Annotated in this window: 51 protein-coding genes and 1 pseudogene; 29 read left to right on the forward strand and 23 right to left on the reverse strand. The window is 69.7% G+C overall.

Annotated elements, in window-relative coordinates; all coding sequences use genetic code 11:
* Positions 1–206: 206 nt before the first annotated feature.
* Genes AB0J16_RS00270 through AB0J16_RS00285 form a run of 4 tightly spaced genes read right to left on the reverse strand, consistent with a single transcriptional unit; the run spans position 207 to position 4,850 of the window.
* A complete protein-coding gene (locus tag AB0J16_RS00270) occupies positions 207–2,039 on the reverse strand; it encodes a sugar-binding domain-containing protein (protein ID WP_358532645.1) in 1,833 nt (610 codons plus the stop codon).
* Between the two features lie 35 nt (positions 2,040–2,074).
* Positions 2,075–2,914, reverse strand: coding sequence for a carbohydrate ABC transporter permease (locus AB0J16_RS00275; RefSeq protein ID WP_358532648.1), 840 nt, complete (start codon positions 2,912–2,914; stop codon positions 2,075–2,077).
* Positions 2,911–3,840: a sugar ABC transporter permease gene (locus tag AB0J16_RS00280; protein ID WP_358532651.1), complete on the reverse strand. Its 930-nt coding sequence runs from the start codon at positions 3,838–3,840 to the stop codon at positions 2,911–2,913. The genes AB0J16_RS00275 and AB0J16_RS00280 overlap by 4 nt, the downstream gene beginning before the upstream one ends.
* Entirely contained in the window at positions 3,837–4,850 is a 1,014-nt protein-coding gene (locus AB0J16_RS00285) for a LacI family DNA-binding transcriptional regulator (RefSeq protein ID WP_358532653.1), read from the reverse strand. Before AB0J16_RS00285 ends, AB0J16_RS00280 begins: the two co-directional genes overlap by 4 nt.
* Before the next feature lie 118 nt (positions 4,851–4,968).
* Between AB0J16_RS00285 and AB0J16_RS00290 the strand changes: the two genes are divergently transcribed.
* The 5 genes from AB0J16_RS00290 to AB0J16_RS00310 all read left to right on the forward strand — a co-directional run bounded on the left by AB0J16_RS00290 (position 4,969) and on the right by AB0J16_RS00310 (position 10,980).
* Positions 4,969–6,447, forward strand: coding sequence for an extracellular solute-binding protein (locus tag AB0J16_RS00290; protein WP_358532656.1), 1,479 nt, complete (start codon positions 4,969–4,971; stop codon positions 6,445–6,447).
* Positions 6,448–6,465: 18 nt separating this feature from the next.
* Positions 6,466–7,908, forward strand: a complete 1,443-nt coding sequence (locus tag AB0J16_RS00295; RefSeq protein WP_358532658.1) for a sulfatase-like hydrolase/transferase — start codon at positions 6,466–6,468, stop codon at positions 7,906–7,908.
* 288 nt (positions 7,909–8,196) lie between these two features.
* Positions 8,197–9,042, forward strand: a complete 846-nt coding sequence (locus AB0J16_RS00300; protein WP_358532661.1) for a peptidoglycan-binding protein — start codon at positions 8,197–8,199, stop codon at positions 9,040–9,042.
* Positions 9,043–9,109: 67 nt separating this feature from the next.
* Positions 9,110–10,003: a peptidase inhibitor family I36 protein gene (locus AB0J16_RS00305; RefSeq protein WP_358532664.1), complete on the forward strand. Its 894-nt coding sequence runs from the start codon at positions 9,110–9,112 to the stop codon at positions 10,001–10,003.
* Positions 10,004–10,038: 35 nt separating this feature from the next.
* Positions 10,039–10,980, forward strand: a complete 942-nt coding sequence (locus AB0J16_RS00310; RefSeq protein ID WP_358532667.1) for a SpoIID/LytB domain-containing protein — start codon at positions 10,039–10,041, stop codon at positions 10,978–10,980.
* A gap of 47 nt (positions 10,981–11,027) precedes the next feature.
* Here the strand turns inward: AB0J16_RS00310 and AB0J16_RS00315 are convergent, their stop codons facing one another.
* The 5 genes from AB0J16_RS00315 to AB0J16_RS00335 all read right to left on the reverse strand — a co-directional run bounded on the left by AB0J16_RS00315 (position 11,028) and on the right by AB0J16_RS00335 (position 15,737).
* Positions 11,028–11,999, reverse strand: coding sequence for an NBR1-Ig-like domain-containing protein (locus AB0J16_RS00315; RefSeq protein WP_358532671.1), 972 nt, complete (start codon positions 11,997–11,999; stop codon positions 11,028–11,030).
* Positions 12,000–12,585: 586 nt separating this feature from the next.
* A complete protein-coding gene (locus AB0J16_RS00320; protein ID WP_357939496.1) occupies positions 12,586–13,182 on the reverse strand; it encodes a response regulator transcription factor in 597 nt (198 codons plus the stop codon).
* Entirely contained in the window at positions 13,182–14,282 is a 1,101-nt protein-coding gene (locus AB0J16_RS00325; protein ID WP_358532674.1) for a sensor histidine kinase, read from the reverse strand. Before AB0J16_RS00325 ends, AB0J16_RS00320 begins: the two co-directional genes overlap by 1 nt.
* A gap of 20 nt (positions 14,283–14,302) precedes the next feature.
* A complete protein-coding gene (locus AB0J16_RS00330) occupies positions 14,303–14,992 on the reverse strand; it encodes an ABC transporter permease (RefSeq protein WP_358532677.1) in 690 nt (229 codons plus the stop codon).
* A 31-nt stretch (positions 14,993–15,023) separates the two neighbouring features.
* Complete coding sequence (locus AB0J16_RS00335) at positions 15,024–15,737, reverse strand: ABC transporter ATP-binding protein (RefSeq protein ID WP_358532680.1); 714 nt, start codon at positions 15,735–15,737, stop codon at positions 15,024–15,026.
* A 119-nt stretch (positions 15,738–15,856) separates the two neighbouring features.
* Between AB0J16_RS00335 and AB0J16_RS00340 the strand changes: the two genes are divergently transcribed.
* The 4 genes from AB0J16_RS00340 (at position 15,857) to AB0J16_RS00355 (ending at position 18,968) form a co-directional block, all read left to right on the forward strand.
* Positions 15,857–16,666, forward strand: coding sequence for an AraC family transcriptional regulator (locus AB0J16_RS00340; protein ID WP_358532683.1), 810 nt, complete (start codon positions 15,857–15,859; stop codon positions 16,664–16,666).
* A gap of 41 nt (positions 16,667–16,707) precedes the next feature.
* Positions 16,708–18,120: an aminotransferase class V-fold PLP-dependent enzyme gene (locus AB0J16_RS00345; RefSeq protein WP_358532685.1), complete on the forward strand. Its 1,413-nt coding sequence runs from the start codon at positions 16,708–16,710 to the stop codon at positions 18,118–18,120.
* A gap of 66 nt (positions 18,121–18,186) precedes the next feature.
* Positions 18,187–18,594, forward strand: a complete 408-nt coding sequence (locus AB0J16_RS00350; protein ID WP_358532688.1) for a hypothetical protein — start codon at positions 18,187–18,189, stop codon at positions 18,592–18,594.
* On the forward strand, positions 18,591–18,968 hold the full coding sequence (locus tag AB0J16_RS00355) for a helix-turn-helix domain-containing protein (protein ID WP_357939483.1): 378 nt from the start codon (positions 18,591–18,593) through the stop codon (positions 18,966–18,968). Before AB0J16_RS00350 ends, AB0J16_RS00355 begins: the two co-directional genes overlap by 4 nt.
* Before the next feature lie 14 nt (positions 18,969–18,982).
* On the opposite strand, the gene AB0J16_RS00360 is transcribed toward AB0J16_RS00355, so the two are convergent.
* Entirely contained in the window at positions 18,983–19,561 is a 579-nt protein-coding gene (locus AB0J16_RS00360; RefSeq protein WP_358532690.1) for a hypothetical protein, read from the reverse strand.
* Positions 19,562–19,852: 291 nt separating this feature from the next.
* Between AB0J16_RS00360 and AB0J16_RS00365 the strand changes: the two genes are divergently transcribed.
* From AB0J16_RS00365 to AB0J16_RS00395, 7 genes are all read left to right on the forward strand, one after another.
* Positions 19,853–20,863, forward strand: coding sequence for a LacI family DNA-binding transcriptional regulator (locus tag AB0J16_RS00365; protein WP_358532693.1), 1,011 nt, complete (start codon positions 19,853–19,855; stop codon positions 20,861–20,863).
* 93 nt (positions 20,864–20,956) lie between these two features.
* The gene (locus AB0J16_RS00370; protein ID WP_358532696.1) at positions 20,957–22,561 is read left to right on the forward strand and encodes an FAD-dependent oxidoreductase; all 1,605 of its coding nucleotides are present in this window, start codon (positions 20,957–20,959) and stop codon (positions 22,559–22,561) included.
* Between the two features lie 37 nt (positions 22,562–22,598).
* Complete coding sequence (locus AB0J16_RS00375; protein ID WP_358532699.1) at positions 22,599–23,861, forward strand: sugar ABC transporter substrate-binding protein; 1,263 nt, start codon at positions 22,599–22,601, stop codon at positions 23,859–23,861.
* Between the two features lies 1 nt (position 23,862).
* Complete coding sequence (locus AB0J16_RS00380; protein ID WP_358532702.1) at positions 23,863–24,804, forward strand: sugar ABC transporter permease; 942 nt, start codon at positions 23,863–23,865, stop codon at positions 24,802–24,804.
* Complete coding sequence (locus tag AB0J16_RS00385) at positions 24,794–25,624, forward strand: carbohydrate ABC transporter permease (protein WP_358532705.1); 831 nt, start codon at positions 24,794–24,796, stop codon at positions 25,622–25,624. The genes AB0J16_RS00380 and AB0J16_RS00385 overlap by 11 nt, the downstream gene beginning before the upstream one ends.
* Before the next feature lie 2 nt (positions 25,625–25,626).
* Positions 25,627–27,495 (forward strand): hypothetical protein, encoded by a 1,869-nt coding sequence (locus AB0J16_RS00390; RefSeq protein WP_358532708.1) that lies wholly within the window; start codon positions 25,627–25,629, stop codon positions 27,493–27,495.
* A 75-nt stretch (positions 27,496–27,570) separates the two neighbouring features.
* Entirely contained in the window at positions 27,571–28,371 is an 801-nt protein-coding gene (locus tag AB0J16_RS00395; protein WP_358532711.1) for a GNAT family N-acetyltransferase, read from the forward strand.
* A 9-nt stretch (positions 28,372–28,380) separates the two neighbouring features.
* On the opposite strand, the gene AB0J16_RS00400 is transcribed toward AB0J16_RS00395, so the two are convergent.
* Complete coding sequence (locus tag AB0J16_RS00400; RefSeq protein WP_358532713.1) at positions 28,381–29,484, reverse strand: diaminopropionate ammonia-lyase; 1,104 nt, start codon at positions 29,482–29,484, stop codon at positions 28,381–28,383.
* Positions 29,485–29,701: 217 nt separating this feature from the next.
* Between AB0J16_RS00400 and AB0J16_RS00405 the strand changes: the two genes are divergently transcribed.
* Entirely contained in the window at positions 29,702–30,655 is a 954-nt protein-coding gene (locus tag AB0J16_RS00405; RefSeq protein WP_358532716.1) for an EamA family transporter, read from the forward strand.
* A gap of 66 nt (positions 30,656–30,721) precedes the next feature.
* Here AB0J16_RS00405 and AB0J16_RS00410 read toward each other — a convergent pair whose 3' ends face one another.
* A complete protein-coding gene (locus AB0J16_RS00410; RefSeq protein WP_358532719.1) occupies positions 30,722–31,585 on the reverse strand; it encodes a M23 family metallopeptidase in 864 nt (287 codons plus the stop codon).
* A gap of 272 nt (positions 31,586–31,857) precedes the next feature.
* Complete coding sequence (locus AB0J16_RS00415) at positions 31,858–32,823, reverse strand: DMT family transporter (RefSeq protein ID WP_358532722.1); 966 nt, start codon at positions 32,821–32,823, stop codon at positions 31,858–31,860.
* Positions 32,824–32,970: 147 nt separating this feature from the next.
* On the opposite strand from AB0J16_RS00415, the gene AB0J16_RS00420 reads away from it, so the two are divergent.
* The gene (locus tag AB0J16_RS00420) at positions 32,971–33,816 is read left to right on the forward strand and encodes an AraC family transcriptional regulator (RefSeq protein WP_358532725.1); all 846 of its coding nucleotides are present in this window, start codon (positions 32,971–32,973) and stop codon (positions 33,814–33,816) included.
* A 47-nt stretch (positions 33,817–33,863) separates the two neighbouring features.
* Here the strand turns inward: AB0J16_RS00420 and AB0J16_RS00425 are convergent, their stop codons facing one another.
* Positions 33,864–35,438 (reverse strand): thiamine pyrophosphate-binding protein, encoded by a 1,575-nt coding sequence (locus AB0J16_RS00425; protein WP_358532728.1) that lies wholly within the window; start codon positions 35,436–35,438, stop codon positions 33,864–33,866.
* Positions 35,435–36,367 (reverse strand): agmatinase, encoded by a 933-nt coding sequence (gene speB / locus AB0J16_RS00430; protein WP_358532731.1) that lies wholly within the window; start codon positions 36,365–36,367, stop codon positions 35,435–35,437. Before speB ends, AB0J16_RS00425 begins: the two co-directional genes overlap by 4 nt.
* 71 nt (positions 36,368–36,438) lie before the next feature.
* Between speB and argH the strand changes: the two genes are divergently transcribed.
* The 8 genes from argH to AB0J16_RS00470 are packed head-to-tail and all read left to right on the forward strand — an operon-like array spanning position 36,439 to position 43,932.
* Positions 36,439–37,893 (forward strand): argininosuccinate lyase, encoded by a 1,455-nt coding sequence (gene argH / locus AB0J16_RS00435; protein ID WP_358532734.1) that lies wholly within the window; start codon positions 36,439–36,441, stop codon positions 37,891–37,893.
* A complete protein-coding gene (locus AB0J16_RS00440) occupies positions 37,890–38,456 on the forward strand; it encodes an XRE family transcriptional regulator (RefSeq protein ID WP_358532737.1) in 567 nt (188 codons plus the stop codon). The genes argH and AB0J16_RS00440 overlap by 4 nt, the downstream gene beginning before the upstream one ends.
* Positions 38,457–38,466: 10 nt before the next feature.
* The gene (locus AB0J16_RS00445) at positions 38,467–39,288 is read left to right on the forward strand and encodes an amino acid ABC transporter permease (RefSeq protein ID WP_358439145.1); all 822 of its coding nucleotides are present in this window, start codon (positions 38,467–38,469) and stop codon (positions 39,286–39,288) included.
* A complete protein-coding gene (locus tag AB0J16_RS00450; protein WP_358532740.1) occupies positions 39,285–40,037 on the forward strand; it encodes an amino acid ABC transporter ATP-binding protein in 753 nt (250 codons plus the stop codon). The genes AB0J16_RS00445 and AB0J16_RS00450 overlap by 4 nt, the downstream gene beginning before the upstream one ends.
* A gap of 9 nt (positions 40,038–40,046) precedes the next feature.
* Positions 40,047–40,901, forward strand: a complete 855-nt coding sequence (locus AB0J16_RS00455) for an ABC transporter substrate-binding protein (RefSeq protein ID WP_358532742.1) — start codon at positions 40,047–40,049, stop codon at positions 40,899–40,901.
* On the forward strand, positions 40,898–41,719 hold the full coding sequence (locus tag AB0J16_RS00460; RefSeq protein WP_358532745.1) for a polysaccharide deacetylase: 822 nt from the start codon (positions 40,898–40,900) through the stop codon (positions 41,717–41,719). The genes AB0J16_RS00455 and AB0J16_RS00460 overlap by 4 nt, the downstream gene beginning before the upstream one ends.
* Before the next feature lie 37 nt (positions 41,720–41,756).
* Positions 41,757–42,596 carry a polysaccharide deacetylase gene (locus AB0J16_RS00465; RefSeq protein WP_358532748.1) on the forward strand — a complete coding sequence of 280 codons (840 nt, stop codon included), beginning with the start codon at positions 41,757–41,759 and terminating at the stop codon, positions 42,594–42,596.
* A 43-nt stretch (positions 42,597–42,639) separates the two neighbouring features.
* Positions 42,640–43,932 (forward strand): MmgE/PrpD family protein, encoded by a 1,293-nt coding sequence (locus AB0J16_RS00470; RefSeq protein ID WP_358532751.1) that lies wholly within the window; start codon positions 42,640–42,642, stop codon positions 43,930–43,932.
* A 156-nt stretch (positions 43,933–44,088) separates the two neighbouring features.
* On the opposite strand, the gene AB0J16_RS00475 is transcribed toward AB0J16_RS00470, so the two are convergent.
* Positions 44,089–44,844, reverse strand: coding sequence for an SDR family oxidoreductase (locus tag AB0J16_RS00475; RefSeq protein WP_358532754.1), 756 nt, complete (start codon positions 44,842–44,844; stop codon positions 44,089–44,091).
* Between the two features lie 223 nt (positions 44,845–45,067).
* On the opposite strand from AB0J16_RS00475, the gene AB0J16_RS00480 reads away from it, so the two are divergent.
* Positions 45,068–45,994 (forward strand): RNA polymerase sigma-70 factor, encoded by a 927-nt coding sequence (locus AB0J16_RS00480; protein ID WP_358532756.1) that lies wholly within the window; start codon positions 45,068–45,070, stop codon positions 45,992–45,994.
* A 54-nt stretch (positions 45,995–46,048) separates the two neighbouring features.
* Here the strand turns inward: AB0J16_RS00480 and AB0J16_RS00485 are convergent, their stop codons facing one another.
* The 3 genes and pseudogenes from AB0J16_RS00485 to AB0J16_RS00495 form a co-directional block, all read right to left on the reverse strand.
* On the reverse strand, positions 46,049–46,459 hold the full coding sequence (locus tag AB0J16_RS00485) for a hypothetical protein (protein WP_358532758.1): 411 nt from the start codon (positions 46,457–46,459) through the stop codon (positions 46,049–46,051).
* Positions 46,460–46,666: 207 nt separating this feature from the next.
* Positions 46,667–47,284, reverse strand: coding sequence for a MarR family transcriptional regulator (locus tag AB0J16_RS00490; protein WP_358534794.1), 618 nt, complete (start codon positions 47,282–47,284; stop codon positions 46,667–46,669).
* A gap of 84 nt (positions 47,285–47,368) precedes the next feature.
* Positions 47,369–47,590 (reverse strand): annotated as a pseudogene (locus AB0J16_RS00495) (helix-turn-helix domain-containing protein); the annotation flags it as partial.
* Between the two features lie 235 nt (positions 47,591–47,825).
* Between AB0J16_RS00495 and AB0J16_RS00500 the strand changes: the two are divergent.
* Together AB0J16_RS00500 and AB0J16_RS00505 are read left to right on the forward strand one after the other, a co-directional pair.
* Positions 47,826–48,074 carry a hypothetical protein gene (locus tag AB0J16_RS00500; protein ID WP_358532761.1) on the forward strand — a complete coding sequence of 83 codons (249 nt, stop codon included), beginning with the start codon at positions 47,826–47,828 and terminating at the stop codon, positions 48,072–48,074.
* A gap of 6 nt (positions 48,075–48,080) precedes the next feature.
* The gene (locus AB0J16_RS00505; protein ID WP_358532764.1) at positions 48,081–49,466 is read left to right on the forward strand and encodes a serine hydrolase domain-containing protein; all 1,386 of its coding nucleotides are present in this window, start codon (positions 48,081–48,083) and stop codon (positions 49,464–49,466) included.
* 2 nt (positions 49,467–49,468) lie between these two features.
* On the opposite strand, the gene AB0J16_RS00510 is transcribed toward AB0J16_RS00505, so the two are convergent.
* From AB0J16_RS00510 to AB0J16_RS00525, 4 genes are all read right to left on the reverse strand, one after another.
* A complete protein-coding gene (locus AB0J16_RS00510) occupies positions 49,469–49,936 on the reverse strand; it encodes a hypothetical protein (protein WP_358532767.1) in 468 nt (155 codons plus the stop codon).
* Positions 49,937–50,082: 146 nt separating this feature from the next.
* The gene (locus tag AB0J16_RS00515) at positions 50,083–52,773 is read right to left on the reverse strand and encodes an NACHT domain-containing protein (protein ID WP_358532769.1); all 2,691 of its coding nucleotides are present in this window, start codon (positions 52,771–52,773) and stop codon (positions 50,083–50,085) included.
* Positions 52,746–53,396: a hypothetical protein gene (locus tag AB0J16_RS00520; RefSeq protein ID WP_358532772.1), complete on the reverse strand. Its 651-nt coding sequence runs from the start codon at positions 53,394–53,396 to the stop codon at positions 52,746–52,748. Before AB0J16_RS00520 ends, AB0J16_RS00515 begins: the two co-directional genes overlap by 28 nt.
* 44 nt (positions 53,397–53,440) lie before the next feature.
* Positions 53,441–57,016, reverse strand: coding sequence for a WD40 repeat domain-containing protein (locus AB0J16_RS00525; RefSeq protein WP_358532775.1), 3,576 nt, complete (start codon positions 57,014–57,016; stop codon positions 53,441–53,443).
* Between the last annotated feature and the right edge of the window lie 230 nt (positions 57,017–57,246).

Below are 57,246 nucleotides of genomic sequence, written 5' to 3' on the forward strand. Positions count from 1 at the left end.
CGATTCTCCGGGGGGAACCTGTCGGCCGTCGGCCCCGTCGCCAAGCCATTTCACCGACACGGTCTCCCTCGTGTGGTTCTCGAGCTCCACCCATCGGCTGGTGCGTGGCTGGCAGGCGGTGAGGGCGACGGAGCGCTGGTTCGGAAAGCCGTTTGCACGGCTCCGATGCCTTCCGCACTTCGTGCGCGACGGTCATTAACGGCATGTCACGCCTGCTCGATGGCGGCCGGACGTAGCTGAGCCGTGCGGATCCGTGAGACGTCCAGCTTGCTCGTACGGTCGAAGCGATAGATGCCGTTCTGTTCCTGGAAGACGTCGGTCAGCTGGGTGTAGCAGTAGCCGAACATCCGGGGGTCGTCCAGCAGGACGCCGACCAGCCCGGCGAACCGCTGCTGGAGCTCTTCCTCGCTCGCGGGGCGTTCGCCGTATCCCCAGGAGTGCTCCTCGGGACGTACGTCCGGGTTCCACCAGATGCCCCCGAACTCACTGCAGAAGTACGGCTGGCCCTGGTACGGCACCGACCATGCCGTGCCGTCGGGATCGGCGTTGACGTACGGCGTCCCGTCGGCCAGGCCCGCCATCAGCTTGCCGAACGCCTCCGGATCCTGCTCGTAGCAGTGCGAGTCGTAGACGTCGGCGCCCGGGACCCGGTGCGCGTAGCCGGACGCGTCGACCACCGGGCGGGTGCGGTCGGCCGCCTTCGTGGCCAGGTACATCCCCTGGGTGACGTCGTCGAGCACGGTGATCTGGTCGGTCAGCCGCTGCCGGGTCTCGTTGAGCGGGCACCAGCCGACGATGGACGGGTGGGAGTAGTCGCGATCGACGGCCTCCAGCCACTGGGTCACGAACGACGCGGTCGGTCGCTGGTTGTCTCCCGAAGGCCCGCCGGTGTTGGCTCCCCAGTCTCCGAACTCGCCCCAGACCAGGAAGCCCGCCCGGTCCGCGTGGTAGAGATAACGCTCCTCGAACACCTTCTGGTGCAATCGGGCGCCATTGAACCCGGCGGCCATGGCCAGCTCGATGTCGCGGCGCAGCGCCTCGTCCGTCGGCGCGGTCATCAGGCCGTCCGGGTAGTAGCCCTGGTCGAGCACGAGCCGCTGGAAGCGGACCGCACCGTTGAGCAGGACGGCGTGCCCGTCGATGGCGACCGAGCGGAGGCCGGCGTAGCTCGTGGCGGTGTCCACCACGGCGTCGTCGCCGTCGAGCAGGTCGATGCGCAGGTCGTACAGGTGCGGATCCTCGGGAGACCACAGCCGGACCCGATCGTCGGGCAGCGGCAGCCACAGTTCGGGGGCCAGGTCGAGGTCGGCGCGCGCCTGCGCCTGCGCGAGGTCTCCAGTCTGGTCCGACACCGTCACCTGGACCCGGTGCCCGGGGCGGTTGGCCGACACCGGCACGGTGATCCGGAACGCGGACGCGGCGACGTTCGGCGTGATCCGCGGTCGGCCGAGGTGCGCGTCGGGCACGGGCTCGCACCACACCGTCTGCCAGATACCGGTGGTGCGTCCGTAGCACGCGCCGGCGCCCTCGAAAGTGACCGCCTGCTTGCCGCGCGCCTGCGGGCCGGTGCGGGGGTCCCGGGCGCGCACGACCACGGTGTACGTGTGCGCCGGGTCGGCCGCGGTGGTCAAATCACAGCTGAACGGGGTGAACCCGCCCCGGTGCCGGCCGGCTTCGACGCCGTCCACCCACACCGTGGCGTCGTGGTCCACCGCCTGGAAGTGCAGCAGCACCCGCTGCCCGGCCCAACCTTCCGGCACCCGGACGGTACGGCGGTACCAGACGGCCGGATGGAAGTCCGGGTCGCCGATGCCGGACAGCAGTGCCTCCGGGCAGAACGGCACCACGATCTCACCGGCCAGGTCCCGGTCGACCAGGCCACGCTCAAGCCCGGAGTCGCCGGCGTCCCGCTCGAACTGCCAGGCTCCGTTCAGGCACTGCCATTCGGTACGGACGAACTGCGGACGTGGGTATTCAGGGCGCGGGTACTCGGGTCTCGGGTACTCGGGTCTCGGGTACTCAGGGCGTGGAATGCTCACAGTGCTCGCTTTCTCGGTGGAAATATCGGGAAATTTCAGGACTTGACGGCGCCGGCGATGCCCTCGACGAAGTAGCGCTGCAAGGCGATGAACAGCGCGACGACCGGCAGCAGCGAGATGGTCGCCGCCGCGGCCATGCCCGACCAGTCGGTGGTGTTCTCACCGACGAAGGCGAGCATGCCGACGCTGACGGTGCGCAGGTCGGGCCGGGAGAAGGTGAAGACCAGCGGCAGGAAGAACGCGTTCCAGGTGGACAGGAAGGTCAGCACGGTGACCGTGGCCGTCACGGGCTTGGCCAGCGGCAGCATGATGCGGAAGAAGACGGTCGCGAACCCGGCGCCGTCGAGGAGCGCGCTCTCGGTCAGCTCCTTGGGTATGCCGCGGAAGTACCCGACGTAGAGCAGGATCGCCGCCACGTGCGCGGCGCCCGACATCGCGAGGACCATGCCGGTCAGCGAGTTCAGCATGCCGAGCCGCTGGGCGAGGTCGACCAGCGGGATGATGGTGTATCCGGCCGGGACGAACAGGGTGGCGATCAGGACGCCCATCACGATCCGGCGCCCGCGGAAGTCGTGGCGGGCGATGGCGTAGCCGGCCATGGCGCACCTGACGACCACGACCACCACCGTGCACACCGTAACGATCACGGTGTTGAGCAGGTATTTCCCGAAGTCCGCGCTGACCCACGCGCGCTCGTAGTTGTCCCATGCCGGATCGCCGCCGGGCAGCAGGTCGAGCCCCTTGGTGAAGACCTCGGCCGAGGTCTTCAGTGACGCGGAGACCATCCACAGGAACGGGTAGGTCCAGATCAGGCAGCCGATGGCGAGCGCGGCGGCGGCCAGCCACCAGGGCAGTCGGCGCAACGTACGACTCATGCGGCGCTCCTGGTCCGGCGGGTGGCGCGCATGGCGAGCAGCTGGAACAACCCGACAAGGCAGACGAACAGCCCGAACAGCACGGCGGCCGCGGAGGCGTAGCCGAGCCGGGGGATCGTCGCGGCGAAGGCCCAGCGGTAGATGTACACCTCGATCACCTCGGTCGAGTAGAACGGGCCGCCCCCGGTCATGGTCAGGACGAGGTCGAAGACCTGTAACGACGCCTCGATCGACAGCAGGGTGATGATGACCAGGAAGGGCTTGAGCAGGGGCACGGTGATGTGCCGCAAGGTAGCCAGCGCGCCGGCGCCGTCGAGGCGCGCCGCCTCGTACACCTCGTTCGGTACGGTCTGCAACGCCGCCAGCCAGTAGACCAGGGTGATCCCGAACCACTTCCACACGTACACGGCGATCGTCGTGCCCAGCGCCGAGGAGGACTGCCCGAGGAAGTCGATGCCGTCCGGCGCCAGGCCGGCCTCGCGCAACGCGAGGTTCACCGGGCCGCTGGCCGGGTCGAAGACGAACTGCATGACCACGCCGACGATCGCCGTGGTGGTGATCACCGGCAGGAACAGGGCGGTACGGAACAGCTTGCGCAGCGGCATGCGGGGCGAGTTGAGCACGATCGCGAGCAGCAGGGTCGCCAACACCTGGACCGGCACCGCGAAGACCATGAACGTCAGCGTCAGCCGGAACGAACTCCAGAACATCGGGTCGGCCAGGACCTCGCGGTAGTTGGCCACGCCGATGAACGACGGGCTCGCGTCGAACCCGTTCCAGTCGGTGAAGGAGTAGATGTAGCTGCCGGCGATCGGGTAGACGGTGAACGCGCCGTACAGCAGCACGGTCGGCGTCAGGAACAGCCAGATGTACAGGGTGTTGCGGCCGCGGCGCGGGCGCGCCGCGGCAGGGATCGCTACCGTCATCCGCCCGCTCCGGCGACGCCCGTGGTGCTCTGGTCGACCATCAGCCGCCACGGCGCCTCAAGCTGGACGGCCGGGCTCTTGTCACCCTCGATGCGCGCCAGCAGGCGGGTCACGGCGAGGTCGGCGATCCGCTCCTTGTCGGGCGCGACGGTGGTCAGCGGCGGAGTGGCGAACCGGCCCTCGTCGATGGCGTCGAACCCGACGACGGCGACGTCCTCCGGCACCCGTAGCCCTCGGGCCAGCACCGCTCGCATCGCGCCGAGCGCGAGCAGGTCGTTGAAGCAGAACACCGCGTCCGGCGGCTCGGCCAGATCGAGCAGGCGATCCATCGCCTGGCGGCCGTCCTGGCGCTGGTAGCGGCGTACGGGTACCGCCAGCTCGGGCCGCAGGGGCAGCCCTGCCTCCTCCAGCGCCTGCCGATAGCCGGCGGAGCGGTGCGCGGAGGTGTTGCCGTGCGGTTTCTCCACCACGCCGATGGCGGCGATTCTGGTCCGGCCCAGCGAGGCCAGGTGCGCGGTGGCGGCGCGGGCGGCGGCGGTGTCGTCGATGGCGACGTGGTCCACGCCCTCCACGCTCACCTCACCCAGCGTCACCGCCGGGCACTTGCCCGCCCAGTCGCGCAGTTCGTCCTTGGTCAGGCCGAGCGGGCTGAAGATGAACCCGTCGAACAGGGCCGACCGGTCTCGCCGCATGACGATCTGCCGCTCGCGTTCGGCCACGCCTTCGGTGCGGTCGATGAGCACCGTGTAGCCGCGTTCCTCGGCGCGGTCCACCACGTGGGCGGCCAGTTCGGTGAAGTACGGCACGTCCAGCGGCAGGACGAGGGCCAGCAGGTTGGACCGCCCCCGGTTGAGGCTGCGCGCCGCGAGGTTGGGCCGGTAGTCGAGTTCGTCCAGGGCCTGTTGCACCTGGGCGCGGGTCTCCTCGGACACGTAGGCGAAGTTGTTCACGACGTTGGAGACGGTCCGAACCGAGACTCCCGCCCGCCGCGCCACGTCACGTTGTGTCACCACAGTCGTTCATCCTCCTAGTTGCTAAGAAGAGTCTTGCCACGCGGCATGCCGCGTGGCAAGAATGAATTTGCCACGCGGCAACATTCTTCACCCCGCGAGGTGGAAGGCAGGACCGATGAGCGGGATGACTCGGCGGGGATTCCTCGCCGCGGCGGGCACTCTGGCCGCCGCGACGGCGACCGGCGCGTGCGGCGCGGGCGGTGGTGGCGGCGCCGGTGCCAGCGGCGACTCGCTGACCTGGTGGGACCACCAGAACCAGCTCCAGAAGGCCAAGGCGGAGATCTTCGCCAAGTTCGCCAAGAGCCCCGGCGGCGTTCCCGTCCAGTACACCTACTACAACCCGGGGAAGATGGGCCAGGCGCTGCAGCTGGCCAAACAGAGCGGCCAGCTGCCGGACATCCGCACCAACGCCGGCCTCAACGTTCCCGCGGCGGCGCTCGTCGCCGGCGGGTGGGCGCAGCCGCTGGACCTCAGCGACGCGGCGAAGGCCCGGGTCGAGGACTCGCTCATCGAGGGCCTGCACGTCTTCGACGGCAAGATCTACGCCTTTCCCATCTTCAGCCACCAGACCTACTCCGCGGTGACCTGGTTCAACACGGAGCTGGTCGCGCGCGCCGGGCTGGACCCGGACGCGCCGCCGAGGACGTACGACGAGTTCCGGGCCGCGGCCCGCGCGGTGCAGAGCAAGGGCGGCGGCCAGTCGTACGGCTGGGTGTGGAACATCGGCATGCCGGACCGGCTCGGCGACCAGGTCCACGACCTGGCGCAGGCGGCCGGGTTCGCCGGAGGCGCCGGAACGCTCGGGAGCGCCGGAACGCGGTACAAGACCGGCGAGTACGCCTACCACGCCGACGAATACCTCGACGTGATCGAGTTCCTGGTCTCGCTGCGGCAGGACAAAGTGCTGGTGCCGGGGGCGAACTCCTGGCTCGACGACGTGGCGCGGGCCCGTTGGACCGCCGGGATCGCGGCGTACTACTTCGACGGCCCCTGGTGCCCCGGCGTGGCGCTGAAGGACACGCCCGGCTTCGGGGACAAGCTCGGCGTGGGGCCGATTCTGGTGCCTGACGCGGGCACCGCCGTGGCGACGTACCATATCCCGCAACCGGGAGACTACTGGCTGTCACCGACGAGCAAGCACGCCGCAGCGGCGAACAAGCTGTTGAGCGACCACTTCGCCGCCGAGGAGTACTCACGCACGGTCGCCGGGACCATGTCGCAGCCCCCGCGCGACATCTCCGTCGTCGAGCAGTCCCAGGCGCATCCCGCGTACAAGAAGCTGATCGGCTGGTTCAAGGAGAGCGTCTTCCTCGCCCCCGAACCGATCGCCGGCAACAAGGACCTCCAGCGGGTGCAAGTCGAGCTCAAGCGGGTGACCCCGGGCCTCGGGGACATCGTCCAGGGTGCGCTGACCGGCGATGTCACCGACGTCCGCGCGGCGTTGACCAAGCTGTCCAGCGACAGCGCCAAGCAGCGGGACCTGGCCATCGCGGCGGCCAAGAGCAAGGGCGCGCAGGTCAGTTTGGACGACTACGCCTTCCCCAACTGGAAGCCGCGGGCGGACTACCTCAAGCCGATGTACGCGAAGCGCTAGCCGGAGGACCCACAACCCGTGAACCGACCTAACATCGTGCTGATCATGACCGATCAGCAGCGGGCCGCCTGGACGGCCGCGAGCGGCTTCCCGCTGGACACCATGCCCTTCCTCGACGGGCTGATGAGCACCGGCGCCCAGTTCCGCCGGGCCTACACCACGTCGCCGGCGTGCGTGCCCGCCCGGGTCAGCCTGCTCACCGCGCGGTATCCGTCCGCGCACCGGGTCCGGCAGAACAGCGCCGCGCAGCACGTGCTGCGCGGCGCCGATCTGGTGGACGTGCTGCGTGCGGCCGGCTACGCGCTGCATATGGCGGGCAAAACGCATTTCTACCGCGAGCCCGCCGACTTCGACACCTTCGCCGCGCCGTACGGGCATAATCGCGGACCGGCGGGGACGCCTGAGCAGGCACGGTTCGAGCAGTGGCTCGGCGCGCTCGACCACTCGGTGAGCCATGAGCCGACGCCGTTTCCGCTGGAGTGCCAGTTTCCGTATCGGATCGTCGACGACGCGATCAGCGCGATCGACCGGACGCCCGCCGACCGGCCGTTCTTCACCTGGCTGTCGTTCCCCGAGCCGCACAACCCGTACCAGGTGCCGGAGCCGTACTTCAGCCTGTTCGCGCCGGAGGAGATGCCCGAGCGGATGGTCGGGCCCGAGGGCGCCGAGCGCAAGGGCGGCACGTACACCTGGCTGCGCGAGCTGATCGAGGAGAAGCGGCCCGGCTACGACGCGGAGTGGCGGCGATACCGCGCCAACTACTGCGGGATGCTCCGCCTCATCGACGACCAACTACGCCGGTTCTTCGCGTACCTGGGCGATCGGGAAACGCTGGTGTTCTTCGTCGCCGACCACGGCGACTACACCGGCGACTACGGCCTGCAGCGCAAGGGCGCGGGCATGGCCGAGTGCCTGATGCGCATCCCGTTCGCTGTGGCCGGGCCGGACGTGCGGCCGATGGTCAATCGCGCCGACTTCGTCTCGCTCGCCGATCTGTTCCCGACGATCTGCGACGCTCTCGACGTCGAGATCCCGCCCGGTGTCCAGGGCCGCAGCCTGTGGCCCATGCTCACCGGGGAGCCGTATCCGGCCGAAGAGTTCGCCAGCGGGTACGGCGAACGCGGGTTCGGTGGGCTGTCCTATGACGTCGGCGAGCGCCCTCCGCTGCATTTCCCGTACGAGGGTCGCACCTTCGACGAGCTCAACACCGTCACCCAGTCCGGCACGACGGTGATGCTCCGGCGCGGGCAGTGGAAGCTGCTGCTGGACGAGCGCGGCACCGGCGAGCTGTACGATCTGGACACCGACCCCGCGGAGCTGGACAACCGGTACGACGATCCCGCGCTCGCCGCCATCCGGGCCGACCTCACCACCGATCTCGTCCGCTGGATGATCCGCGTCCGGGACGACCTGCCAGAGGCGGCTTACACTCTCAAACGCGCACCGCACAACTGGCACTAGCGCCCCACCTCCCACTCGCTGCGCGCCGTCGGCCACTGCGTGTAACCGCCGCCGATGCTGCCGCACCCGCGTAGCGGGCCGTTCTGCCGCCAGCCCTTGGCCGACGTCATGATGCTCGTCGTGCCTGGTCAGGCCCTGTCAGCGCCACCGGAAGGCCTGTCAGATGGCGTATGGCCAGGGCTGTCAGATCGCATGCGGACAGGCTGACAACACCGATCTCCTTGTGGACACGTTGGGTAACCGGCGAGATTGATCCCGCCGCCCAGCAACCCCACCCCAGGAGTAACGATGAAGTTGGCCTCATGCGCCGCTGCCCTCTTGTCGGCCGCCTTGCTCACATCACTGGCCGAAGGGTCCGTGATGTCGGCGGCCGAGGCGGCCGGCATGAGGGCCCTTCCGAGCGTGAACATGGAAGCCACCGTCAAGGCGGCCCTGATCGACCCGAGGCGACCTGACAGCACGCAGACCCCGGGCGCCAAGGCCAGTGTGCTCCTCGTTGAGCAGGCGCTGCGCGACCGGAGCCTGCTCGACGCGAAATGGGTGGACGGTTACTTCGGCTCCACGACGGTCACCGCCTATGCGAAGTACCAGAAGTCGCTCGGCCTCACCGGTCTGGACGCCAACGGCCTGCCGGGCAAGGGGTCGCTCGCCAAGCTCGGAGCCGGCCGCTTCACCGTCACCGCCACCGTCGACCCGGGCGCCCGGGTGTCCTACGGCGCCGCCGTCGTCAACACCCGTACCCGGAACATGCTGGCCGAGGCGAAGCGCCTGCTCGGCCGCGATCTCGCGCTGGACCAGGGTTCGTACAACCCCGGCGGCGACCCGACCTCCGTTGGCACCCACGACGGCGGCGGCGTCATCGACGTCTCCGTAAAGGGGATGACCGCCGCCACCCGCACCGCGGTCTGCCGCGCGTTGCGCCGGGTCGGCTTCGCGGCCTGGGTGCGCAGCCCCCAGCAGGGCGACTGGCCGTGGCACATCCACGCCGCCGCCATCAACGACACCAGCCTCTCCAGCCAGGCCCAGCACCAGATCGGTGACTACTACCTGGGCCAGAACGGGCTCGCCAACCGCGGGCCGGACGACGGTCCCAAGGTGACCATCCGCACCTGGGAGGAGTACCAGCGCCGCTGAGTCCTCCGAAACCAAGCTCCGCTGATCATCCGAGACCTAGAAGCACCGCAGACAAAGGAGAAACAGCATGAGAACTTTCACCAGGATCCTCACCGCGACGACCGCCGCGATGGCACTCAGCGGAACGGTGCTGGCCACCGCGACGCCCGCCTCGGCGGCCGGCCGTGACGGCGTCTGTGACAGCGGCGAGTTCTGCTACTACTTCAACAGCAACCAGCAGGGCTCGGTCTCCGACTTCACCGGATCGGTCTCCGACTACTCCACGACGCAGCCCACCTGCTACGACTTCAAGGGCCCCGGCGAGGGCAAGGGCAAGTGCATCAAGAACGCCGCCGCCTCCGTCTGGAACCGCAGCAGCAAGAAGGTCCGCGTCTACTTCAACACCGGCAATACCGGCACTTATCAGGACTTCGCCGCAGGCGCCAAGGGCAACCTGAACGCCAGCCTCAAGAACCAGAACGCCTCGCACGAGTTCAACCCGTCGACGACGACGCGCACCAACATGTCGTTCGCGCTGTACGCGAGCTCCGGCGGCGGGATCAGCTGCGGCTTCGACGGTTACACCTCCACCTCCGGCCGGCATGAGGGCATCGACATCGCCCGCGGCATCGGCTCGGATGTGCACAACCTGGTGGCGGGCACGATCACCAATGTCCAGTTCGGATCCACCGGCCGGGCCGGACTGTCCACGATCGCCGTCTACAACTCCGCGGCGAACAAGACGGTGATCTACCTGCACTCCGCTCCGCGGTCCTCCCTGCGCGTCGGCCAGACGGTCAGCCGCGGCCAGATCATCGCCGACGAGTCGTGGCACGGGGTTTCGAGCAGTGGGTCCGCGCACACCCACGTCGAGATGCGCCCCGGACGCCAGACGCGGGCGTCCAAGAGCGTCGGCGACCCGAACCTGGAGAACCCGAACCCGACCTCGTTCTGGAACTCCCAGGGCTACAACGTCCGATAGCGAACCCCGACCGCTGACAAGAGAGGAAGACACCTGTGCCTTCACGAACTGTACGGCTGATCTCGGGGCTCACTGCGGCGATGACGCTCGGCGGAACCATGCTGGCCACCGCCTCGCCCGCCTCGGCGGCCAGCCGCGACGGAGTCTGCGACACCGGCGAGTTCTGCTACTACTTCAACAGCAACAACCAGGGATCGGTCTCCGACTTCACCACTTCGATCCCCGACTACTCCACCACGCAGCCCAGCTGCTATGACTTCAAGGGTCCCGGCGCGGGCAAGGGCAAGTGCATCAAGAACGCCGCCGCCTCCGCCTGGAACCGCAGCAGCAAGAAGGTCCGCGTCTACTTCAACACCGGCCTCACCGGCAGCTACCAGGACTTCGCCCCGGGCGCCAAGGCCAACCTCAACTCCACTCTCAAGAACCAGAACGCCTCGCACGAGTTCCTGGGTAGCTCCCTACCGCCGACCCAATGCAAGACCGACGGCACGGACAGCAAGCTGCCCACGACGATCCTCGTGTACCGCGAGTCCCTCAATCGCGTGGAGCGGGTGGACTTCAAGACCTACGTCAAGAACGTCCTGCCCAACGAGTGGGTGACGAGCTGGCCGAGCGAGTCCCTCAAGGCCGGCGCGATGGCCGTGAAGAACTTCGGCTGGTACTGGGCGCTGCACTCCGCCAGCAAGACGCCGAGCGGCCAGTGCTTCGACGTCTATGACCACACTTCAAGCCAGGTGTACAAGCCCGGCTCCGCGAAGGCGGTGACGAACGCCGCGGTGGACGCGACTTGGGGCACCCGGCTGACTCGCAGCGGGAAGATCTTCCGGGCCCAGTACTGCTCAACGACGACGGCGTGCGGCAACTGGGTCAACGGCGACTGGATGTCGCAGTACGGCTCCCGCGACAAGGCCAGAGCGGGCTGGAGCTACTCCAGGATCCTCAAGAACTACTACACGGGGATCGTCATCGGCTCCTGACCCCTCCGAAGACCATAGTTCCCCGCCGTATCCTGCGCGGCGGGGAACTATGGCGCGTCTACGATGATCTGGAAGTTGACCGGCCGGCTTCCGGGGAAAAGGACCGTTCCCGAAGCGTCCACCATCTTGAATCGCACGTAGCACAGGCCCGGCTTGCTCGGCGTGGTGACGACGGTCTGGATGTCGACCAGCTCGCCGGGTTGGGTGTCCTTGATCGGCACGTGGGAAATGGTCTGGCACTGATCGGCCTGCTGCGTGACGTCGAGGCGACGCAGCGAATATCCCTTCCACGGCACGGTCCCGGCGTTCTTGAGCCGCCATGTCTTGGTCACGCTCTTACCGGTTTCGACGCGCGAGCAGTCGGGGAGCGTGACGTCCTCGATGAACGTCACCGCGTCGCCCTTGTGCAGCGGCGCGGCCAAGGGCGGGCTGGTCGAACGCACCGGGCAATCGGCCGGGGACAGCGCGGCCATCGCTGAGGTGCCGGACAGGGCCGGGCCGGGTTGTACGTCGGGCGTGGCGCCGCGATTGATGGTGGTCACGATGACGGCCACCGACCCCACGGTGACGGCCGCCGCCACGAACGCGGCCGGGCGGATCCACCGCGATCGCCCTTGTCCCCCTGGCGCGGGGACCTCGCCCACGGTCTCGCCGGTTGACCATCCGTTGGCGAGGTGCACGGTAAGGGGTTCCGCGACTCCGCCGGGCAGATGATCCACTGAGGTGTCCGGGCGAATCGAAAGCTCCCCGGCGCTCCCCGATCTGACCGCCAGGTTCGCTCGCTCCCAGCGCTCGCGGTACGCGGCCGGGTCCGCGCCGCACACCTTGAGGAACTCAACGGTGGTCTCCCAGCTCGGGAGCCGGTTACCCTTCGTAGCCTCGTGCAGCGTTGTGTGAGAAATCGCCCCTGACCGGCCGGACATTTCCCGAAAAGACGGGTTGCCGACCGAGGTGCGCAGTTCCCGCAGGGTCACCGCGAAGTCCTCGATTGCCTCCGTCCGTACCCGCGTGTCGTCCACCGTGTGAAGTTAACAGCACCCATGGTGTTCATCAACCGAAACGGACAAGCCCGTTGAGATGGTGCTTGAGAAGGTCACCTATTACCCGGCTATCATTCGCACCATTCGTCACTCTGCTCGAATACGGTGCGCAGCATGGCCGCCACCCAAGGTGCAGGGCCCGCCGTCCGGCGCGAGGGCTTCGATTGCCGAAGCCAGGGCGCCATCGACGTTCCCGTCGGACAAGGCGGCCGTCAAATGTTTGGAAAGTCCGAACCGACTTTTCCGTCTTTACCAGAATCCGAGTCAATGAAGCCATAACCCGTGCGTTCACGTCCAAGGGGGATGGATCGCGGGCGATCTAGGCCAGCTCTGAACTGGCAGGAGTGAGATCCAAGTGACGAGAGGCGAACACTCCGTAATCCTGCGATTCGCATATTCCGACCCCGCAAAGACCTGTCGACTTGACACCTTCTGTAACCACACAGTCGGTAATACAGCAGGCGTGCCGGCAATTCTCATCCGGCGCGTAGTGCCTCAAGTCAATCGGCCGGCTCATCAAGTCAGTGACCACGGAGAGTTACCAGAGGCTACGAAGCCGTCCGAGTCAGAGGAGCCCTCGTTCCATGGCCACCACGACCGCCGCCGCCCTGGTCTCGACGCCGAGCTTGGCGAAGACGTGCTTGAGGTGCGTCTTGACCGTGGTCTCGCTGATCAGCAGGGTTCTCGCGATCTCCTTGTTGGCCGCGCCCCGTGCCACCAGGCGCAGCACCTCCAGCTCGCGCGGGCTCGGCGCCTGCGTCGCGGGCCCGCGGATGAGCGCGGAGGCGATCGACGGCGCCAGGACCGCGCCGCCCGCGGCGGCCGTACGGACCGCCCGGTGCAGTTCCTCGCGCGGCGCGTCCTTCAGGAGGTAGCCCGCCACCCCGGCGGCCATGGCCCGGGTCACGTCGGCGTCGGTGTCGTACGTGGTCAGCACGATCACCTTGATCTCCGGGTGGTCCACGCGCAGCCGCTCGATCGCGCCCACGCCGTCCAGGCCGGGCATGCGCAGGTCCATGAGGATGACGTGCGGCCGCGCCTGCCTGGCCATGGCCAGCGCTTCGTACCCGTCGCCGGCCTCGGCCACCACCTCGATGTCGTCCACGTGGTCGAACATGCCGCGCAGCCCGTCGCGGACCACCGGATGGTCATCCACGATCATCAGCTTGAGGGGATACGCAGGCACAGTGCCGTCCCCTCTCCCGGCGCCGTCTCCACCGTCAGCGTTCCGCCCACGCCGCGGGCGCGCTCGCGCATGGCCGCCAGCCCGTAACCGGAACCGCGCGCGGCCGGGTCGAAGCCCTTACCGTCGTCGAACACGTCCAGCGTCACCTCGTCGTCCATGTACGTCAGCGTGATCGCCACCCGGCCGGCCCGCGCGTGCTTGGCCGCGTTGGACAGCCCCTCCTGCGCCGCGCGCAGCAGCGTGGCGCCCACCTCGCCGGGCAGTGGCCGGGGTGTGCCCTCCACTGTCACAGTGGCGGCCACTTCGGACGTACGTGACCACCGCTCGGCGACCTGCGCCAGGGCGGCGTCGAGGCGCGCGTCCCGCAGCGGCCCCGGCCGCAGCGCGTCCACCGAGCGGCGGGCCTCTTGGAGGTTGTCGCGGGCCAGTTCCTTGGCCAGCGTGATCCTCCTGCGTACGGCGGGCAGGTCGGGTGTGCCCGGTTCGGGCATGGCCTGTTCGGCCGCCTCAAGCTGGGTGATGATCCCGCTCAGCCCTTGGGCGATGGTGTCGTGAATCTCCCTGGCCAGCCTGGCCCGTTCCTCCAGCACACCGAGCGTCTTGGTCTGCTCGCTCTGGCGCAGGACGTACGTCAAGAACATGCCGATCGCCACCACCAGGCCGCAACTCCCGGCGAGCCGCCACAGGACGTCGGGGTCGTCCAGGTAACCCCTGGCCGCGAACGTGCACAGGATTGTCGCCACAGCCCCCGCGTACGACCAGGGGATGGGCAGCATCACATACGGCTGGGGCATCAGCCCGAAGATCACCACATCGAGGGAGCGGTCAGTGAGCACCAGCGCGACGTACAGGGCGCAGAGCACGGCCAGGTGGAGCGCCATAGGGCGGAGCCGGCCGAGCAGGTGCGGACGGCGGACGATGAAGAACCAGTGCCAGCCGGCCAGCGACGCGAGCACCACCAGCGTCATCGGTGCCGGGCTCTTGTGCTCGCCGATCGACAGGATCAGTCCCAGCGCCAGGCAGGCGTAGTACAGCAGGTGGAAGGCGCGCACCCAGCGCGCCTCCCAGACGTCCACCTGGTCACTCCCCCGCTCCGTCACTCCCATCGGAACAGCGCCGCGGCCACCGCAGTGCCCGCCACGATTATCCCGGCAAGGATCATCATCGGGAAGAGGGCGGCGGCGCCGGTCCAGGCGGCGTTCAGCACGTCCACGCCCGGGGTCAGCGGCAGGTAGGCGCCGATAGCGCGCAGCGAGTCGGGCAGGGCCTCGCGGGGCACGGCCGCGCCCGCCAGGAAGAGCATCGGGAACTCGACCAGCATGCCGATCAGGCTCGCGCCCCTGGTGTTGCGCACGACCGCGGCGATTACGAAGCCGAGCGCGCAGACCATCACCGAGCACAGCAGGATGGCGACGGCCAGCAGGGGCACGTTCGCGGGTGGCCGCACGCCGAACACCACGATCGCGGCGACCACCAGCAGCGCCGAGCCGACCAGGGCCGCGGCGACCTGCGCCACCAACTGGGCGCCAAGCAGCAGAACCGGGGAGATCGGCGTGGTCCCCAGCCGCTTGAGCACCTTGCGCTCACGGTAGGAGGCCACGATGCCGGGCAGCGCGCCCAAGCCGCCGATGGCCGCGATCATCGCCATGTAGCCGGGGACCGCGCCGCTGTCACCGCGCTTGAGCACCAGCAGCATCAGCGGGAAGGCCATCATGAAGAACACCGAGGCGGGATCGCGCAGCAGCAGCCTCAGCTCGGTCGTGGTGAGCGCGGTGAACGCCTTCATTGGTCCGCTCCTTCGAGGGCGAAGTACGCCGTCATTGGTCCGCTCCTTCGAGGGCGAAGTACGCCTCTTCCAAAGAGGAGGTGCCGGTCCGGGCGATGATCTCGGCCGGGGTGCCCATGGCCCGGATCCGGCCGTGGGCGAAGACGGCCAGGCGGTCGCACAGAGCCTCGGTCTCGTCGAAGTAGTGGCTGACCAGCACCACGGTGGTGCCGGAGGTCTTCAGCTCCCGTACCAGCCGCCAGGTCTCCCGGCGGGCAACGGGGTCCAGGCCGGTGGTCAGCTCGTCCAGCACGACCACCTCGGGGTCGCCGACCAGGGCCAGGGCGAGCATCAACCGCTGCTTCTGCCCGCCGGACAGGTCGCCGTACGCCTTGCGCGCCAGAGGGGTCAGGCCCCAGCGCTCCATGACCTCCCGCCAGTCGGCGGGCTGGTGGTAGAAGGAGGCGAAGGCGTGCAGCGCCTCGGCGACCTTGATCCGCTCCGGCAGCGCGCTCTCCTGGAGCTGGGCGCCGACGCGCTGGGCCAGGGCCCGGCGCCGGCGCGCGGGGTCCTCACCCAGGACGCGCACGCTGCCTCCATCGGCGCGCCGCAGCCCGAGGAGGCATTCGACGGTGGTGGTCTTGCCCGCCCCGTTGTGGCCGGCGATGCCGAAGGTCTCCCCGGCGTGGACCGTGAACGTGACGCCGTCCACGGCGGTGGTGTCCCCGTACGTCTTGCGCAGGTCTGTCACCTCAATGGCTTCCATGCCTCAAGACTCCCGTCGGGGCGGGTCGCGCAACATCGCCCATCACGCCGCCCCGGCATCCTCCATCCGGGTGATGCGCGTCGGCGCGTTTCATTCGCTTTCGCGCTATGAAGGGATATGTGGAATCTGCCCGCTACTGGCGTTACCACGGGCTCGGTGGCCTGGATCTGATGCGCGCGCAGTTCGTCCAGCACCGGTTCGCCCGGCACAGCCACGAGACGTACGCGATGGGAACGCTGGAGGCCGGTCAGGAGGAGATCCGGTTCTCCGACGGCGTGCAGTACGCGGGGACGGACGAGGTCGTGGTGATCGAACCGGGCGTCGTCCACACGGGCGGGCCCCACACGACCGACGGATGGACGTACCGGGTGCTGTACCCGAGCGTCGAGCAGGTGCGGGAGGTCGCCGACGAGATCGGCGTGCCCGGCGGAACCCCGTCGTTCGAGCGGCGGGTGATCACCGACCCGCGGATGGCCCGGCGGGTGGCGGCCGCCCATCGCGTGGCGGAGTCCGGCGCGTCACTGGCCGCGGACTCCCAGCTCCACACGCTGCTGACCCTCATGCTCCGCGCGTACGGCACGCGCCGCCCGCAGCGCCAGGCCCGCCGGACCGGAAGGAGGAGCATGGCCCAGGTACGGGATCTGCTGCACGCGACAATGCCGGACCCGCCGGGCCTGACTGAACTGGCGGCGGTGGCAGAGGTCACGCCTTACGCCCTGCTGCGCTCTTTCCGGCACGCGTACGGCATGCCGCCGCACGCGTACGTGACCCAGCTGCGCGTCGCGAAGGCTCGTGAACTGCTGCGGCAGGGCATGCCGCCGGCGCAGGCGGCCGTCACGGTGGGGTTCTGCGACCAGTCGCACCTCTCGCGGCACTTCCGCCGCCTCGTCGGGGTTCCGCCGCGCGCCTACCAGCGTGGGGTGCAATAACGTCCAATCCTTCGCGTACGCCGCATATCTACCGTGCCCGCATGACGACCGACGAACGCGCTCTCCCCCTCGAACTCGACTCCTCCGCCATTCAGCGCCTGGGCCGGCACGCGGTGGACTTCCTGGCCGACTGGGTCCGCGACCTGGACTCGGCGCCCGCGAGCGACTACCGGCAGGCCGGACAACTGGTCACCACGTTGCGGCGCCCGCCCGGCGAAGGCCCCGGCGACTTCGCCGCCCTCCTGGAGCTCTTCCGCCAAGCCGCCGGGCAAGGCGTGGACACGGCCGGTCCAGGCTATCTCGCATACTTCCCGGCGGGCGGGCTGGTCACGGCGGCGCTGGCCGAACTGCTGGCCCAGACCGTCAACCGCTTCACCGGCGTGGCCCAGGTGGCGCCCGCGCTGGTCGCCATGGAGCACGGGGTGCTGACCTGGTTCTGCGACCGGTTCGGACTGCCGGAGGGCTCGGGCGGGCTGGTCACGACGGGCGCGTCGGTGGCGACGCTGTCAGCACTGCTCGCCGCCCGCCACGCCCACGGAGACGGCGGAGGCGACGGCGACGGCGACGGCGACGGCGACGGCATGTTGTACGTGACCGAGCACACGCACTACTGCGTCGCCAAGGCCGCCCGCATCGCCGGCCTGCCCGCCGAGCGGATCCGTACCGTGCCCGCCACCGCGGACCTGCGCATGGACGTCTCGTCGGCGGCCACGATGATCGCCGCCGACCGCGCCGCGGGGCTACGCCCGTTCCTCCTGGTCGGCACCGCGGGAACCACCAGCTCCGGCACCATCGACCCACTTCCCGAGCTGGGCGAGCTGGCTCGCGAGGAGGGGCTGTGGTTCCACGTGGACGCCGCCTACGGTGGCGGGTTCCAGCTCACCGAGCGGGGCCGGGACCGGCTCGCCGGGATCGAGGCGGCCGACTCGATCGCGCTGGATCCGCACAAGAGCCTGTTCTTGCCGTACGGCACGGGCCTGCTCCTGGTGCGCGACCCCGCCGTACTGCATGCCGCCCACGCGGCCGACGCCCGGTACCTGCAGGACCTCAGCCCGGTGGACGACCTGCCCGACTTCGGCCACCTCGGGGTGGAGCTGACCCGGGAGTTCCGGGGGCTGCGACTGTGGCTGCCCCTGCATTTGCACGGCGTACGGGCCTTCGAACGGGAGCTGGACGAAAAGCTCGACCTCGCCGCCTATGTCCACCGCCAGCTCGCCCGGGACCCACGCTTCGAGGTGCCGTGGCAACCGGACCTGACAGTGGTGCTCTTCCGGCTGCGCGGAACGGACGAGGACAACAGGCGGCTCCTGGCCGAGATCAATTCCAGCCGGCGCGTGTATCTGAGCAGTACGGCCATCGACGGCAGGTTCTTCCTGCGCCTGTGCGTGCTCAGCTTCCGCACCCACGCGGACCGCGTCGAGGAGGCACTGGGAATTATCCGATCAGCGTGCTGACTCAAGGCGACACCCCCGAATCGATATGACTTGAAAGGCATATGACTTCGATGGCATAGTGGGTGTGTGGACATTGACTGGCCAGTCGAGTTCGGCGCGTGGCTTGACCGGCTCGAAGCAGAAGCCCGTGCTGGCGACCAGCGATCGCGGCTGCTCCTGATGTTCACCGCCCGCGCCTTGGATCAGCTTCGGAATATGACTGGACCACTCACCCCGGATGCGGAAACGGCCACACTGCGGTGGGTTCGCCAGTCGCGCCGCCATCAGCTGTGGCGGGTGTCGCACGCCTACCATCCGGAGGTGGCGGTGCGATTGATCTGCTGGTTTCCACCGAACACCGGGAAGGTCGTCGTGGCCTTGTTCGCCGGCGACAAGGCCAAGCTGGGCGATCTGTTCTACGACAGCGTGGCCGCACGCGCGGACGGACTGATCGATCAGTGGAAACGGGAGACAGCGTTTGAGGAGAAGCCATGACCGAGCCTGACAACACTTTCGTCCGCGGCAACGAACACCTGGACCGACTGCTCGCCGATCCCGAACTCGCCGCTGACGTCGCCCAGGCGCACGAGGCGGCCGAGGAAATGGACCGCGCCTATGCCATGAACCTAGCGATGATCCGCAAAGCCGGACAGATGACCCAGGTCGAAGTGGCCAAGAGACTTGGCGTGGGACAAGCCGTGGTGTCCCGGTTGGAGAATCGCAGCGACATGCTGCTGTCCACCCTGTTCGACTACCTCACGGCGACGGGAGCCGAAGGCGCCAGCATCGTCGTGACCGTTCACGGACGCCGCATCGAACTGGACCTGGCGCAACTGCGCGCCGCTTCCTCCGACCAGCGATCAGCGTGATCCGTCACGATGCATCAGTCCATCCAGTGGAACCAGGCATCGAACACGCTGTACGGCGGGTCGCCAAGGTTTGTTTCCACCCGCAGCCCGGCCTCTAACGGCAAGCTGAGGACCTGAGAACCGAGCAAGGCGACATCGTGTCGATCGAGCGCCTGGCCGATCTGCCGAAACTCCTCCTCCCATCCCGGAGGAGCGGTGTCCGTGACCAGTGACAGAGCCGGTAGGCCGCTGCTACCGGCACCGTCAGGCCTCGATGATCGGATGTCGGGCTTGAAGAGTGCCGCCAGTGGAGCGAGTCGGCACAGCGTCAGGGGTAACCCTTCAACCTTCGTCCAGCCGCTCTCGGAACGGCACATCGATCCGTCGCGCTTGGTGATGAGGACCTCGACGTAGGACGCGTACCCAGAGCCGTAATGCCGGAACTCGGCATAGTCAACGCTCAACATAGGCATTCGGTCGAGATCGGCGATGACCCGCCGGAGGAACCCCTCAACAGAGACTTCTCCGCCGGCCCATGCTCCTTCCGCGCTTGCCAGTTGATCGTTCGCGGCGCTCCGGAGAGCCGCCGGGTCGGTTGCCAGCTTCCTGTTCACTCGTTCACCCCTCGGTCTGGCTTTCTGTCCGTTCGCCGCACAGTAGCCGGGACCGCCCGTCCGCTGGGCGGCCAAGGGCGTCAAGGTTGGACCCTGGGGCACGGTCCCGGAAGGCCAGGTCAAATACCGTGGGCGGGTTTTGGCGGCGTCACTGGGCGTCGTCATACCCGCGAGAGCAAGCGCCGCTGATAATACGGATTACTTCAGCTATTACCCCTTGACATCGTCCAATGTCCGGTTTCACAATGACCGAACTAATGCGCATTAGCAGGACGATAGGTGATACGCACAGTGACTGGTTCAGGGCGGCGTCTGACGCAGCAGGACATCGCGCGCATGACTGGAGTGAGCCAGACGACGGTGTCACTGGTGCTCAACGGGCGGGCCGACGGCGAGGTGCGGATCTCGCCCGAGACCCGCGACCGAGTACTCCAAGTAATCAGGGAGACCGGCTACGTCGCCGACCCGGCGGCGCGCGGGCTGGCCGAGCGGCGTAACCGCATCTACGGCGTGTTCACCTACGAGGCCGTCTTTCCGGCGGAAGGTGCTGATTTCTACCATCCGTTCCTGGTCGGTATCGAGGAGTGTGCCGAGGAGGCGGGCTGTGACCTGCTGCTGTTCACCAGTGCCAAGGTGGAGCAGGGTGAGCGGCGGCGGATCTTCAGTGGGGAGAGCCGGATTCGGCTGGCCGACGGATGTGTCCTGCTCGGCCGGACCATCGACCGGGACGACCTGTCTCGGCTGTTGACCGAAGGCATCCCGTTCGTTTCCGTCGGCCGTCGCGACGATGCCGGCGGGCCGGTGCCGTACGTCGGGGCCGACTACCCGCCCGCGATGCGCGCGCTGGTCGAGCGGGCGGCGACGCTCGGGCACCGCCGGATGGCCTATGTCGGAGTGGGGGCGGGCGCGGAGTCCTTCGCCGACCGGCTGCGCGGTTTCACCGAAGGTGTGGCCGCGACCGGTGTCGAAGGGCTGCACCTGACCACCGCGGACGGGCTGTTCGACTCCGGTGCGACCGTGGTGTTCGCCGAGGAGCTGGCCGACGGCGTGGCCATCGTCGAGAGCGCCCGAGCCCGTGGCCTGGACGTGCCGCGCGACCTGTCCATTCTCGCGCTGGGCGCGTCCACCAGGCCGGTGTCGACCGACATCGACTTCGTCGGGTTCCGCATTCCGCGGCGGGAGATGGGGCGCAGGGCCGTCGAGTTGCTGACCGGGGTGCTGGAACGCGGTGGTGTTCCGCAGGAACTGCTGGCGTGCGAGCTGGTCGAGGGATCGACGTTGGCACCCGCACCCCGGACATGACGTTGGCACCCCCGCACAGCACCCCGCGCCCCGGACATGACCCTGGCCCCCGTACCTGACACAGACCGTACTTGAGGAGAGGTAAAACCCCACGTGGTTGAGATATCGGCAGACGCGCTCGTCGTCGGCGGCGGGCTGGGCGGCGTGGCCGCCGCGCTGGCACTGCTGCGGGCCGGGCGCTCGGTGGTGCTCACCGAGGAGTACGACTGGCTGGGCGGACAGCTCACCAGCCAGGCCGTGCCCCCGGACGAGCACACCTGGGTGGAGCGGTTCGGCGTCACGGCTAGCTACCGCGCGCTGCGCGACGGCATCCGGCGCTACTACCGCGACCACTACCCGCTGACCGAGCGGGCGCGGGCGTGGCGGGAGCTGAACCCGGGCGCCGGGCATGTCAGCAAGTTGTGCCACGAGCCGCGGGTCGCCGTCGCGGTCATCGAGGAGATGCTGGCCCCGTACCGGGGGTCGGGCAGGTTACGCGTTCTGCAGCCGTACCGGCCAGTCGGGGCCGAGGTGGACGGCGACCGCGTCACGGCTGTGCGGCTCGCGCACCGCGACAGCGGCGACGAGATAACCGCGGTGGCGGCGTACGTGCTGGACGCCACCGAGACCGGCGAGCTGCTGCCGCTGGCCGGGGCCGAGTACGTGACCGGGTTCGAGTCGCGGGACGAGACCGGTGAGCCGAGCGCCCCGGCGACGGCGCAGCCGATGAACATGCAGGCCGTGTCCGTGTGCTTCGCGATCGACCACGTTGACGGCGACCACACCGTGGACAAGCCCGCCTCGTACGACTTCTGGCGCGCCTACCAGCCGCCCTTCTGGGGCGACCGGCTGCTGTCCTGGCGCTGCCCGAGCCCGCGGACGCTGGAGATCGTGGAGCGTTCCTTCACCCCGAACCCGGGTGACGACCCCCGCCTGGTGCAGGCCGACCAGCGGGTCAACCCGGGCGACGGCAACCTGTGGACGTTCCGCAGGATCGCCGCCCGCGACAACTTCCGGCCCGGCACGTACGACAGCGACATCACGCTGGTCAACTGGCCGATGATCGACTACCTGGAAGGGCCGATCATCGACGTGCCGGACGCCGATCGGCACCTGGCGGCGGCCCGCGAGCTGTCGATGTCGGTGATGTACTGGCTGCAGACCGAGGCCCCCCGCCACGACGGCGGCACCGGCTACCCGGGCCTGCGGCTGCGCGGCGACGTCACCGGCAGCGCCGACGGGCTCGCCCAGGCCCCCTACATCCGCGAGTCCCGGCGCATCCGGGCCCTGACCACCGTCACCGAACAGGACCTGTCCGTGGCGGTACGCGGCGACAAGGGCGCCGCTTCCTATCACGACTCGGTGGGCGTGGGCATGTACCGCATCGACCTGCACCCCTCGACCGGCGGCGACAACTACATCGACGTCGCCTGCTCCCCGTTCGAGATCCCTCTCGGGGCGCTGATCCCGCAGCGGATGACCAACCTGCTGCCCGCCTCCAAGAACATCGGCACCACCCACATCACCAACGGCGCCTACCGTCTGCACCCGGTGGAGTGGAACGTCGGCGAGGCGGCCGGCGCGCTCGCCGCCTTCTGCCTGGACCAGGCCACCACGCCGCACGCCGTGCGCGCGGACGGGCGGCTCCTGGCCGACTACCAGCACCGGCTCGCCGGCGACGGCGTGGAGCTGCGCTGGCCCGACGTCACCGGTTACTGACGTACAGCCGGTTACTGACGTACAAGGAGAATCCCCCATGAAAGCACCCGGGAAGCTGGCGGCCCTCACGCTGACCGCCCTCCTCACCCTCACCGCCTGCGGCGGCGGTGACGCCGCGCCGGCCGCGAAGGGCCCGCAGCCGCTGCGCATGTCGATCTGGACCTCCAACGAGGCCCACCTGAAGCTGTTCAAGGAGATCGCCGCCGAGTACCGCAAGTCCCACCCGCAGGTCGGCGAGATCACCTTCGACCCGATCCCGTTCGAGAACTACACGACCACGCTGACCACCCAGATCGCCGGCGGCAACGCCCCCGACCTGGCGTGGATCCTGGAGAACTCCGCCCCGGACTTCGTCGGCTCCGGCGCCCTCGTCCCGCTCAAGAGCAAGATCGAGAAGGCGGACGAGCTGGTCCCCGCAGCCACCCGGCTGTGGGAGAACGGCGGCGAGCTGTACGCCTACCCGTTCTCCACCTCGCCCTTCGGCATCTTCGTCAACACCGACCTGGTCAAGAGCGCGGGCCAGAAGTCGCCGCGCGAGCTGATCAAGGCGGGCCAGTGGGACTGGGAGCACGCCAACGAGATCAACAAGGCCGTCGCGGCGAAGGGTAAGAACGGTCTGACCATCCTCAACTTCGACTACAAGGCCTGGGACAACCTCGCCACCATCTGGCAGGGCTGGGGCGCCAAGGCGTGGAGCGACGACGGCGCCACCTGCCAGTTCAACTCGCCCGAGATGGTGGACGCCATGACGTTCGTGCACAAGGCGATCTTCACCGACAAGTCCATGCCGGGGCCGGGCACCGCCGTCGACTTCTTCTCCGGCGACACCACGATGGCCGTGGCCCAGATCTCCCGCGCCGCCATGCTGAAGGACGCGACGTTCAAGTGGGACCTGGTGCCGCTGCCCGCCGGGCCGAAGGGCAAGTACGCGGTCATGGGCCAGGCCGGGATCGGCGTGCTGAAGAAGTCGCCGAGGGCCGAGCAGGCCGCCGACTTCCTCGCCTACTTCACCAACGCCGCCAACTCCGCCAAGCTCGCCGCGTACTTCCCGCCCGCGCGTAGCTCCCTGCTGACCGCCGACACCATGGCCAAGACCAGTCCCATGCTGGACAGCGACCAGCTCCAGGAAGTGGTGATCGACGGCATCGAGAAGGGCGTGGTCAAGCCCGCCCACAAGGGGCAGGCCGAGCTCGCTCAGACCGCCAGGGCCGCGCTCGACCCGCTGTGGAAGCCGGACGCCGACGTCAAGGCGGTGCTGGACGGCGTGTGCGCGAAGATCCAGCCGTTGCTGGGCGGATGACGTGACGGTGACGGATCTGGGCAACCGGGTGGCCGAGCGCGCCGCCACCCGGCGCCGCCCCTTCTGGACGATCCCCCGGCGCGACGCCCTGGTCGGTTACCTGCTGATCTCGCCGCAGCTCGTGGGAAGCGCGCTGTTCGTCCTGCTGCCGCTCGGCCTGGTCGTCTACTACAGCCTCCAGGAGTGGAACGTACTGGCGGGCACGTTCGAGTTCGTCGGCGGCGACAACTACGCCAAGCTGCTCGCCGACCCGAAGATGGGACAGGTGCTGACCAGCACCGCGCTCTTCTCTGTCGGCCTGGTCGTGCTCAACCTCGCCCTCGCCCTGCTCCTGGCCATCCTGCTCAACCAGCGGCTGCGCGGCACCACGTTCTTCCGCACGCTGTTCTTCTCGCCGGTGCTGGTCTCGCTGGTCGCCTGGACCATCGTCTGGCAGTTCCTGCTCCAGCAGGACGGCGGCGTCAACGGCGTGCTCGGCGTGGTGGGCGTGGACGGTCCCAACTGGCTGCGCGGCGAGACCACCTCCCTGCTGTCGGTCATCGTCGTCCAGGTCGTCAAGAACGTGGGCCTCAACATGGTCCTGTTCCTGGCCGCGCTCCAGGGCGTGCCGCGCCAGCTGTACGAGGCGGCGCAGCTCGACGGCGCCGGCGCCTGGATCCGGTTCGTGCGCATCACGGTGCCCCTGATCAGCCCGACGATCCTGCTCACCTCGATCGTCACCGTGGTCGGGTCGCTGCAGGTGTTCGCCCAGATCGCCGTGCTCACCCAGGGTGGGCCAGGTATGTCCACCACCGTCCTCGTCTACTACCTGTACCAGCAGGCCTTCCAGTTCCGGCACCTCGGCTACGGCGCCGCCCTGTCGGTCCTGCTGTTCCTGATCGTCGCGGCGCTGACGTTGCTGCAATGGCGGCTGCGCCGGAGGTGGGTCTTCCATGAGTCGTAGGGTCAAGCTCGCGTTGTACGCGCTGCTGTGCGTGTTGTGCGTGCCGTTCGTCTTCCCGACCTGGTGGATGGTCACCTCGTCGGTGAAGCCGATCAGCGACATCTTCGCCTTCCCGCCCGCGCTGGTGCCCTCCCGGTTTGACTTCTCCACTTATAGCCGGGTCTTCGAGCTGCAGCCGTTCGGACAGCAGTACTTCAACAGCCTCTACATCGCCGCGGTGGTGACCGTCGGCACGATGGCGGTGGCGGCGATGGCCGGCTACGCCTTCGCCCGCGTCCGCTTCCCCGGCCAGAACGTGCTCTTCCTGGTCGTGCTCGTCGGCCTGCTGATCCCCAGCGAGGTGACGATCGTCCCGCTGTTCCAGATGTTCCACACCCTGGGGATGACCGACACGCACTGGCCGCTGATCCTGGTGCCGATCCTGGGCGCGCCCAGCGTGCTGGCGACGTTCATCATGCGGCAGTTCTTCATCACGCTGCCCGGCGAGTTGGAGGAGGCCGCCAGGGTCGACGGGCTCGGCCGCTTCGGCACCTTCTATCGGGTGGCGTTGCCGCTGGCCAGGCCGGCGCTCGGTGCCGTCGCCATCTTCACGTTCCTGCACTCGTGGAACCTGTACCTCGAACCGATCGTGTTCCTGTCGACCCCGTCGAAGTTCACCCTGCCGCAGGCGCTCACCCAGTTCGTCGACGCCTACGGCTCGCCCCTGTGGAACGTACAGCTGTCCGCCGCCACGATGACCGCCCTCCCCATCCTGGTCGTCTTCGTGCTGGCCCAGCGGCAGTTCATCGAGGGGCTCGCGCACACCGGTCTGAAAGGCTGATCATGCTCTCTCGCCGCACCCTCCTCCGAGCCACCGCCTTGCTCCCGGTGGCCGCCACCCCCCTGCTCGTGCCCGGCACCTCGTTCGCGGCGGTCCCCGACCTGCCGCCGCTGTCCACCCTGAATCGCGCGTCGTTCTCCCCCCAGGAGCAGCGCTTCGCGCCGTACCTGGCCACCCTCGCGCCCATGGTCAACGACATGGACGACAGCGGCTTCTTCGCCGGCGGCTGGTGGCGCTCGCCGGCGGCGTCGTACAACGCCCGGGTGCAGGAGCACGTCTTCACGCTGGCCTGGTTCTACGCCAACGCCCGCCCGTGGAATCCGTACGCCGGGAACGCGAACCTGCTGGCCGCGCTCGACGCGGCGCTCGGCCACTACCTCTCGCTCCAGCACCCCGACGGCTCCTTCCCCGAGTACAGCCGCAACGAGCACGGCCTGGCGCCCACCGGGTTCGGCATCGGCTACCTGGCCAAGACCCTGCGGATCCTGCGCGCGGCCAAGGTGCTGCCCGCACGGCAGACCCAGCTCACCGCCGCGTTGCACACGGCCATGACCTGGTTCCTGGACCCCACCAACCACAGCGTCTGGCAGGAACCCCTCGGCTACGCCAACCAGACCACCTCGGGCCTGGCCGGGGCCGCGCTCGCGCTCAAGCTCGACCCAGACCCCGCGCTGGCCAAGGGCCTGACCGAGGCGTTCCCCCGGCTCGCCGCGACCGGCTTGAGCACCGCCGGCTTCTTCCACGAGAAGGGGGGCCACGACATGAACTACAACTTCGAGGTCATGCTCCCCGAGATGGCCGACGCCTACCAGCAGACCGCAGACCTGAACCTGGTGAACATGGCCCGCGCCTTCACCGGCTTCCTGTCCTACAACCTGCTGCGCGAGCCCGACGGCGCCGGGTACATGGTCAACGTCGCCCCCTCCACCCGCACCAGCGCCCGCTGGTACGACGAGGTCCGGCCCGACCCCGACAGGACCGCGCTCAACTGGACGTTCATCCGCCAGGTGCCGCTGCTGTCGGCCTTCCTGACCGCCCGCGAGGACCTCGCCGAGGCCCGCGCCGCCTGGGCCGGCTCCACCGAGCCGGTGACGCCGCTCGCCAAGCAGGACACCTCACCGCGCATCCTCACCCACGGCCTCTACGGCGAAGGGTTCCCCACCAGACGGCAGCGGGCCGCCGCCATCGCGGACCTGCCCTACCTGCGCTCCGACAACTTCGTCGAGCTGCGCGAGGACCGCGGCCAGGACTTCCTGTACGTCCGCAAGCCCGGCCTGTACCTGGGCGGCTACTTCGGCGAGCGCGCCTCCCTCGCCCGCACCGGCCTGACCTTCCTGTGGCATCCCGAAGCCGGCACGATCATCTGCGGGCTCAACGACAACAACTACGCCTGCTGGGCCACCGTCTTCCCCGGCCAGGCGCCCGACTCCAACGGCCCCCTGCCCGCCACCTACTTCCACGGCGCCCCCGGTGGCAAGGAGTGGACCGGCGGCCCGCCCCCCGCCGCCTTGGGCATCCGCTACAGCAACGCGAACGTCACCACGGACGTCCTGGTCACCCGCCGGACGATCCGGCGCACGGTCAAGGCGAACGCCGCCGCCACCGAGCAGATCCCCCTCGTCCTCCATCCCACGGACGTCCTCACTTTCACCAACGGCACGCAGGCCACGTTCGGCGGCTCGACCACGGCCACCGCCGACGGCTTCGACATCCGCCGGGGCCGCACCACGATCCGTTTCCGCTGGGGCACCCCTATGGAGGCGACCGTCGCGGCCGGCTCCGTACGCTACTTCCGCGACGGCGCCCGGCGCTTCCACGCCCTCCGCATCCCTCACCAGGGCACGTTCGATCTCACGGTCATCGTGGGATGACGCGACTGACGGGCCGGGGTACTCCGGCCCGTCCTCCGGTGGCCGGCGCTCTAAAGTGAGCCGGATGGAGAACGTGTGATTCGGGCCGCGACACCCGAAGACATGCCCGCCGTACGGAAGGTCGCCAAGAGGTTCGGCCTGCTGGCCGGATGGTCTGGCACACCCGATTTCCTCGACGCCGAGCGCTCTTTCGGCATGCTCCTCTTCGCCGTGGACGAGGCCGGTGGAGCGCTCGGCTTCGGTGGCACACTCCGACGTGGCCCCCTCACCCACCTGGGCGATCTGTTCGTGCTGCGCGAGCATCAGTCCTCAGGGGTGGGCCGGACGATGCTCACGGAGTTGCTCTCCGAACACGGGCCGAAAGTGACGTTCGCCTCGTCTGACCCCCGCGCCATGGCCCTGTACGTCCGGCACGGACTGCGTCCCTGGGTCCCGCTGCTCTACCTGACCGGGCCGACGGCGAAGCTGCCCACGCCCCCGGTGCGGCGAACGGCTGCGGACGACATCGCGGAGCTGGACGCCCGCGCCTCCGGAGGGGTACGGCGCGCCACGCTTGCCTGGTACGCCGCCCTGCCGGGCGTCACTGTGTACGCCACGGACCGTGGTTACGCCGCTGCCCGCCGGACCGGCCACGATGTCGTCATCGGCCCGGGCGGCGGGGTCACCCCACAGGACTGCGCGGACGCGGTGCTCGGCGCCCTCGCCGCCACCCAGGCGCGCACCGCCCAGATCGCGGTCCCGGGGACGCATCCCCTCGTGCCCATGCTGCTCGGCGCCGGTTGGCGCATCGCGGACATGGACACCTTGATGGCCGACGACGCCGGCCTCGACCTGATCCAACCGGACCGCTACGTCCCCCATCCGGACCTCGGCTGAATCGCCGGTTCAAGGACAGGCCCCGTGCGGGTTGGCGGCCGTACCCTCGGTGCTGAGCAGGACGACCACCGAGGTCGGACCGAGCCCGAGCGTCACACGACGCTCGTCGGCGCCCTCCCCGGCGAGCACCGCGCGGACACCGGCGAGCGCGGCGGCCCCGCACGGGCCCGCGGAGACACCGAGGTCCGCCAGATCACCGGCCGCGCGAGCGGCCGCGGCGTCAGTGATGGCGACCGCGGCGTCCAGCCCGCCGTACAGGTAGGGCCAGGCGATGCTGGACGGGGTGCCGCAGTTCAGCCCGGCCATGGCGGTCGGGCCGGTGGTGACGCTGACGGGTTCGCCATGGGTAAGGCTTTCGATGACGCAGGCCGCGGCTTCCGGCTCGACCGACAGCAAGGCCGGCGCCGGTGCGGACGAACGACCGCGGTAGTGAGTGACCACGGCCTGGGCCAGGGAGCCGACGCCCACCGGGACGGCGACGAGCCCGGGCGCCGTGGCTCCGGCGGCGGCGAGCTGCTCGTCGATTTCGACGCAGAGGGTGGAGTAGCCCTCGACGATCCAGCTCGGGATCGTCTCGTAGCCGGGCCAGGCGGTGTCCTGGATCAGGATCGCGTCGGCGGTGGCGGCTGCCTCGGCCGCTTGGTGTACGGCGTCGTCGTACGAGCCCGGAACCCGGGTGACCTCCGCCCCCTCGGCGGCTATGGCCGCCACGGCGTCCGGATGGACATCCCGGGGGACGAAGATGTGCGCGCGCCGGCCGAGCAGCCGCGCCGTCCTGGCCACGGCACGGCCGTGGTTGCCGTCGGTGGCGCTGACCAGCGTGACGGGCTCCGCGGCGGTACGCTCCGCCAGGGCCCGGTGTACCGCCCAGGAAGCGCCCAGCGCCTTGAAGGCCGGCAGCCCAAGGCGGGACGACTCGTCCTTGACGAACACTCGACCGACCGCCAGCTCGGTGGCCAGGGACGGAAGTTCGGTCAGTGGGGTGGGCGCGTAGCCGGGTATGGCGGCGTGGAAGTCCCGCACGCCGGCCGGGGCGGGCGCGCAGGTCCAGGACCGGGCGGCGGGCCGCGCGAACCACGGCAGGGTCGTCGTGGAAGAAGCGTCATCTAGCACGTTCTCAGCCTGTGGCCCTTGTCAATCATTGGTCCAGCGAATGCGGAAATCGGACCTCTGTCGCAGACGGGAATCGGCCCTGTCCAGCCGTCCAATCTGTCGGGAGCATGGCTCATGTACTCCCTATGACTTCTGAAAGAGGACGGACCATCGTGGACAGCGCTATGACGAGCCCGAACGCGTGCCACCTCGCTACCGCGTCGGGCGGTGAGCACTGATGCCGACGGCGGTGCTACTCGCCCTGGCCGCCGCCGCCCTGTACGGCGCCTCGGACTTCCTCGGTGGGCTGCTGTCGCGCCGTACCCACTACGCGCTGGTCGGGCTCGTCGGGCAGTCCGCCGCCGCGATCGGCGGCCTGGCCGCCGCCCTCGCCGTCAGCGCCCACCCCAGCATGGGCGCGATCGGATGGGGGATCGGCGCCGGGCTCGGCGGGGCGGTCGGGACGCTGGCCCTCTACCGTGGCCTTTCCCGGGGACGGATGAACGTGGCCGGGCCGCTGTCGGCCGTCGGCGCGGCCGGTCTGCCCATTCCGGTCGACCTGCTGTCCGGCGGGGAGTTCAGGGGGCTCGCGGTTCTCGGCGTCGCCCTGGCCATCCCCGGGATCTGGCTGGTCGCCGCGCAGCCGGGCAAGCGCGGCGGTGACAGTGCGGGTGGTGCTGGGGTGGTCGAAGGGCTGCTGGCCGGGCTCGGTTTCGCCGCCCTGTTCGTCTGCCTCGGCCAGGCCGGGGACACAGCCGGCCTGTGGCCGGTGGCCGCGAGCCAGCTGTCGGCCGTCGTGGTCCTGGCTGTCTACGCGCTGGCCGGCCGTCGGGGCCGGCAGGCGCGGGCGGCCCAACCCGCCGACGCGACCCAACCTGTCGAAGCGGCCCAACCTGTCGAAGCGGCGCGGACCGCTGGAGCGGCACGGACCGCTGGAGCGGCGCGGGTGCCGTGGGCGGCGCGGGTGCCGTGGGCCGCGGTTTGGACTGGGGTCCTGGGGGTGGGCGCGACCGTTCTGTACTTCCTGTCCACCCGCGAGGCGACACTCACCGTCTCCGCCGTCATCACCTCCCTCTACCCCGCTTTCACGGTCGCCCTGGCCGCCGTGGTGCTGCGGGAGCGGACCAGCCTGGCGCACGCCGCGGGGCTGCTGTTGTGCGCGGCCTCCGTCGGCGCCTTCGCCGCCGGGTGAGCCCTGGCCACTACCCATGATCAGGTAGTGGCCTTCGCCAGAACGCTTCAGCGACCGAGCATCAGGTCAGTCGCAGTGTTCGAAGGGGCTGGTGTACGTGCTGCTGCCGACCGAGCCGCCCCACTTGACGCACTTTCCGGGAGCGCTGAGTTTCACCGGCCCCGCGTAGTAGGCGAAACTGCCCGAGTCGGTCCTTCTGGTTGCCCCTTGCGGCTCCAGGAAGGCCGATACCGCCGACGCCTTACCGAGGTTCGTCGTCTTCAGCGTCGCGACGCAGTTGGTGCCGTTGCCCGAGTTGTACAGCAGGTAGGTGCGGCCACCCGTCAGAGCGGCTGAGTCGATGACGGTGAAACCGCTGCCGCAGACACTCTCGGGGGTGTTGGGGTTGGGAGTGCCGCCCCCGCCGCAACCGTTGGTGCTCTTGATGGCCTTCTTCGTGCCCAAGGACACGGTCACGCCCTCAACGGTCGGGCTGGTGTCCATCGCGCCGGAGGAGGTGCGCTGTTCGTAGTGCAGGTGGGGAGCCTTGGAGCCGCCCGTCGAGCCGACGGTCCCGATCACGGTGCCCTGGCTGACGGTCATGGAGCTGCCGGCCGACTTCACCTGGGTCGCGAGGTGGGCGTACCGGGTCCTGGTGCCGTCACTGTGACGGATCTCCACCCACCTGCCGTAGCTGGTGTTTCCCGCGTTGTAGAACGTCGCGGTGCCCGCGGCGGTGGCCCGTACGGTCTCACCGTTGATGGGATCGCTTCCGTAGTTCTGCCAGTCGATGGAGCCCGATGGGTTGTGGGCGGGGGTCCCGGTCCAGTTGTTGGCGTTGAAGGTCTTCCCACAGTTGAACGGGCTCTTGTGGGACATGGCCATGACGCTGGTGCTCTGCGCTGAGGCGGCCTGGGGAATCAGCGCTGCCGCCGCGAAAGTGACTGACACAGCAAGGACGGCAAGTTTAAGCGTCTTCGGCCAGGTCGGCCTGCCGGTTGCAAGCATGCTCACTTCTCTCTGAACAGGTGCGTATGGGGGGATACGGTTAGGCGCCCAGTTCCTTGATGCCAAGAGTCCTGTGGGGACAGGACTACGTCGGCGGCATGGTGATCCCGTTCTATCGGAAGGAAAGGCCGCCTTCAGGGCGAACGGTCGACATAAGAAGCAGACCGTAATCGAGGGCCCGCATATCACCCGCATAACCCCCGCATAGCGCATCGCTAAGAGGTGGGTTGCCGAGCGGCGGCGTCGGGCCGCCGCGCCCGGAACCTGCCCTGGGTGACGGCGAGGACCGCGCCGACGAGGAGCACGGCCGCTCCCGTGGCCTGCACCGTATCGAAGGACTCACCCAGGAACACGGCCGAGCACGCGGTCCCGACGACGGGCACGACGAACATCATGATGGACGCCGACGCGGGACCCACGGCGTGAATGCCCCGGTAGTAGAGCAGGTTCGCCACGGCGGTCGGGCCGAGCGCCACGAAGACGACGTTCAGCCAGACGTAGGCGGGCACATCCTGCCAGGCGACCTCGGTGGCCGCCGGCGCGCTGTAGATCGCCAGCAGCACCGCCCCGCTCAGCGTCGCGTACGTCGTCGCCTTGAGCGGCTCGATGCCGGCGAGTACGCGGCGACCGGACAGCGTGAACGCCGCCCAGCAACAGGCGCTGAGCAGGAACAGCAGATCACCGGCGAGCCGGGCCTGGCCCGCGCCCGCGGCTCCGGCCGAACCCGCGAAGAAGATCAGTGCGCCGACCGCTCCGGTCGCCAACCCGGCCACCCGCGCCACCGACGCGTTCTCCTGCCGGGTGATCAGCAGAAAGGCGGTGGTCAGCACGGGACTCATGACCGGGACGATGCTGCTTCCGTCGATCGCCGGCGCGAGTGACAGCCCCCAGAAGAAGAACAGGTTGTAGGCGAAAACCCCGATCACGCCCGCCCCGGCGGCCCGTACCCAGTCCCGTGTCGACGACCGCCGGCGGGCACCACCGAGTTGCCGGGACAACCGCAGGGCGACCAGGAGTGCCAGAGCTCCACCGCCGAAACGCAACGTCGCGACCACGGAGTGGGGCAGGTGATCCACGATCACCTTGGAGCTGCTGAAGCCGCTTCCCCACAACAGCATCGTCGTGGCCAGCAGTAGGTAGGGCCGGGTCCGGCCCGCGCCACTCGTTTCCGTGTCCGCCATGGGGAACCTCCGCAACGCGTCTTTCCGCGCCCGAGGATCGAGGAGGCGGGCGCGACAGCAGCGACCATCCTGTGCTCCAGGCGAAAGGCCGGTCTTGTACGCTCGTGCGCCGCGAGTCGTACGCACAGGGAACGAGGTGATGACGAGATGACCGGCAGGGGCCACGCGGCCCGGGAATGGACCAGCTATTGGCGCTCGGCCGAGATGCCGCTGGAGGCCATGTACGCGCGCTTCCTCAGCCACCGCTATCACCGCCACAGCCACGAGACCTACTCCTTCGGTGTCACCGAGCAGGGCGCGCAGACCTTCACCTGCCGCGGCGCCGGGCATACGAGCGCGGCCGGGATGGTCATGGTGTTCAATCCCGACGAGGTCCACGACGGGCATGCGGCCCACGAGCTGGGATTCACCTATCGGATCGTGCACATCGGCCAGGAGCTGATCACCGACGTCCTCACCGACGTGACGCAGCGTCCCGCCGGATTGCCGCTGTTCGCCAGCCCGGTCCTCGACTCTCCCGCCCTGGCGACGCGGCTACGCGACCTGCACACCGCGCTGCTGGGCGGCGCCGACCCGCTCGAGCGCGACGAACTGCTCTCCGGCACGATCGCCGCCCTTGTCCGCTCCGCCGCGCGCAGGCCCCCTGAACCACCCGCCACCCTCCGCGCGGCCACTGCCGCGTATCTCGCCGCGAAGGCCCGCGAGCTGATCGACGACTGCTACAGCGAGCCGATCAACGCCGACGACCTCGCGGCCTGGACCGGCTCCAGCCGGTACGCCGTCTACCGGGCCTTCCGCACGACGTACGGGCTGGCGCCCAGCGACTACCAGCGCCAACTGCGCCTGCGTGCCGCTCGCCGCCTGCTCGCCCGGGGACGGCCCGCGGCCCGGGTCGCGAGCGAGGTCGGATTCACCGACCAGGCCCATCTCACTCGTTGGTTCACCCGCTCGTACGGCGTCACGCCCGCCCAATACCGCCTGGCGAGGGCCTGAGGCTCGCCACGCTGATGCCGCTGCCGACGACGTGCGGGATGGCGGTCTTAGGTGCCGGCGAACATGCGAGGGCTGGCGTGCAGGATCACGACGTTCGGGCCCGGCTCTGCCAGGGCATCGGCGAGCTCGTCAGCCAGGGACGTGGGCGTGACGACGCGGGCCGGGACCCCGAACGACGCGGCCAGGGCGGCGAAGTCCGGCCGGACCAGTTCGGTGCCGGTCGGAGTGCCGAACGCGCCGGTCATGTACTCCCGCAGGATGCCGTAACCCCCGTCGTCGACGATCAGCCAGGTGACGTCCAGGTCGTGCTGGCGCATGGTGGCCAGTTCCGCCAGGCCGTACATCGCGCCGCCGTCGCCCGAGATCGCGAGCGCGCGCTGTCCGGAAGCCGCCGCGCCGACCGCGGCGGGCAGTCCGTACCCGAGGCCGCCCGCGCCCTGCGCCGACCACATGTGGCCGGGGAAGGCCGACCACGCCCAGTAGGTGAGGATGGTCATGTCCCAGAAGGACAGCACGTCGGACGGGATCGACGCCAGGAGCGCGAACTCCTGCTCGTGGCCGCTGAGCCGGTCGCGCACCCGCCGCAGCACGTCCGCCACGGCCGCTTCCGCCCGCCCGTCGCCTTCCCTGGGCCGCACCGCCTCGGCGAGCGCGCCCAGCGTCGCCTTGGCGTCGGCGTGTACGGCGAGCGAACCGCTCGTGTTGGCCTCCAGCTTGCCGGGGTCGGCCTCGATGTGGATGACGCGGCCGCGCGGGCGCATCGTGTGGTAGTTGCTGGACAGCTCCCCCAGCCCCGAACCGGCGACCAGCAGCACGTCCGCCTCTTCGAGGAACTCGGTGACGAAGCGGTCCTCCAGCCATGACTGCAGCGACAACGGATGTTCGCGAGGGAAGACGCCCTTCGCGGCGAATGTGGTGGCCACTGGGGCGCGCAGCCGCTCGGCCAGGGCGAGGAGCTCCGGACCCGCCCCGGACAACGCGACCCCGCCGCCGGCCAGGATGACCGGGTTGGACGCGGCGTCGAGCGCCTGTACGGCCTGCTGTACCAGCTCGGCACGGGGCTGTGGCGTGCGCGGACGCACGGTCAGGTCGGCCACCACCGGGATGTCCGTCGGCGCGAGCAGGATGTCCTGCGGGATCTCCACCCACGCGGGCCCTTGCGGCACGCTGAGCGCCGCCTCCCAGGCCAGGGCCAGGGCGGAGGGGATCTGTGAAGCCGCCCTTACGACCTGCACCGACTTGGCCACGCCACGGAAGGAGGCCGCCTGGTCGGGCAGCTCGTGGAGGTACCCCTTCCTGCGGCCGCCCAGCCCGTCGGACGGGATCTGGCTGGAGATGCCGACCACCGGCGCGCAGGCCAGGCGCGACTCCATCAGGGCGGGCAGGGTCGCCAGCGCGCCAGGGCCGGTGGAGACCATGAACGGGGTCACCGTCCCGGTGGCCCGGGCGTGGCCGTCGGCGGCGAAGGCGACGCCCAGTTCGGTGCGGCATCCGACGTAGCGCAGCGGCGAGCGGCGCAGCGCGTCGAACATGGCGAGCGCGTGCTGACCCGGCTCGCCGAACACGGTCGTGGCGCCGAGCGCGACCAGGGTCTCGGCGACCAGGTCTCCCCCGGTTCTCATGCCCGCTTCCCCAGCGCGAACAGGCTGATCAGGTCGTAGGCGACGTGCGCGGCCGCGACCGAGGTGATCTCGGCGTGGTCGTAGGCGGGCGCCACCTCCACCACATCGGCGCCGACGAGATTGCAGCCCGACAGCCCGCGCAGGATCTCCAGCAGCTCGCGGCTGGTCAGGCCGCCCGCCTCCGGGGTGCCCGTGCCCGGGGCGTGGGCCGGGTCGAGCGCGTCGATGTCGACGGAGATGTAGAGCGGGCGGTCGCCGATCCGCTGGCGCAGGGCGTCGGCGATCTCGTCGGGGCCGCGCCGCATGACGTCGGCCGAGGTGACGATGCCGAAGCCGAGCCTGCGGTCCTCGTCCAGGTCGGCCTTGCCGTACAGCGGCCCTCTGATGCCGACGTGGCTGAGCGCCTCGGTGTCCAGGATGCCCTCCTCCACCGCGCGGCGGAACGGCGTGCCGTGGGTGTACTCGGCGCCGAAGTAGGTGTCCCAGGTGTCCAGATGGGCGTCGAAGTGCAGCAGCGCCACCGGCCCGTGCTTGCGGTGGACGTCACGCAGGAGCGGCAGCGCGATGGTGTGGTCGCCGCCGATGGTGACGAGCTTGGCCTCGAACTCCCCGGCGGCCTGCTCGATCGTGTCGATGGCCTGGCCGATGTCGAACGGGTTGCACGCGATGTCCCCGGCGTCGGCGACCTGGAGGTCGGCGAACGGCGAGACGTCCAGCGCCGGGTTGTAGGGCCTGATCAGCTTGCTGCCCTGACGCACGGCGGCCGGGCCGAAACGGGCGCCTGGACGGTAAGAGACCCCGCTGTCGAACGGCACGCCCACGATCGCGACATCGGCCCGCTCCACCTGGTCGATGCGGGGCAACCGGGCATAGGTGTCGGGCCCCGCGAAGCGTGGCACCTGCGAGGCGTCGACAGGTCCCTGAGACATGAAACTCCCCCTGTGAACAGCACGTTTCCGGACAAAGGCTGCTATTGACACCCTTGGCGCCGCAGACCACTATGTCGGAAAACCTCGTTTACCGGAAGGCAACCGCGTTGTCCGAAAAGCTCTGGGGTGGACGCTTCCGCTCGCCCGCCGACCCGTCCCTGCTCGCCCTGTCCCGTTCGCCCGACAGCTACTTCCGCATGTCGGCCTACGATCTGGCGGGCTCGCGCTCCCACGTCCGTGAGCTGCTCAGGGCCGAGATCGTCGACGAGGCCGAGGCGGCGCGGCTGCTGGCGGAGATCGACACGCTGGACGAGGACGTACGCGCCGGGCGCGTCGGCCCGAACGACTCAGACGAGGACGTGCACACCTTCCTTGAGCGGGTCCTGGTCGAGCGGCTGGGCGAGGTGGGCGGCAAGCTGCGCGCCGGCCGCTCGCGCAACGACCAGACGGCCAACGACCTGCGGTTGTACCTGCGCGATCACGCCAGGAAGCTGGTCCTGGCGCTGGCCGAGCTGCAGGACAGCCTGGTGGAGCAGGCCCGCACGCACATCCGTACCGCGGCGCCCGGCTTCACCCACCTGCAGCCCGCCCAGCCGATCGTGTTCGGGCACCAGCTGCTGGCCCACGCGCAGGCGTTCGCCCGCGACGCCGACCGGCTGGCGGACTGGGACCGGCGCACCGCCCGCTCCCCGCTGGGCTCGGCGGCGCTGGCCGGGTCGGCGATAGCCGTACATCCGGAGCTGTCGGCCGCCGAGCTGGGCTATGACGGGCCGTGCGAGAACTCCATCGACGCCGTCGCCAGCCGCGACCACGTGGCCGAGTTCCTGTTCGCCGCCTCGATGCTGGGGGTGAACCTGTCGCGGCTGTCCGAGGAGATCTGCACCTGGGCCTCGCGCCAGTTCCGCTGGGTGGAGCTGCACGACTCCTTCGCCACCGGCAGCTCGATCATGCCGCAGAAGAAGAACCCCGACATCGCCGAGCTCACCCGGGGCAAGGCGGGCCGCCTGCTCGGCAACCTCAACGGCCTGATGGCGACGCTGAAGGCGATGCCGCTGGCCTACAACCGGGATCTGGCCGAGGACAAGGCGGCCGTCTTCGACACCGTGGACACCCTGGTGATCGTGCTGCCCGCCATGGCCGGCCTGGTACGCACGCTGTCGGTGAACGTCGACGAGCTGCGCGGGCAGGCGACCGAGGGCTTCACGCTGGCCACCGAGGCGGCCGACTGGCTCTCGCGCCGCGGCGTGCCGTTCAGCGAGGCCCACGAGATCACCGGCGTGCTCGTGCGAACGTGCGAGGACAAGGGCCTGGACCTGCACGAACTGTCGGACGCCGACCTGGCCGCGGTGGACGCGCGGCTTACGCCGGACGTGCGTCCGCACCTCACCGTCGAGGCGGCTCTCGCGGCGCGTTCCGGCTACGGCGCCACCTCCCCCGACCGGGTCCTTGAGCAGATCGACCGCCTCACCGACGTGCTGGCGCGGCAGCGCGCCTGGGCCCGCGACTATCAGGGTCCCGCCACGTGATCCTGCTTCCGGACTCGCCCGGGCTGGGTCCGCGGGCCCGTGAGCTGCGGCGCCGGCGCCGGCTCAGCCTCACCGAGGTGGCCGAGCGGGCCAGGCTCACCAAGGGCTTCCTGTCCAGGTTCGAGCGCGGCCAGGTGTCCATCTCGGTCGCCTCCTTACTGCGCCTGTGCGAGGCGCTCGACCTGGACGTGGCCGACCTGTTCGCCGGCTCGGCCGGGCGGCTGGTCAGGTCCGAGAGCCGGGCCAGGCTCGAGTTCGGCGGCAGCGGCATGACCGAGTACCAGCTGACGCCCAAGGACGAGAGCAGGCTGCTGGTCCTGCTCAGTGAGATCGAGCCGGGCGGCGGGTCGGGCCGCGAGCCGTACACGCTTCCCGTCGACATCGAGTTCGTGCACGTCCTCAAGGGGCTGTTCACGATCGAGGCCGCGGGCGAGCGGGTCGAGATGTGCGAGGGCGACTCGTTCCTGTTCCCTGGCGACACCCCCCACACCTTCACCAACCCCGGCGATGAGGTCGCCCGAGTCCTGTGGGTGCTGTCACCCGCTCTGACCTCTCGCTCCTGAGGAGATCCCCATGTCCACAGATGTCGCCCACCTGCCCCGGGTGGCGCGCAAGCACTACGGCCGCTACGTGGCGGCGATCCTCGTGGTGGCCGCCCTCGTGGCGATCGTCGTCTCGTTCGCCGGCGGGCAGATCGAGTGGAGCGTGGTCGGGCAGTACCTGACCGCGGAGGCCATCCTGACCGGCGTGGTCAACACCATCGTGATGGCCGTGCTCGCCATGATCGTCGGGGTGGCTCTGGGCGTGCTGTTCGCGGTGATGCGGATGTCGCAGAACCCCGTCACCCGCGCCGTCTCGGCCCTCTACACGTGGATCTTCCGTGGCACGCCGCAGCTGCTGCAGCTGTTCCTCTGGTTCAACCTGGCGCTGGTCTTCCCCTACTTCGTCATCCCCGGCATCGTCGAGGCGCGCACGGTCGACCTGATGACCCCGTTCGTCGCCGCGCTGCTCGGGCTGGGCATCTGCCAGGGCGCCTACACCTCCGAGGTGGTACGCGGCGGCATCCTCTCGGTCGACCAGGGGCAGACCGAGGCCGCGCAGGCGATCGGGATGACGCGCTTCCAGACGATGCGCAGGATCGTGCTGCCGCAGGCGATGCGGGTCATCCTGCCGCCGATCGGCAACGAGTTCATCAGCATGGTGAAGCTCACGTCGCTGGCCAGCGCGATCCAGTACCAGGAGGTGCTGCACAGCGCCCAGAACATCTACTACGCCAACAACCGCGTCATGGAGCTGCTGTTCGTGGCGACGTTCTGGTACCTGATCGTGGTCACCATCCTCAGTCTGGGCCAGCTGGTCGTCGAGCGCCGCTTCTCCCGAGGGGTGAGGAAATGATCAAGGCGGTCGACGTCCACAAGCGCTTCGGCGCCCACCATGTGCTCAAGGGCATCTCGCTTGAGGTGGCCGCCGGCGAGGTGCTGTGCGTCATCGGCCCGTCCGGCTCGGGCAAGAGCACGTTCCTGCGCTGCATCAACCAGCTGGAGACGATCGACGAGGGCGCCGCCTGGGTCGACGGCGAGCTGCTCGGGTGGACGGAACGCGACGGAAAGCTGCACCAGCTCAGCGACGCCCAGATCGCCAAGCAGCGGCGGCCGATCGGGATGGTGTTCCAGCGCTTCAACCTGTTCCCGCACATGACCGCGCTGGAGAACGTGGTCGAGGGCCCGATCAGAGTGCTGCGCGAATCGCGCGACACCGCCAGGACCCGTGCGCTGGAGTTGTTGGAGCGGGTGGGGCTGAAGGACAAAGCCGACGCCTACCCCTCGACCCTGTCCGGCGGGCAGCAGCAGCGGGTCGCGATCGCCCGCGCGCTGGCGATGCGGCCGCGGCTGATGCTGTTCGACGAGCCCACCTCGGCGCTCGACCCGGAGCTGGTCGGCGAGGTGCTGGCGGTCATGCGCGACCTGGCCGCCTCCGGCATGACCATGGTCGTCGTCACCCACGAGCTGGGGTTCGCCAAAGAGGTCGCCAACCAGGTCGTGTTCATGGACGACGGCCGCGTCATCGAGACCGGCACCCCCGACCAGGTGCTGGTCAACCCCACCCACGAGCGTACGAAAACCTTCCTCTCAGCGGTTCTCTAGGAGTTCACCTTGTCTTCTCCCATCCGGTCTCGTCCCATCCTCCTCCTCGCCTGCCTCGCCGTGGCCGCGACCGCCTGCACCGCGCAGGCGCCGAAGGACCTCAAGGCCGAATCGAGCGGCGGGCTCCCGCCGAAGATCGCCGAGTCCAAGACGGTGGTGGTCGGCAACGTGCCCAACTACCCGCCGCTGGAGTTCAAGGACCCCTCGACCAACCAGCTCACCGGCTTCGACATCGACCTCGGCAACGCCATCGGCAAGCAGCTCGGCGTCACGTTCAAGTGGCAAGAGACGTCGTTCGAGCAGTTGCAGAGCGCGGTCACCACCGGGCGGATCGACATGATCCTCTCGGGGATGAGCGACCTGCCCGAGCGCCGCAAGACGCTCGACCTCGTCGGCTACATGACCTCGGGCGCGCAGTTCTTCTCCACGACCAAGGTCGCCGATCCGAAGGACCTGTGCGGCAAGACAGTGGGCGCCAGCCGCCGCACGTCCTTCCCTGACGAGATCAAGAAGTGGAGCGAGCAGAACTGCTCCAGTAAACCGATCAAGGTCGTCGGCACGGAGGGCTCCGCGGACGCGCGTACCCAGCTCACCCAGGGCAGGCTCGACGCCGCCGTACAGGGCAGCGAGACTCTCCCCTACATCGCCAAGCAGGACCCCGGCAAGTTCAACGTCGTCGGCGACCCGTTCACCGCGGTCAACCAGGGCATGGGATTCGGCAAGCAGGACACCCGCCTGCGCGACGCGGTCATCAAGGCACTCGGCGCCCTGCAGAAGGACGGCACCTACGAGCAGCTGCTCGACAAGTGGGGCCTCAAGGACAACGCCATCAAGCAGGTCACCCTCAACGGCTCGCCCACGTGAGTCGCTGGCCGTACGGGAAGAAGTCGTGCGTGTCGCTGGCCTTCGACCTCGACGGGCCGACGGGGGCGGCGATGCTGAACGGCAGCATCCTCGCCAAACCCGAATACTTCACGCTCGGTTCGTACGGGCCGTGGCGGGCGCTGCCCAGGATCCTCGACCTGCTGGACGCCTTCGAGCTGCCCGCCACCTTCTACACGCCCGCCTGGGTGGTGGAGACCTGGCCGGAGCGCTGCCGGATGATCGTGGAGCGCGGGCACGAGATGGCGCACCACGGCTACCGGCACGAGCCGTACTACGGCAAGACCGAGGCCGAGCAGCGCGAGATCCTCACGCGCAGCCAGGCCGTGTTCAAGGACGTGCTCGGCGTCGAGGCGGTCGGCTTCCGTACGCCGTCGGGCGACTGGTCGCCGGTGACCGCGCGGATCCTGGCCGGGGAGGGGTTCCTCTACTCCAGCTCGATGCGCGGCGATGACCGCCCCTACCTGCACCCGGGCGGGCTGGTGGAAATCCCGGTCCGCTGGGACATGGACGACTACGCCTATCTGGCCTACACCCGCCGCCCCGACTACCCGGCCGGGCTGGATCGCATCGCGGGCTACGGCTCGACGCTCGACAACTACAAGCGCGAGTTCGACGGTTACCACGCGGAGGGCCTGTGCCTGAGCACGCTGTGGCACCCCAAGGTGTCCGGCAAGCCGGGCCGGATCCTGCTGCTGGAGCGGCTGTTCGAGCACATGCGCGCGCACGACGACGTCTGGTTCGCCACCGGCGTGGACGTGGCCACCTGGTGGAAGGAACGGCATGACCTGGCCGTCTGAAAGGAGCGGCATGACCTCGCCGTCTGAGAGGAGCGGCATGACCTGGCCCGATGAGGCGCGCTGCGCCGTACTGATCACCGTCGATCTCGACGCCGAGCTGGCGATCCTGGCCGCCGACCCGAGCACCCGCGACCGCGTCAAGACCCTGTCCGTCGGACAGTACGGCGCGACCCGCGGCGTCGAGCGGCTGCTCGGAGCGCTGGACGGGGTGCCGTCGACGTGGTTCGTGCCCGGCCTGCACGCCGGGCTGATCCGCGAGGTAGAGCAGGCCGGCCACGAGATCGCCAACCACGGCCACGCGCACGAGGACTTCGACCCGCTCGACCTCGCCGGGCAGCTCGACGCGATCAGACGCGGCCAGGACGCGCTGGCCGAGGTGACCGGCTCGCTCCCGCGCGGCTTCCGCACGCCGATCGGCGAATGGAAGCCGGGGCTCGCGGCCGAGCTGCCCGCGCTCGGCATCGACTGGTCCTCCTCCTGGCGAGGCGACGACCTGCCGTACTTCCATCCCGCCGGCCTGGTGGAGATCCCGCTCCACCACGAGCTGGAGGACCACCCCTACTTCATGTTCAACCTCGACCCGCCCTTCCCCACCGGGCAGTCGCGCATCGCCCCCTACGCCGCCGTGCTGGAGAACTGGACCCAGGAGTTCGACGCCTACCACCGCTTCGGCCTCTGCTACGTGCTGCGCCTGCAGCCCGAGGTGATCGGCACGCCCGGCCGCATCGGGCTCCTGCGCTCGCTGCTGTCGGTCATGCGTGAGCGGCCCGGCGTGTGGTTCGCGACCGGCAGCCAGGTGGCCGACCACTGGCGCGCCACCCGCACGGGCAACGAACCCGGCCACCCCGCCGACGTCTTCGCGGAGCTGACCTCGTGACCCCACCCCTCCCGCTGTCTGGCCTCATCGCGGAACTGCCTTCATGACTCCACTCCTCCCGCTCGCCGACCTGGTCGCGGGGCCCCCGCCGCTGCCGCCCGACGTGGTCGAGCGGGCCAAGCGGCACCTCCTCGACACGCTGGGCGCGGCCCTGGCCGGGGCCACCACCCCCGCTCCCGGCCTGGCCGGCCCCGGGCCCGCACCCGTCTGGGGGACCGGGCTGACCGTGGCGCCGCGCGACGCGGCGCTGCTCAACGGCGTCGCCGCGCACGCGCTCGAACTCGACGACACCGGCGGCTGCGATCATTCGGGGGCCGTGGTGGTGCCCGCCGCGCTGGCCTGCCTCAGCCTCGCCGACCGCCCGGTCAGCGGTGCCGAGCTGCTGGCGGCGGTCGTCCTGGGGTATGACGTGGCGCGCCGCGCGCTGGAGGCGTGTGGCGGTTACGCCGCGCACAACGAGGCCGGCTGGCACTCGACGGGCACCTGCGGCACGTTCGGCGCGGCGGCGGCGAGCGTGCGGCTGCTGGGGTTGGACAGCGAGCGGGCCGCCCACGCGCTGGGGCTGGCGGCCAGCTTCTCCGGCGGCCTGTGGGCCTTCGTACATGACGGCGCGGCGAGCAAACGGCTGCACGCGGGCCGCGCCGCCGAGGGCGGACTGACCGCCGCGCTGCTGGCCGCGTCCGGCACGAGCGGCCCCGACCGGATCTTCGACGACGTATGGGGCGGCTTCCTGCGGACCTACGCGGGCGCCGACGCCGACCCCGGCGCGCTGACCCGCGATCTCGGCACGGTGTGGCGGATCTCGCGCTGCTCCATCAAGCCGTACGCGTCCTGCCGCAGCACTCACTCCGCCATCGACGCGATCGGCGGCTTGGACCTGCACGCCGGTGAGATCGCCCGCATTCACGTGCGGCTGAGCCCGCTCGTGGCCGACATGTGCGGCGGCCGGGACGTCGCCACCCTCTCCCGCGCACAGCTGAGCCTGCCGTACGGCATCGCGGCCAGAGTCCTGTACGGCGACGCCGACCTGGCCGCCTACGCCCCCGAACGGCGAAGCGACCCTCGGGCCGCCGAGCTCATGAACCTCATCGACCTGGAGGTGGACCCGGAGATGGGCGGCATAGACGAGCCGACCCTGACCGTCACCACGACCTCGGGCGCCGTCCGGCGGGCCAGGGTGAACGATCCCCTCGGTACCCCCACCAACCCGCTCTCCGACGAGCGGCTGCTCGCCAAGTTCCACGGCCTCGCACCGGGCCGGGAGCGCCTGGTGGACCAGGTCATGACCCTCGACACCCAGCTGGACGCGCGGGACCTTCTCCCGCTCCTGTCCTGATTCCTTCCTGGCCGATTACGCCGCGGTCCGTACGGCCGTGGACGCGGTCCTCTCGACGCCCTCCTACCGCACCCGCGCACGGGAGCCCCGCGAGGAGTTCACCCGCTTCGACGCACTGGAGTCGATCTCCGAACTGGTGGCTCCGCCCGCGTAGATCTACTTTCCGGTGGCGTTCTGGCTCAGCCAGTCGCGGTAGTGGATTCGGCCGAGGCTGGCGCCGTCGGCGGGCACCAGCGTCCGCTCGCCCGGCTCGGTGCCGAAGTAACGCGCGTGCGGGTCGGTGACCACCTCGCGCGGGTCGCCCCAGGCGGCCAGGGCGGCGCGGAAGAACTCATCCATTCGCGACTGTTCCGGCCCGGCCACCTCGACCCGGCGGTTCAGCGGTGCGCCCACCGCGACCCGGCCGACCGCCTCGGCGACGTCTTCGCCCGCCATGGGCTGGAACAGCACGGGCGCGATCCGTACCTGGTCGCCGTCCGTGGCCTCGTCGGCGATGCCGCGGACGAACTCGAAGAACTGCGTCGCGTGCACGAGCGAGAACGGGATCCCCGACTTCTCGATCAGCCGCTCCTGGGCGATCTTCGCGGCGAAGTAGCCGTTGTCCGGCATCCGCTCGGTGCCCACGACCGACAGCGCGACGTGGTGGTCGACCCCGGCCGCGGCCTCCGCGGCGAGCAGGTTGCGGGTGGAGGTCTCGAAGAACTCCATCACCGCGGCCCGCTCGAACGACGGCGAGTTCGACACGTCGATCACCACGGCCGCGTCGGTCAGCACCTCGTCCAGACCTTCGCCGGTGAGCGTGTTCACGCCGGTGTTCGGCGAGGCCGCCACCGCCTCGTGGCCGTGTTCTCTCAGCTTCGTCACGAGCTTCGACCCGATCAGGCCGGTCCCGCCGATTACCACGATCTTCATGATGAGCCTTCCTGCCCGCCGGGGCACCCATGTGCCGGCCGGTCCGCGAGCTAAGACAGGGCAGCCTCTCGGCCTGTGACAGCCCCGGCGAAATCTTTCCCAGGGCCCTCCTTCCCCTCCCCGTCTCTTCTCGCCCACGCCGACCGGCAAAGGACTCGATTACCGTGGGGTGGTTCCTCAGGCCAGGTGGATCGCAGAGTACGGTCGGTGGAAATACATCCCGGTGCGAAAGGTCTCGGCGGGGGCGATGGGAGTGGCGGACACCGAATCGGGCGATCCGGAGGATCTCGAGCAGGCCGCGGTGGTCTTCGGCGGCGTGCGACCTCGCCTGTTCGGGATCGCGTACCGGATGCTGGGGAGCGCCACCGAAGCCGAGGATCTGGTGCAGGACGTCTGGCTGCGCTGGCAGGCGTACGACCGCGCCACGGTGGACAATCCGGCCGCTTTCCTGGCGACGACGATCACTCGGCTGGCCCTCAATGCCGCTCGGTCCGCGCGCGCCCGCCGGGAGACCTACGTCGGCCCGTGGCTGCCCGAACCCGTCGACACCAGCGCCGATCCGCACCTCGGTGCCGAGCGCGGTGAGGCCCTGGAGCTCGCGGTGCTGCTGCTCCTGGAGCGGCTCACGCCCACCGAACGGGCGGCGTACGTGCTGCGGGAGGCCTTCGACTATCCGTACCGGCAGATCGCCGACATCATCCGGCTCAACGAGCCGGCCGTACGGCAGCTGGTCAGCAGGGCGCGCAAGCATGTGCTCGTCGAACGACGTACGCCCGTGGCCAAAGCCGAACAACGCAAGCTGCTGACGGCATTCGTCGCCGCCGCCCGCGTCGGCGACCTGACGGCGCTGGAAGAGCTTTTCGCCCTGGACGTGATCACCTACTCCGACGGTGGCGGCGCCGTGCGCGCCTCCCGCTTTCCGGTGGTGGGGGCGTCGCGGGTGGCGAAGTTCCACAGGGCGTTCGCGAGCCACTTCTGGACCGGGGTCGACGTGGCGTACGCGAGCACGAACGGGCAGAGCGCCGCGCTGCTGAGCCGCGACGGAGAGGTGTTCGCCGTCCTCACGGTCAACGCCTCGGAGCAGGGCATCGACCAGGTTCTGTGGATGATGAACCCGGCCAAGATCACCGCTGTGTCCGCCCCGCCGTAAGGGGACCGGTTCGCCCAGGCGACGAACCGGTCGGCCGATCTAGGACGGTTTCGGTCAGGGGATGATCACGTGGAAGCCGGTGTCGCGGGCGCCGGACGCGCTGCCGGTGCCGACGAAGATGTCGCGGGAGTCCCCGCAGACGATGTTGCCGTCGGGGCGGACGAAGATGCTGGAGTCCCAGGGCGAGCCCGTCCACTGGGTGGTGGCGACCGGGACGGTGTTGGCGGCGTTGATGTCGGCGTCAAGCCGGATGCAGTACTGGCCGGTGGCGATCTTGCGGACCCCGGTGACGCCCTTGGAGCGGACGACGAAGCCGTTGGCGTTGACGATGGCGGCGGCGCGGACACCCGGACCGGAGGCACCGCCGAGATCGGCCAGCGCCGGGACGGCGAAGGCGCCGAGCGCGCCGATACAGGAGGTCAGGGTCACGGCAGCGGCCATAGCGGTCTTCTTGATGCGCGGCATGCTGGTTCTCTTTTCGAGAAAGGGACTGACAGTACGGGCACAGGGCTGTCTCATCGGGCCAGACGATGATCTTCCGGCCGGTCCGAAGCCAGCACTCACTGTAGTTTTCCGACACAGAGAGTGACGTCGCGACACGGTAAAGATGATCTACTGGCCGTCACGCTTCGCAGCGGCCGCCCACCGCCCCCTGCCGCATGGCGGGCTTGCTCAGCTGGGCGCGAGTGCCGCGCGTTGCGCCGGGCTCAGGCGGTCCGATCTGGTGGTGACGGTGTATGTGCCGGGCTCCGTGCGCAGCAGCGTGAGCGGGTCGGCGACGGCCGGGTGCTCCTCGATCGCGGCCAGGGCGTCGGCGACCCGGTCCACAGGCAGCCCCAACGCCCTGACCAGTCCATCGACGGGGAGCGGCCGGGCGGCGTGCACCAGCGCGGCGAGCACCGTCAGCGCATCGCCCATGACGGTGTCGGTCAGGCGGCTGCCGCTCATCTCGCCACTGAGCCAGTCGAAGAACTGGCCCATCTGGCCCAGCCGGGTCCCGGCGGGTGAGTCGGCGCCGAAGAGGGCGACGCCGCGCTGCGCGGCCCGCGCGAGTTCGGCGTGCGCTCCGGTGTCGGTTCGCCACGCCCGGAGCCAGGTGTCGTCGTCGATGACGTAGCGCTCGCGCCGCCCGCCGGGATCCGGTTCGCGCCCGACCAGGTCCATGGTCTCCAGGTAGCCGATGGCCTTGGACACCGACGCCGGGCTGACCTGCAGCAGGCGTACGAGCTCGGCGGCCGTCAGGCTCCCACCGTCGGAGGTGAGCAGGCAGACGAACACCCGGGCGGCCATCCGCGGCACGCCGATCGCGGCCAGCAGGGCCGCGAACTGATCCACGAAGCCGCGCGCCGCCTCGGTCGGCTGCCCCTCGGGCGGCTCCGCCGCCTGGCCCGGCCTGGCTCGGCGGGCGCGCCGTGCGGCGACCTGCTGGGCGCGGTCCGGCAGGTAGTCGCCGGACGTGCCATTGCGCGCCACCTCGCGGCTGATCGTGGAGGTCGGCCTGCCGAGCCGTCTGGCGATCTCGGCGTAGCCCAGCCCTTCGGCCAGCCAGCTCGCGATCCGCCGGCGGTCCTGATGGGTCAGCCTGCCTCCGGGCATCGGCGCCTCTCCTGTCGTGAACGGTCCGCGGGGTCCAGTGTGCTTTCATCGACAGGACATTGCAACGGCGAGCCAGGTCGATATTGCATTTCCTCACAAGGCTGTTGCAACGATTGTCCGTCATATGTGCTGGTCAATGCGATTATCGATTTCGCCAAGCGTTGACCGAAAATCGAATGCAACGTAGCCTTTGTTCATTCGGAAACATTCGCGAGAGGACACGAGCATGCATGTGATGGCGGTATCCACGGTCTCTGACCAGGACAGATTCTGGGGCTCACTGAAGAAGGCGCACGGCAAGCTGCCCAAGGGGGCGAAGTGGACCCTGGCGGTGTCGAGCACCGACGGGACCAAGGCGGTGAACGTCATCGTGCACGACTCGATCGACGGCGTTAGGGGCTTCTTCGAGGAGTACGCCGGCTCCTTCGCCACCACCGAATACTTCGAGGCCGACGCCGCCAACGCGGTCGGCCTCCCGAAGTAGGTCCCCATGGCGAAAGGGCTGGACATAACGCGGATCAAGGCTCGAACGGCCGAGCTTCTCGCCGAATATCAGGTCCCGAGCGTCGCGATCGGCATTCTCCAAGACGGGGAGATCACCGACCTCGCCTTGGGCGTCAAGGAGCTGTCGACGCGAGAGCCCGCGACGACCGACACCATTTACCAGTGCGGTTCCCTGTCCAAGACATGGACCGCTCTCGCTTTCATGCAGCTCGTCGATGAGGGAAAAGTCGGCCTGGACGAGCCGGTGCGGACCTACCTTCGTGATTTCCGGGTCGCCGACCCGGAGGTGAGCGCCGAAGTCACGCCCCGCCATCTCCTGAACCACACGAACGGCATCGAGGAGGACTTCGGCGACCCCGGCGAGGACGACGACGTATATGAGCGCATGGTCGCCAACATCGCCGAGGCCCCCCAGGTTCATCCCCTCGGATATACCCATGGCTACAGCGCGGCCCTGGGTTACGCGATCCTCGCCCGCGTCATGGAGGTGATCGACGGGAAGAAGTGGGACGACATCATGCGGGATCGTCTCTTCGACCCTCTGGGATTGACCTCCACGACCAGCTGGCACGAGCAGGTGGCCCCGGGCCGGGCCGCGACGGGCCACATCATCCGGTCCGTCGACGAGGGCCCCATCGTTTCACCGGTGGAGCATCTGCCGCGTTCCTTCGGACCCGGCGGCAACGTGAACTCGACGGCGCGGGAAGTGCTCACAATGGCGCACGTCTTCCTCAACGAGGGAAAGGCGCCGAACGGCACCCGCATCGCCGCACCCGAGATCATCCGCGAGATGATGGAATCTCGCGTCCCCATTCCCGACCCCTATATGTACGGCCCGGAGTGGGCCCTCGGGCTCATCGTGTGCGACTGGCACGGCGAGACCGTCTACGCCCACGACGGCAGCACTGTCGGCCAGAACGCCCGGCTGCGGATTCTTCCGGACTCGAATATCGCCATCTCGATGCTGGCCAACGTGGGGCCGCGAGACAGCTTCTACAAGAAGGTGTTCAACGTCATCCTGGCCGAGCTCGGCGCCGTCACGATCCCGGACCTGCCGAAACCCGACCCTTCTCTGAACCTCGACCTGTCCAGGTACGAGGGCACGTACGGGCGGCTCGGCACCCACTACGAGGTCGCGGCCGAGGACGGAAAGCTCTCGCTCACTTTCGCCCTGAACCCCATGGAGGCGAGCTTCCTCGGCAAACCAGAACGCCTCACGTACAAGCTGCTGCCGGTAAGTGACACGCATTTCTTGATGCCTTCCGACGATCCCCTGGAAGACACCCAGACCGTCGCGATCTACGACTTCCAGAATGGCGCCGCCCAGTATCTCCACACCAATTGCCGAGTGAATCCACGAGCCCGGCAATAGCGTCACATCTGCGCGGCCGCCTCGTCGAGACGGATGAAGGTGGCGCCCGCGGCGGCGGCGCGGGCGCCGAGAACGTGCCCGTCGCACATCCTCGTCTCCGTCCCGGCCCGGTCGATCACCTTCCACGTCCTCGGCTCCCGGCACGGCTGGCCGAGCAGGTCACCGGTCCAGGAGCGACGGCACACCCGGCACGTGGAGACGCCCCCGCCGGCGGACAGGGTGTTGCCGTGCTCGGGGCAGACGCCCCACGGCAGGCCGCACGGCTGGTCCTGGAGCCTGGCCAGGTCCGCGGCCGCCTGCTGGAGATCCTCGGCGCCTCGGGCCAGCTGGTCCGCGGCCTGCCAAGCTCCAGCCAGGTGCTCGCGTTCCGGCGATCCGTTCAGGGCGGTGCCGCAGAGCGCGCGTACCTCCGCGGTGAGCGCCTCGGCGCGACTCGCGAGGGCGCGCAGCTGCGCCGGAGTGACGGTCATGAAGGCTCCCATCTCCGCCAGGACCGACGCGGTCGGCCGTGAAGTGGCTGCTGTCCTGGACCCTACGTCGCGCCGGCCTCTGACGGGCCAGTCGGTCTCGGACGGGTCCGACGTACGAAGGCTGGATCCGACGTACGAAGGCTGGATCAGTCAGGCTCGGGCGGGGTCAGGAAGTCTTGGAGTTCGCGGTGCCGGAATTGGTAGGTGGCGCCGCTGACGCGCAGCAGCCGTGCCTCGCAGGCCCAGTCGAGGAAGGTCCACAGCCGCAACGGCAGCACCCCGCGCGCGGCCGCGATGATCAAGCCGATCATGGTGCGGGACCAGGCGACCGCGCCGAAGGCGAGGCCGAAGGTCACCCCACCGACGAGCGCGCAGGCCAGTGACTGGACGATGCCCTGGTTCATGACGAACACGAGGAAGGCCGCGACACCCCCGGTGAGCCCGAAGGCCACTCCGATCATCGGGTTGCGGTGGAGGGCCTCTCGCGGGTGGGCCAGCTCCGCGTCCTCGCTCCAGCCGCCCGTGGTGATCTTGAAGAGCACCCCGAGCGCGAAGGCCAGGGCGAAGGCCCCGATGATCTCCGCGGTCAGTGCCACCGGACCGGCTCCTGCCAGGCGCAGCGGCGGCAGGCCGGTCAGAGCGCCGCACAGTCCGAAGCCCAGCAGGGTGACCGGCTCGGCGCGGATCGCCTCGGATATGGTCATGCGCTCGCCCTGGCGGGCGGCGGCGGTCACTCCGATGACCGCGCCGAACACCGCGCCCCCGGCCGCCCCCGCCGCGATGGCGAACACGGGACCGAAGACCCTGCCTTCGGTCAGCACGAGCCCGGTCAGGCCGCAGAGCGCACCGACCGGCCCGCCCGCCAGTGCGCCGAACAGGCCGCCGATCACGCGTCGCCGCCGGGGGACGTTGGCCCGCCCACCGGCGGCGGTCGGCCACTGCGACATCGACAGGCCGGTGGCGATGACCACCCAGCCCGCCATGAGCGACAGGGTGAGCCCTTCTCCAAGCCAGTCGCGCGGGTCACCGGGCCGGTCGACCGCCGACCCCGCCCAGAACGCCAGCATGGCGACCACAGCGAAGATCACACAGCACAGGCAGTGCACCGCCCGTACCCGGCGCTGGCCGCCGATCGGCCACAGCAGGTGCGGCACGATGTCGATCGGCGTCATGCCGGGCGGCGGTCGATCCGTCTCAGTGGTGCGGGCGGCCTGCCACCGCAGGTGGGTGGCCAGGTTCTCCAGCCAGGACCGCACCTGTTCAGGACGGTAGGGGGTGCCGTGGGCGGCGCGGGGCGCCAGTGCGGTCGCCGCCGGGACGTACGCGCCGAGCAGCCTGCGGGCGATCCGTGCCGCCGCCGAACGCGTGTCAGGGTCCTGGTCGACGCGGAGCAGTTCGTCCGGATCGGCGCCGGACTCCACCGCGGTCACGGTCAGCAACAGGCGCCACGGCGTGGCCAGGGCGGCGTGCACGGCCCTCCCGGATGGTCCGGACAGCGCGGCGTGCAGGCCGTCGCGGTGGATGTCGCAGGGATGGCCGTCCGGCCAGCGGGTGCGCAGGTAGGCGTTGATCTGCTCGATGGTCAGGTCGTACAGATGGATCCGGGTGGCGTTGTCGAGCCCGGCGCGGACCAGGGACAGCTCGGTGTGGCGGGCGGCCCGGCAGGTCACCACGACCGCGCCCGGCCGCCGGCCGGAGAGGTCGCTGTACCGGTTGAGCTCGGTCAGCAGGCCGATCGCCCGGCGCGGCGGGCCCATGGACGGCTCGGGGTCCAGCTCGTCGAGCCCGTCCAGCACCGGCAGCACCTGGCGGTCCCGTACCAGCCGCTCCGCGTCCTTGGCCGGGAGCCCGAAGTCGTGCGCCAGCTGTTCGGCCAGCCATGGCTCGAACGGGCTGCCCAAGGTCCATCGGGCGGCGTCCAGGCGTACCGGGACCATCTGCGGGTGGCCGGGTCGTTCGCCGCCGGTCAGGAAGGGCTCCAGCAGTTGCAGCACCAGCTCTATGGCGAGCACCGTCTTGCCCGCTCCCGACTCGCCCACGATCAGCAGGCGCCGGGGGTGCAGGTCGGTGAAGAAGCGGCCGATCGACCGCGGGCCGTCCTTCATCTCGCCGCCGGCGTCGTCCAGGTGGATCGGGTCCTCGTACGGCCCGAAGGAGACCGGTGCGATGGTGTAGCCGCCGAGCAGCCCCTTACGTGCCCTGTCCTCCTCCCGGGCCACCCGCCGCGCCAGGAGCTCGGCGGCGTGGTCGCGCCCGGGACGGTCGGTGGTCTCCGCGTCGGTCGCCGCGATCTGGACCACGCCGCCCACCGAGACCGCCGCGACCGCCTCCGCCGCGACCATCGCGAACGCCTCCGCCGCCATCGCCTCCGCCGCGACCGCCGCGGACACCTCCGCCGCCATCGCCTCCGCCGGGTCCACCGTCGGCGGCGTCCGCCGCTCCACGTCCGAGGCGGGCGGTGTACGGGGGACCGGCCCGGCCAAAGCGGTTCTGGCCACCCGCCAGCGTTCGAGCTCGCCGGGGATCAGCTCGGCCGGATAGTCGCAATAACGGAAGCAGGCGGTGACGAACGCCTTGACGAAGTCCCACCGCGGCAGCCTGTCGGTCTGCCGGAGAACGTGCGAGGTCGTGCTCTTGGGCAACGCGTCGATCGTGGTTCCGTCCGAGGTCACCGTCTGGCCGCCGAGAGAGCGCAGCCTGCTCAGCGACGGCTCGCCCGCCCACCGTTTGAGCCGGACCAGCGACCGGACGAAGTCCGCGGCGCTGCCGGCCTCGGTGGGGTCGGGTGGACGGGGGTGGTCGGCGGCCATCAGTGCTTCGTCCTCACCAGCGACCACTCGAACCTCGTGCTGCCGCGCCGGGGCCATCGGCCGTCCAGGTAGGTGCCCGCCAATGTCTGGACATGCCGTGACTCCATCAGGAAGTCGCGCGCCTCGTCGGACTCCACCAGCTCCCGGCCGACCGCGATGGGCACGAACCCGTGCCGGGGGATGTAGACCCATCGGCCGCGGTCCCAGTCATAGGGATCGAACCAGTGGTGGCGGACCGTGCCCGACATCCGCACCTCCAGCCCGGCCCGGGTCAGGACGAACGAGCCCTGTGAGCGCAGCAGGCTCATCCGGCTGACGTAGAAGAGCTCCGTGCCGATGAACGCGTCGATCCGGGCGTCCCAGTAGTCGTGCAGCCAGGTCGACGCGCCGTCGCGCAACACTTTCGCCTCTCGTACGAGCTGCCGCTCGAACCGGTTCTGGTTCTTGCGCTCGGCCTTCTTGATCACTTTGAACGAGCGCAGCCAGCGCAGCGACATCGTCCTGGAGGCACCGGCGCCGTCCATGAAGTGTTCCAGGAAGTCGGACGCCATCGGGTGGAAGTCCCGGCCTTCTGCGACGATCGAGCGGAACAACGTGGCCAGTTCCGGGACGGGCTTACCCGTCCGTCGCCGGAAGCCTCGCAGGAACATGCTCGCTCTCTCTCCGTGATGGATTCCAGTGGGGTTCCCCTGGGTCATGGACATGTCTGCCGATATGCCTCCCCCGGTACGTAGCTCGCCCATTCGTCGCGGGTGAGGGTGCGGCCAGCGTTGGCGCACGCCGCGGCCACCGGGTCGGCGGGCAGGCGGACGTTCCACAGCCGCGCGGTCCCGTCACCGGCCACCGTGGCGATGGCCGTCCCGTCCCGGCTGTAGGCGATCGCCGTCACGCCGCGGGTATGGCCGACCAGCGGGGTGCTCAGCTGCCGGTGGCTCCGCACGTCCCACAACCGCACCACGTCGGCGGAGCCGGTGGCGAGGACCTGCCCGTCCGGGCTGAAGGCGAAGGTGTTGATCGCGCCGTCCTCGGCGATCAGGGCGATGCCGAGCGTGCGGTGCCGCGCCACGTCCCAGAACCGGACGCTGGAGTCGGCGGCCGTGAGTGCCAGCGTCCGCCCGTCGGGGCTGAACGCCAGGTCGTTGACGAACCCGCCGTTGGCCGCGGGCGGCGAGCCCCCGATCGGGCGGCGGGTGGCCACGTCGAAGAGCCGCACCTGGTTGTCGTAGCCCGTGGTCGCCAGGGTCGAGCCGTCGGGGCTGATCGCCATCGCCGTGAGGACGTCGGTGTGGTCGGGGACGCTGATGCGCGGCCCGGTCTCCCGGCGGCTCGCGACGTCCCAGAACGCGACGGCCTTGTCCTGCTGGACGGCGATGTACCTACCGTCGGGGCTGAGCCTGGCCAAGCCCTTGAGCGTCGCCTCATGGGCGAGCTCGCGGCGGCTCGCGACGTCCCAGAGCCGCAGGCCGTCCGAGCTGGACGTCAGGAGCGTCCGCCCGTCGCGGGTGAATTCGATCATGTACACGGAACGGCGCGCGCCCCGGGGACGCAGCGGCGGGCCGAGGCGACGCTGGGTGGCCACGTCCCACAGCTGGATCGCGGGGTCCAGCTGGTCGGCCACGCCGGTGGCCAGGATCCGTCCGTCCGGGCTCAGCGCGACGGCGGCCTGTGCGGGCATCGAGGTCCCGACCTGCAAGTGGATCTGGGGGTCGGCCAGCCGTACGACGCCGTCGTCGCTGGCGGCGGCGAGGAGCTTCCCGTCCGGGCTGAACGCCACGCGCTCGACACCCATGCCATTGTCGGCGAGCGCGGTCAGCTGCTGGCGGCTTGCCGTGTCCCACAGGACGGTGCGGCCGGTGTCTCCGGCGGTGGCGAGCCGGGTGCCGTCCGGGCTGAAGGCGATCGCGTTGAAAGCGGTGCGGCGGTCGCTGAACACACCTGTCTGCTTCCGCGTGGCCACGTTCCACAGCCGAGCGGTGTGGTCCCAGCTCACGGTCGCGAGGGTCGTGCTGTCCGGGCTGAAGGCGAGATTGGTGATGGTGTCGGTGTGCCCGGCGAGCGGGGCGCCGAGCCGGCGGGAGCTGGCGATGTCCCAGAGCTGTGCGCTCTTCTTGCTCGCGACGGCCAGCGTCTTTCCGTCCGGGCTGAACGCCACCGCCCTGATGATGGACGCGAGGTCCGGTCCGTTGTCGGCGCGGCCCAGGGGAGTCCCGTGCGGACGGTGCGTGGTCGCGTCCCACTGCCGGACGACGCCACTGAAGTCGCCGGTCACGAGGGTCTTCCCGTCCGGGTTGTACGCGAGCGCCGACACGACCTCCCCGGGATCCAGCGGGGCGCCCAGGTCGCGACGGGTGGCCACGTCGTAGAACCGGACGGTGCCGAGACACGCCGTGGCCAGCGTACGCCCGTCGGGGCTCAGGGCCAGCTTGACGGCTGAGCACTCGTACTTCGGGCGGGTGATCGGGGCGCCGAGCTGCCGCCGCCTCGCCACGTCCCAGAACCGCGCGGTGCCGTCGTCGCTTCCGGTCACGATGAACGAACCGTCGGGGCTGAACACCAGGTCCGTGACGCCTCTCGTGTGCCCGGTGAGGGTCCCCCGGCTGGTACGCGTCGCCGCGACCAGCACGCGGTTGCCGGCCTCGTCGGTGTCGGCGATCCGCCACGCCGCCACGGCCAGCAGCGAGGACAGGGGGACGTCTCCGGTGATCTCGCTCTGCGCCGCTATCTGGCGGGAGAGCGCCACCCCGCGTTGCGTATCGGCCTCGTTCGCGGCGTTGACGGCGGCGCCGGCCGCGATGAGAGCGAGGACCGACAGCGTCGCGAGACCGGCCATGACCAGCCGGCGACGGCGGCCGGTACGTCGTGCCGCCCGTGTCGATGCCGCGACGAAACCCTCGGCGGCCGGGCCGGGGGGCGGAAAGCTGTCAGGGTCGCGGTCCCAGCGGTGCCGGCTGTCCTGAACCGCCAGTAGCCGGGCGCCCCGGTAGAGGAAGGCGGGGTCGCGGTGGTGTTCGCGCCATTGGGCGGCGTCGTCGATGAGGCTGTCGTACACCGTCTGCGCGGTGAAGTCGGGTTCGAGCCACTGGCGCAGGGTCGGCCAGGCGATCAGGAGCGTGTCATGGGCGATCTCGACGGCGTCCTCGTACAGGGTGAGCAGGCGCTGGTCGGCGAACGCGGCCAGCAGCGCCGTCACCTGACCGCGCCGATCCGCCGACAGTGCCGACGCGGCGGCGTGGATCTCGGTCAGCGTCGCCCTGCGCCGGGCCACCCGCCCGCCCGCGGTGATCAGTGTCATGCGCCGGAAGAGTCTGAGGGCGGTCTTGCGGTCCTCCGCCGACAGCCGGTCGAGGATCTCGTCGGCCGTGCGCTGTACGGAGTCGCGGACCCGGCCGGACTCCTCATACCCCCGGACGGTCAGCCGGCCGTGCTCACGTCTCTCCCAGGTGTTGCGCAGCGCCTGCGAGAGCAGGGGCAGGGCGCCGGCCTCGTAGCCGTCCCCCGCGGCCTGGTCGACGCGTAACTCGCCGAGGATGGTCTCCACCAGACCGGGTTCGATCTCCAGGCCCACGGCGGCCGCGGGACCGGTGATGGCCAGCCGGAGGTCCGACTCCGACATCGGCTCGACGATGACCTGGCCGTCCTGGATGGCCTCGGCCAACTGCGGATAGGCCGCACAGCGGTCCCAGTAGTCCGCGCGTACGCCGACGATCACTCCGGCGCCCCGCGGGCCTTCGGCCAAGGCGTGCAGCACCCTGACGAACGCCTGGCGCTCCTGCTCGTCGCTCACCAGGGTGAACAGTTCCTCGAACTGATCGACCACCAGGATGAGACGGCCGTCCGCCGGGAGAGGCGCCATCCGTCCTGGATCGTCGCGCAGCTGCTCGTACACCGTTTCGACGTACTCGCCGAACGCCTTCGCCCACTCTTCGGCGAGCGCCCGCAGCGGCGTCGAGGTCGGCGTGATGAGCAGGCGCGGCCAATGCGGCGAGCCCGGCAGCATCTCCTGAGCCAGTGCCGGTAGCAGCCCCGCCCGCAACAGCGACGACTTGCCCACTCCCGAGGCACCCGAGACCAGCAGGACGGTCCCGTGCCCGTTCAGGCGCGCGCCCAGGCGGTCGACGAGGCTGTGCGTGGCCCGCGCGCGGCCGAAGAAGAACTCGGTCTTCTCCCTCTCGAACGGCACAAGTCCTTGGTAGGGGCATAGCTCGCCCCCGTCGTCGGACGGTGACAGCACCTGGGCTTGGCGGTCGCCGCCCTCGTCCCCGTCGCTCATGGCCTTCATTCTGGCTAATTGCGGCGATGCTCATCAATTGCATTCAAACCGCAAGACATCGGTCGCGACCGAGCCCGAGAGATAACCGCAGGTCGCGATCGTCTCATCCGTCCCAAAGCCGTCCGATTCCGTTCGCTTTCGTCCAACAGTGGCGTGAACAGCTGGAAAGCGCTTTCGATGTACTTGGGGATCTCGCCGACCAGGGGCGGCGCGAGAAAACGGGGCGGCTC

This window comes from Nonomuraea sp. NPDC049750 (assembly GCF_040659625.1).
In the GTDB taxonomy this organism is placed as follows: domain Bacteria; phylum Actinomycetota; class Actinomycetes; order Streptosporangiales; family Streptosporangiaceae; genus Nonomuraea.

Bases quoted from the DNA above. Each gene is read 5' to 3' on its own strand.
- AB0J16_RS00375 (WP_358532699.1), top strand. From the start codon at position 22,599: ATGAAAGCACCCGGGAAGCTGGCGGCCCTCACGCTGACCGCCCTCCTC.
- AB0J16_RS00465 (WP_358532748.1), top strand. From the start codon at position 41,757: ATGACCTGGCCCGATGAGGCGCGCTGCGCCGTACTGATCACCGTCGAT.
- AB0J16_RS00425 (WP_358532728.1), bottom strand. From the start codon at position 35,438: ATGAGAACCGGGGGAGACCTGGTCGCCGAGACCCTGGTCGCGCTCGGC.
- AB0J16_RS00505 (WP_358532764.1), top strand. From the start codon at position 48,081: ATGGCGAAAGGGCTGGACATAACGCGGATCAAGGCTCGAACGGCCGAG.
- AB0J16_RS00490 (WP_358534794.1), bottom strand. From the start codon at position 47,284: ATGGCCGCCCGGGTGTTCGTCTGCCTGCTCACCTCCGACGGTGGGAGC.
- AB0J16_RS00390 (WP_358532708.1), top strand. From the start codon at position 25,627: ATGCTCTCTCGCCGCACCCTCCTCCGAGCCACCGCCTTGCTCCCGGTG.
- AB0J16_RS00405 (WP_358532716.1), top strand. From the start codon at position 29,702: ATGCCGACGGCGGTGCTACTCGCCCTGGCCGCCGCCGCCCTGTACGGC.
- AB0J16_RS00355 (WP_357939483.1), top strand. From the start codon at position 18,591: ATGACCGAGCCTGACAACACTTTCGTCCGCGGCAACGAACACCTGGAC.
- AB0J16_RS00510 (WP_358532767.1), bottom strand. From the start codon at position 49,936: ATGACCGTCACTCCGGCGCAGCTGCGCGCCCTCGCGAGTCGCGCCGAG.
- AB0J16_RS00290 (WP_358532656.1), top strand. From the start codon at position 4,969: ATGAGCGGGATGACTCGGCGGGGATTCCTCGCCGCGGCGGGCACTCTG.
- AB0J16_RS00275 (WP_358532648.1), bottom strand. From the start codon at position 2,914: ATGAGTCGTACGTTGCGCCGACTGCCCTGGTGGCTGGCCGCCGCCGCG.
- AB0J16_RS00500 (WP_358532761.1), top strand. From the start codon at position 47,826: ATGGCGGTATCCACGGTCTCTGACCAGGACAGATTCTGGGGCTCACTG.
- AB0J16_RS00305 (WP_358532664.1), top strand. From the start codon at position 9,110: ATGAGAACTTTCACCAGGATCCTCACCGCGACGACCGCCGCGATGGCA.
- AB0J16_RS00450 (WP_358532740.1), top strand. From the start codon at position 39,285: ATGATCAAGGCGGTCGACGTCCACAAGCGCTTCGGCGCCCACCATGTG.
- AB0J16_RS00385 (WP_358532705.1), top strand. From the start codon at position 24,794: ATGAGTCGTAGGGTCAAGCTCGCGTTGTACGCGCTGCTGTGCGTGTTG.
- speB (WP_358532731.1), bottom strand. From the start codon at position 36,367: ATGTCTCAGGGACCTGTCGACGCCTCGCAGGTGCCACGCTTCGCGGGG.
- AB0J16_RS00335 (WP_358532680.1), bottom strand. From the start codon at position 15,737: ATGGAAGCCATTGAGGTGACAGACCTGCGCAAGACGTACGGGGACACC.
- AB0J16_RS00485 (WP_358532758.1), bottom strand. From the start codon at position 46,459: ATGCCGCGCATCAAGAAGACCGCTATGGCCGCTGCCGTGACCCTGACC.
- AB0J16_RS00475 (WP_358532754.1), bottom strand. From the start codon at position 44,844: ATGAAGATCGTGGTAATCGGCGGGACCGGCCTGATCGGGTCGAAGCTC.
- AB0J16_RS00280 (WP_358532651.1), bottom strand. From the start codon at position 3,840: ATGACGGTAGCGATCCCTGCCGCGGCGCGCCCGCGCCGCGGCCGCAAC.
- AB0J16_RS00345 (WP_358532685.1), top strand. From the start codon at position 16,708: ATGACGACCGACGAACGCGCTCTCCCCCTCGAACTCGACTCCTCCGCC.
- AB0J16_RS00520 (WP_358532772.1), bottom strand. From the start codon at position 53,396: ATGTTCCTGCGAGGCTTCCGGCGACGGACGGGTAAGCCCGTCCCGGAA.
- argH (WP_358532734.1), top strand. From the start codon at position 36,439: ATGTCGGAAAACCTCGTTTACCGGAAGGCAACCGCGTTGTCCGAAAAG.
- AB0J16_RS00300 (WP_358532661.1), top strand. From the start codon at position 8,197: ATGAAGTTGGCCTCATGCGCCGCTGCCCTCTTGTCGGCCGCCTTGCTC.
- AB0J16_RS00415 (WP_358532722.1), bottom strand. From the start codon at position 32,823: ATGGCGGACACGGAAACGAGTGGCGCGGGCCGGACCCGGCCCTACCTA.
- AB0J16_RS00445 (WP_358439145.1), top strand. From the start codon at position 38,467: ATGTCCACAGATGTCGCCCACCTGCCCCGGGTGGCGCGCAAGCACTAC.
- AB0J16_RS00330 (WP_358532677.1), bottom strand. From the start codon at position 14,992: ATGAAGGCGTTCACCGCGCTCACCACGACCGAGCTGAGGCTGCTGCTG.
- AB0J16_RS00525 (WP_358532775.1), bottom strand. From the start codon at position 57,016: ATGAGCGACGGGGACGAGGGCGGCGACCGCCAAGCCCAGGTGCTGTCA.
- AB0J16_RS00470 (WP_358532751.1), top strand. From the start codon at position 42,640: ATGACTCCACTCCTCCCGCTCGCCGACCTGGTCGCGGGGCCCCCGCCG.
- AB0J16_RS00320 (WP_357939496.1), bottom strand. From the start codon at position 13,182: ATGATCGTGGATGACCATCCGGTGGTCCGCGACGGGCTGCGCGGCATG.
- AB0J16_RS00420 (WP_358532725.1), top strand. From the start codon at position 32,971: ATGACCGGCAGGGGCCACGCGGCCCGGGAATGGACCAGCTATTGGCGC.